The organism is Gluconobacter sp. OJB, assembly GCF_039638275.1.
Classification (GTDB): Bacteria; Pseudomonadota; Alphaproteobacteria; order Acetobacterales; family Acetobacteraceae; genus Gluconobacter; species Gluconobacter cerevisiae.
Window position 1 is genome coordinate 2,690,580 of sequence record NZ_JBDIWH010000001.1, and the last position, 57,671, is coordinate 2,748,250.

General features: G+C 61.0%; 49 protein-coding genes (2 of these 49 cut by a window edge). 21 read left to right on the top strand and 28 right to left on the bottom strand.

The window, feature by feature from the left end:
• The 3 genes in view from ABDK74_RS12545 to ABDK74_RS12555 are tightly spaced (at most 38 nt apart) and all read right to left on the bottom strand, a layout consistent with a single transcriptional unit that may run on beyond the window.
• Positions 1-2,667, bottom strand: the 5' portion of a protein-coding gene (locus tag ABDK74_RS12545; protein ID WP_346004034.1) for an efflux RND transporter permease subunit. 612 nt of this gene lie to the left of the window's left edge; the window shows 2,667 of its 3,279 coding nt (coding positions 1-2,667); it begins with the start codon at positions 2,665-2,667; the stop codon falls past the left edge of the window.
• The gene (locus ABDK74_RS12550; RefSeq protein ID WP_346004035.1) at positions 2,664-5,864 is read right to left on the bottom strand and encodes an efflux RND transporter permease subunit; all 3,201 of its coding nucleotides are present in this window, start codon (positions 5,862-5,864) and stop codon (positions 2,664-2,666) included. Before ABDK74_RS12550 ends, ABDK74_RS12545 begins: the two co-directional genes overlap by 4 nt.
• Before the next feature lie 38 nt (positions 5,865-5,902).
• Entirely contained in the window at positions 5,903-7,246 is a 1,344-nt protein-coding gene (locus ABDK74_RS12555; protein WP_346004036.1) for an efflux RND transporter periplasmic adaptor subunit, read from the bottom strand.
• 294 nt (positions 7,247-7,540) lie between these two features.
• Here ABDK74_RS12555 and ABDK74_RS12560 point away from each other — a divergent pair, with 294 nt between their 5' ends.
• From ABDK74_RS12560 to ABDK74_RS12575, 4 genes are all read left to right on the top strand, one after another.
• Positions 7,541-7,831: a CsbD family protein gene (locus tag ABDK74_RS12560; protein ID WP_194254934.1), complete on the top strand. Its 291-nt coding sequence runs from the start codon at positions 7,541-7,543 to the stop codon at positions 7,829-7,831.
• Positions 7,832-7,906: 75 nt separating this feature from the next.
• Positions 7,907-8,542, top strand: coding sequence for a DUF4339 domain-containing protein (locus ABDK74_RS12565; RefSeq protein WP_346004037.1), 636 nt, complete (start codon positions 7,907-7,909; stop codon positions 8,540-8,542).
• Positions 8,543-8,688: 146 nt separating this feature from the next.
• Positions 8,689-9,312 (top strand): ribonuclease HII, encoded by a 624-nt coding sequence (locus ABDK74_RS12570; protein ID WP_346004038.1) that lies wholly within the window; start codon positions 8,689-8,691, stop codon positions 9,310-9,312.
• Entirely contained in the window at positions 9,309-10,394 is a 1,086-nt protein-coding gene (locus tag ABDK74_RS12575; protein ID WP_099286898.1) for a DNA methyltransferase, read from the top strand. Before ABDK74_RS12570 ends, ABDK74_RS12575 begins: the two co-directional genes overlap by 4 nt.
• 72 nt (positions 10,395-10,466) lie before the next feature.
• Here ABDK74_RS12575 and ABDK74_RS12580 read toward each other — a convergent pair whose 3' ends face one another.
• The 5 genes from ABDK74_RS12580 to ABDK74_RS12600 all read right to left on the bottom strand — a co-directional run bounded on the left by ABDK74_RS12580 (position 10,467) and on the right by ABDK74_RS12600 (position 17,881).
• On the bottom strand, positions 10,467-11,084 hold the full coding sequence (locus ABDK74_RS12580; RefSeq protein ID WP_194254929.1) for an ankyrin repeat domain-containing protein: 618 nt from the start codon (positions 11,082-11,084) through the stop codon (positions 10,467-10,469).
• 77 nt (positions 11,085-11,161) lie between these two features.
• A complete protein-coding gene (locus ABDK74_RS12585; RefSeq protein ID WP_346004039.1) occupies positions 11,162-13,201 on the bottom strand; it encodes a VWA domain-containing protein in 2,040 nt (679 codons plus the stop codon).
• The gene (locus tag ABDK74_RS12590; RefSeq protein ID WP_346004040.1) at positions 13,198-15,924 is read right to left on the bottom strand and encodes a DUF4159 domain-containing protein; all 2,727 of its coding nucleotides are present in this window, start codon (positions 15,922-15,924) and stop codon (positions 13,198-13,200) included. Before ABDK74_RS12590 ends, ABDK74_RS12585 begins: the two co-directional genes overlap by 4 nt.
• The gene (locus ABDK74_RS12595) at positions 15,921-16,847 is read right to left on the bottom strand and encodes a DUF58 domain-containing protein (RefSeq protein ID WP_346004041.1); all 927 of its coding nucleotides are present in this window, start codon (positions 16,845-16,847) and stop codon (positions 15,921-15,923) included. Before ABDK74_RS12595 ends, ABDK74_RS12590 begins: the two co-directional genes overlap by 4 nt.
• A gap of 5 nt (positions 16,848-16,852) precedes the next feature.
• A complete protein-coding gene (locus tag ABDK74_RS12600) occupies positions 16,853-17,881 on the bottom strand; it encodes a MoxR family ATPase (RefSeq protein WP_346004042.1) in 1,029 nt (342 codons plus the stop codon).
• 155 nt (positions 17,882-18,036) lie between these two features.
• Between ABDK74_RS12600 and ABDK74_RS12605 the strand changes: the two genes are divergently transcribed.
• Genes ABDK74_RS12605 through ABDK74_RS12615 form a run of 3 tightly spaced genes read left to right on the top strand, consistent with a single transcriptional unit; the run spans position 18,037 to position 21,560 of the window.
• Positions 18,037-18,573, top strand: a complete 537-nt coding sequence (locus tag ABDK74_RS12605; protein ID WP_408874511.1) for a DUF1285 domain-containing protein — start codon at positions 18,037-18,039, stop codon at positions 18,571-18,573.
• Positions 18,570-19,760: a CCA tRNA nucleotidyltransferase gene (locus tag ABDK74_RS12610; RefSeq protein WP_346004043.1), complete on the top strand. Its 1,191-nt coding sequence runs from the start codon at positions 18,570-18,572 to the stop codon at positions 19,758-19,760. Before ABDK74_RS12605 ends, ABDK74_RS12610 begins: the two co-directional genes overlap by 4 nt.
• 45 nt (positions 19,761-19,805) lie before the next feature.
• A complete protein-coding gene (locus tag ABDK74_RS12615) occupies positions 19,806-21,560 on the top strand; it encodes an ABC transporter ATP-binding protein (RefSeq protein ID WP_346004044.1) in 1,755 nt (584 codons plus the stop codon).
• On the opposite strand, the gene ABDK74_RS12620 is transcribed toward ABDK74_RS12615, so the two are convergent.
• From ABDK74_RS12620 to ABDK74_RS12645, 6 genes are all read right to left on the bottom strand, one after another.
• Entirely contained in the window at positions 21,518-22,030 is a 513-nt protein-coding gene (locus tag ABDK74_RS12620) for an RNA pyrophosphohydrolase (RefSeq protein WP_346004045.1), read from the bottom strand. The genes ABDK74_RS12615 and ABDK74_RS12620 overlap by 43 nt on opposite strands.
• On the bottom strand, positions 22,027-23,187 hold the full coding sequence (locus ABDK74_RS12625; RefSeq protein ID WP_346004046.1) for a divergent polysaccharide deacetylase family protein: 1,161 nt from the start codon (positions 23,185-23,187) through the stop codon (positions 22,027-22,029). The genes ABDK74_RS12620 and ABDK74_RS12625 overlap by 4 nt, the downstream gene beginning before the upstream one ends.
• An 18-nt stretch (positions 23,188-23,205) precedes the next feature.
• Positions 23,206-24,663: a S41 family peptidase gene (locus ABDK74_RS12630; RefSeq protein WP_346004047.1), complete on the bottom strand. Its 1,458-nt coding sequence runs from the start codon at positions 24,661-24,663 to the stop codon at positions 23,206-23,208.
• A 128-nt stretch (positions 24,664-24,791) separates the two neighbouring features.
• On the bottom strand, positions 24,792-26,072 hold the full coding sequence (locus tag ABDK74_RS12635; protein WP_346004048.1) for a peptidoglycan DD-metalloendopeptidase family protein: 1,281 nt from the start codon (positions 26,070-26,072) through the stop codon (positions 24,792-24,794).
• Complete coding sequence (gene gpmI / locus ABDK74_RS12640) at positions 26,059-27,591, bottom strand: 2,3-bisphosphoglycerate-independent phosphoglycerate mutase (protein ID WP_346004049.1); 1,533 nt, start codon at positions 27,589-27,591, stop codon at positions 26,059-26,061. The genes ABDK74_RS12635 and gpmI overlap by 14 nt, the downstream gene beginning before the upstream one ends.
• A 115-nt stretch (positions 27,592-27,706) precedes the next feature.
• Entirely contained in the window at positions 27,707-27,898 is a 192-nt protein-coding gene (locus ABDK74_RS12645) for a CsbD family protein (protein ID WP_194254911.1), read from the bottom strand.
• 163 nt (positions 27,899-28,061) lie between these two features.
• Between ABDK74_RS12645 and msrB the strand changes: the two genes are divergently transcribed.
• From msrB to ABDK74_RS12660, 3 genes are all read left to right on the top strand, one after another.
• A complete protein-coding gene (msrB, locus tag ABDK74_RS12650) occupies positions 28,062-28,478 on the top strand; it encodes a peptide-methionine (R)-S-oxide reductase MsrB (protein WP_346004050.1) in 417 nt (138 codons plus the stop codon).
• Positions 28,475-29,113, top strand: a complete 639-nt coding sequence (gene upp / locus ABDK74_RS12655; RefSeq protein ID WP_346004051.1) for a uracil phosphoribosyltransferase — start codon at positions 28,475-28,477, stop codon at positions 29,111-29,113. Before msrB ends, upp begins: the two co-directional genes overlap by 4 nt.
• Before the next feature lie 81 nt (positions 29,114-29,194).
• Complete coding sequence (locus tag ABDK74_RS12660) at positions 29,195-29,482, top strand: DUF1330 domain-containing protein (protein WP_211586986.1); 288 nt, start codon at positions 29,195-29,197, stop codon at positions 29,480-29,482.
• Positions 29,483-29,485: 3 nt separating this feature from the next.
• Here ABDK74_RS12660 and ABDK74_RS12665 read toward each other — a convergent pair whose 3' ends face one another.
• Together ABDK74_RS12665 and greA are read right to left on the bottom strand one after the other, a co-directional pair.
• Complete coding sequence (locus tag ABDK74_RS12665) at positions 29,486-30,712, bottom strand: threonine ammonia-lyase (protein WP_346004052.1); 1,227 nt, start codon at positions 30,710-30,712, stop codon at positions 29,486-29,488.
• Complete coding sequence (gene greA, locus ABDK74_RS12670) at positions 30,712-31,185, bottom strand: transcription elongation factor GreA (protein WP_194254905.1); 474 nt, start codon at positions 31,183-31,185, stop codon at positions 30,712-30,714. Before greA ends, ABDK74_RS12665 begins: the two co-directional genes overlap by 1 nt.
• Before the next feature lie 240 nt (positions 31,186-31,425).
• Between greA and ABDK74_RS12675 the strand changes: the two genes are divergently transcribed.
• Positions 31,426-31,635: a helix-turn-helix transcriptional regulator gene (locus ABDK74_RS12675; protein WP_194254903.1), complete on the top strand. Its 210-nt coding sequence runs from the start codon at positions 31,426-31,428 to the stop codon at positions 31,633-31,635.
• 46 nt (positions 31,636-31,681) lie between these two features.
• Here ABDK74_RS12675 and carB read toward each other — a convergent pair whose 3' ends face one another.
• Both carB and carA read right to left on the bottom strand, forming a co-directional pair.
• A complete protein-coding gene (gene carB, locus ABDK74_RS12680; RefSeq protein ID WP_346004053.1) occupies positions 31,682-34,936 on the bottom strand; it encodes a carbamoyl-phosphate synthase large subunit in 3,255 nt (1,084 codons plus the stop codon).
• 3 nt (positions 34,937-34,939) lie between these two features.
• A complete protein-coding gene (gene carA / locus ABDK74_RS12685; protein WP_346004054.1) occupies positions 34,940-36,319 on the bottom strand; it encodes a glutamine-hydrolyzing carbamoyl-phosphate synthase small subunit in 1,380 nt (459 codons plus the stop codon).
• A gap of 247 nt (positions 36,320-36,566) precedes the next feature.
• Between carA and ABDK74_RS12690 the strand changes: the two genes are divergently transcribed.
• Together ABDK74_RS12690 and ABDK74_RS12695 are read left to right on the top strand one after the other, a co-directional pair.
• A complete protein-coding gene (locus ABDK74_RS12690) occupies positions 36,567-37,022 on the top strand; it encodes a GatB/YqeY domain-containing protein (protein ID WP_346004055.1) in 456 nt (151 codons plus the stop codon).
• 128 nt (positions 37,023-37,150) lie between these two features.
• Positions 37,151-38,101 carry a cation diffusion facilitator family transporter gene (locus ABDK74_RS12695; RefSeq protein WP_346004056.1) on the top strand — a complete coding sequence of 317 codons (951 nt, stop codon included), beginning with the start codon at positions 37,151-37,153 and terminating at the stop codon, positions 38,099-38,101.
• Between the two features lie 47 nt (positions 38,102-38,148).
• Here ABDK74_RS12695 and ABDK74_RS12700 read toward each other — a convergent pair whose 3' ends face one another.
• Positions 38,149-38,520, bottom strand: a complete 372-nt coding sequence (locus ABDK74_RS12700; protein ID WP_346004057.1) for a hypothetical protein — start codon at positions 38,518-38,520, stop codon at positions 38,149-38,151.
• Between the two features lie 212 nt (positions 38,521-38,732).
• On the opposite strand from ABDK74_RS12700, the gene dnaG reads away from it, so the two are divergent.
• The 7 genes from dnaG (at position 38,733) to ABDK74_RS12735 (ending at position 46,198) form a co-directional block, all read left to right on the top strand.
• The gene (dnaG, locus tag ABDK74_RS12705; protein WP_346004058.1) at positions 38,733-40,580 is read left to right on the top strand and encodes a DNA primase; all 1,848 of its coding nucleotides are present in this window, start codon (positions 38,733-38,735) and stop codon (positions 40,578-40,580) included.
• A 166-nt stretch (positions 40,581-40,746) separates the two neighbouring features.
• A complete protein-coding gene (gene rpoD, locus ABDK74_RS12710) occupies positions 40,747-42,705 on the top strand; it encodes an RNA polymerase sigma factor RpoD (RefSeq protein WP_194262336.1) in 1,959 nt (652 codons plus the stop codon).
• A 21-nt stretch (positions 42,706-42,726) separates the two neighbouring features.
• Positions 42,727-43,302, top strand: coding sequence for a GNAT family N-acetyltransferase (locus tag ABDK74_RS12715; RefSeq protein WP_346004059.1), 576 nt, complete (start codon positions 42,727-42,729; stop codon positions 43,300-43,302).
• A gap of 159 nt (positions 43,303-43,461) precedes the next feature.
• The gene (gene rpsF / locus ABDK74_RS12720) at positions 43,462-43,944 is read left to right on the top strand and encodes a 30S ribosomal protein S6 (protein WP_062033192.1); all 483 of its coding nucleotides are present in this window, start codon (positions 43,462-43,464) and stop codon (positions 43,942-43,944) included.
• A gap of 5 nt (positions 43,945-43,949) precedes the next feature.
• Positions 43,950-44,240 (top strand): 30S ribosomal protein S18, encoded by a 291-nt coding sequence (gene rpsR / locus ABDK74_RS12725; protein ID WP_194254887.1) that lies wholly within the window; start codon positions 43,950-43,952, stop codon positions 44,238-44,240.
• A 10-nt stretch (positions 44,241-44,250) separates the two neighbouring features.
• On the top strand, positions 44,251-44,841 hold the full coding sequence (rplI, locus tag ABDK74_RS12730) for a 50S ribosomal protein L9 (protein WP_346004060.1): 591 nt from the start codon (positions 44,251-44,253) through the stop codon (positions 44,839-44,841).
• A 139-nt stretch (positions 44,842-44,980) separates the two neighbouring features.
• Positions 44,981-46,198, top strand: coding sequence for a cyclopropane-fatty-acyl-phospholipid synthase family protein (locus ABDK74_RS12735; protein WP_346004061.1), 1,218 nt, complete (start codon positions 44,981-44,983; stop codon positions 46,196-46,198).
• 9 nt (positions 46,199-46,207) lie between these two features.
• On the opposite strand, the gene rsmA is transcribed toward ABDK74_RS12735, so the two are convergent.
• From rsmA to ABDK74_RS12780, 9 genes are read right to left on the bottom strand one after another with little or no spacing between them, the layout of a single operon-like run.
• Positions 46,208-47,026 carry a 16S rRNA (adenine(1518)-N(6)/adenine(1519)-N(6))-dimethyltransferase RsmA gene (gene rsmA, locus ABDK74_RS12740; RefSeq protein ID WP_346004062.1) on the bottom strand — a complete coding sequence of 273 codons (819 nt, stop codon included), beginning with the start codon at positions 47,024-47,026 and terminating at the stop codon, positions 46,208-46,210.
• Position 47,027: 1 nt separating this feature from the next.
• The gene (locus ABDK74_RS12745) at positions 47,028-48,386 is read right to left on the bottom strand and encodes a peptidylprolyl isomerase (protein ID WP_346004063.1); all 1,359 of its coding nucleotides are present in this window, start codon (positions 48,384-48,386) and stop codon (positions 47,028-47,030) included.
• Between the two features lie 2 nt (positions 48,387-48,388).
• Positions 48,389-50,713 carry an LPS-assembly protein LptD gene (locus ABDK74_RS12750; protein ID WP_408874483.1) on the bottom strand — a complete coding sequence of 775 codons (2,325 nt, stop codon included), beginning with the start codon at positions 50,711-50,713 and terminating at the stop codon, positions 48,389-48,391.
• Positions 50,713-51,903: an LPS export ABC transporter permease LptG gene (lptG, locus tag ABDK74_RS12755; protein WP_346004064.1), complete on the bottom strand. Its 1,191-nt coding sequence runs from the start codon at positions 51,901-51,903 to the stop codon at positions 50,713-50,715. The genes ABDK74_RS12750 and lptG overlap by 1 nt, the downstream gene beginning before the upstream one ends.
• A complete protein-coding gene (gene lptF, locus ABDK74_RS12760; protein WP_346004065.1) occupies positions 51,900-53,069 on the bottom strand; it encodes an LPS export ABC transporter permease LptF in 1,170 nt (389 codons plus the stop codon). Before lptF ends, lptG begins: the two co-directional genes overlap by 4 nt.
• 58 nt (positions 53,070-53,127) lie before the next feature.
• Positions 53,128-53,625: a hypothetical protein gene (locus tag ABDK74_RS12765; RefSeq protein ID WP_194254873.1), complete on the bottom strand. Its 498-nt coding sequence runs from the start codon at positions 53,623-53,625 to the stop codon at positions 53,128-53,130.
• A 2-nt stretch (positions 53,626-53,627) separates the two neighbouring features.
• Positions 53,628-54,641, bottom strand: a complete 1,014-nt coding sequence (locus tag ABDK74_RS12770; RefSeq protein WP_346004066.1) for an L-threonylcarbamoyladenylate synthase — start codon at positions 54,639-54,641, stop codon at positions 53,628-53,630.
• On the bottom strand, positions 54,638-55,435 hold the full coding sequence (locus ABDK74_RS12775) for a 3'(2'),5'-bisphosphate nucleotidase CysQ (RefSeq protein ID WP_346004067.1): 798 nt from the start codon (positions 55,433-55,435) through the stop codon (positions 54,638-54,640). The genes ABDK74_RS12770 and ABDK74_RS12775 overlap by 4 nt, the downstream gene beginning before the upstream one ends.
• 53 nt (positions 55,436-55,488) lie before the next feature.
• Positions 55,489-56,127, bottom strand: coding sequence for a hypothetical protein (locus ABDK74_RS12780; RefSeq protein WP_346004068.1), 639 nt, complete (start codon positions 56,125-56,127; stop codon positions 55,489-55,491).
• 91 nt (positions 56,128-56,218) lie between these two features.
• Here ABDK74_RS12780 and ABDK74_RS12785 point away from each other — a divergent pair, with 91 nt between their 5' ends.
• A protein-coding gene (locus ABDK74_RS12785; RefSeq protein ID WP_346004069.1) for a leucyl aminopeptidase crosses the window boundary here: on the top strand, positions 56,219-57,671 show its 5' portion. The gene runs 20 nt beyond the window's last position; the window shows 1,453 of its 1,473 coding nt (coding positions 1-1,453); the start codon lies at positions 56,219-56,221; its stop codon lies beyond the right edge, outside the window.

The window sequence follows — 57,671 nt, forward strand, 5'->3', positions numbered from 1 at the left end:
CGGGACATGCAGCTTCACCATGGCGGCCTGGACGGCATCCACGGCCGTGCCAAGCGATACGCCGGGTGCAAGGTTGAAGGACACGGTCGTCGCGACGGATTGTCCTTCATGACTGACGGTCAGGGCGGTGTTGGTGTTGCGTTGGCGTGAGAGGACGGACAGGGGAACCATGTTGTCCACGCTGGTGGCAACGGCTGCACCGCTTGATGCCGATTTTCCGCCTGCCAGCGCGTTGGCGACCGAGTTCTGATAGGATTGCTCACTCTGCGACAGGGTCGTGACAGCCGTTGTGGCGCGGGCGCGGATATTGTTCGACGCCGTGCCGCCTGCTGCTGTTCCGCCGGAGGTGCTGATCCACATCTGTTGCAACATCGACGGATCCTGCCAGTAGCGGGGCGCGGCTTCCATGATGACGCGGTACTGGTTGAGGTTGCCGTAGATAATGGAGGCGGCACGCTGGCCGAATGCGTCATAGAGCGTATTGGAAATGAGCTGTGGCGTGACGGAATAGCGCGCTTCCGTGTCGCGGTTGATCGCGATGTTGATCCCCTGACCGCCCTGTTCCACGTCCGATGTTACGTCCATGAGTTCCGGCAGTCTGGAAAGCGCGGTTACGATCTTGGGAGTCCATTCGAAGAGGTCTTCGGCGGAGGGACCCTCAAGTGAATATTGATAGGCGGCGTCTCCGGGCCGCGCGCCCGTGCGAACACTGCCGGGGGCCATCAGGCGGAGCTGCGCGCCGGGAATATGGGAGAACCTGCGGGTCAGGCGTTGAATGGTGGTTGCAAGATCGTCCGTCCGCTCGGATTTGGGCTTGAGTGCGATGAACATGTTCGCCGAGTTGGCCGAACGTCCACCGACACCGCCCATGACGCCCACGACATCCCGGTCGGACGCGACGCTCTTCATGGCCTTGACCACGATTTTCTGAAGCGCCTGAAACGAGATCGACTGATCGGCAACCACACGCCCCATGATCTGCCCGGTGTCTTCGGAGGGGAAGAAACCTTTGGGCATTTTCACATACAGCACACCGGCCAGCACCAAAGTGGCGGGCAGGGACATTGCGATCAGGAACTGATGCCCCAAGGCCCAGTCCAGCGATTTGCCGTAACCCGACGTGGTGGCGCTGATCATGCGTTCGAGGAAACGGCCGGTCTTCTTCCACAGACCCGAACCGTTATCGTCCGTGTGGGTCAGAAGCTGGGCGCTGATCATGGGCGTCAGCGTCAGGGACAGGAGCAGCGAAATACAGAGCGTGATGACCATGGTCATCGCAAACTCGTGGAACAGCCGCCCCGCGATCCCGCCCATGAGCATGATCGGTGCAAACACCACGATCAGCGAGACTGTGATCGAAACGACCGTGAACGCGACTTCGGTCGTGCCTTTGATGGCGGCGTCCTGTCGGTTGTAACCCATCTCCATGTAGCGGGCGATGTTTTCCAGAACGACGATGGCGTCATCGACCACAAAGCCCGTCGAAATCGTCAGGGCCATCAGCGACATGTTGTCGAGCTGGTATCCCATCAGTGCCATGGCCCCGAAGGTTCCGATAATCGAAACCGGCACCACGATGGCCGGAACCATGATGGCGGAGAGGCTGCGCAGGAACAGCAGGACGACCACGACCACGAGTACGACGGCAATGACAAGCGTCTGTTTCGTATCGTCCAGAGAGGCCCGGATCGTCTTGGAGCGGTCGATCAGGATCGAAATATTGGTATTGCCGGGCAGGGCGGATTGCAGAGCTGGCAGGCGGCCGCGGATGCCGTCGATCGTCTTGATGACGTTCGCGCCACCCTGCGAGAAGACCGTACAGATGATGGCGGCATTTCCGTTCAGATACCCTGCCTGACGGAGATCTTCGACGCTGTTCTTGACGTCCGCCAGATCCGTCAGGCGGACAGGCTGGTTGTTGCGATAGGCGATGACCAGATCACGGTATTCTTCTGCATCCGTCGCCTGATCGTTGGTGGAGAGCATCATGCGCTCGCCATTGGCATCCAGAAAACCCTTGGGCGTATGGGCATTGGCGGAGGCGAGGGCAGCGCGCAGATCCTCGAAGCCGATCCCGTAGTGGAACAGGCGCAGCGGATTGATTTCAACACGCACGGCAGGAAGGGACGCGCCGCGGATTTCCACATCACCGACGCCTTGAATCTGGCTGAGCTGCGGGATGAGGATGTTGCTTGCGAAATCGTAGAGTTCCTGCGGTGTCCGGGTGCTGGACGACAGGGTCAAAGCGAGGATGGGCGGCCCGTTGGAGTTCGCCTTCATATAGGTCGGGTTGCTGCGAAGGCTGGTGGGCAGATCCTGCCGCGCGCCCTGCAGGGCCGCTTCCACGTCACGCGCAGCGCCGTTGATGTCGCGCGACAGGTCGAACTGAAGGGTGATGCGCGTCTGGTTGACCATGGATTCCGAGGTCATTTCCGTGACGCCGGAAATCGCCCCCAGATGCCGCTCCAGAGGCCCTGCGATCGTGCTTGCAATTTCGGACGGAGAGCCGCCGGGCTGGTTCGCGGTCACCATAATGACCGGAAAGTCCACGTCCGGCAGATCGGCGACGGGCAGGGCGAAATAGCCCATAACGCCGCCGATCACGAGAGCTACCGCCAGCAGCGTCGTGCCAACGGGCCTCAGGACAAAGAGGCGAACCAGATTCACGGAGCGCCTGTATGGGGGCTTGGGGTCTGGGGCTGCGACGGTGGGTTGTGGCGACGGTGACGCTGTATGAAGGCGCGCGTTTTCGTCCCCACTTCATCCATGAACAGATAGATGACGGGCGTGGTGAACAGCGTCAGAAGCTGGGACATCATCAGGCCGAAAACGATGGCTACACCCAGCGGACGGCGCAGTTCGGAGCCCACACCCGTGCCGATCAGCAGGGGCAGGGCGCCGAACAGGGCGGCCAGCGTGGTCATCAGGATCGGCCGGAAGCGGAGCATCGCCGCCTGCTTGATGGATTCAAGTGGCGTATGACCTTCCAGACGCTCGGCTTCGAGCGCGAAGTCGATCATCATGATGGCGTTCTTTTTCACGATGCCGATCAGCAGCACGATGCCGATGATGCCCATGATGTCGAGATCCATCCCGAACAGATAAAGCCCGATCAGCGCACCGATGGCGGCGGATGGCAGGGTGGAAAGGATCGTGATCGGGTGGATATAGCTCTCATAGAGAATGCCCAGCACAATATAGACCGCAACCACAGCCGCCATGACCAGCCAGACCTCGTTGGACAGCGAGGAACGGAACGCTGCCGCCGTGCCCTGGAAGGCGGTCTGGAACTCCCGTGGCAGACCGATCTGCTTTTCTGCGCGCTCGATGGCGTTGGTCGCAGCGCCCAGCGAGTAGCCGCTGGCTACGTTGAACGAAACGGTTGTGGCCGGGAACTGACCGAAATGGCTGATGAGCAGCGGCGCGAGCACATGCGTCATCGTCGTCACCTGCGACAGCGGTACGAGCCCCGATGTCGGCTGGCGCGTCGGGCCGGACGTGCTGCCACCGGCCTGCGAAGAAATGCCCGGCAGGTAAAGCTGGCTCAGGGACGTGAGATCAGTCTGGAGTTTCGGGTCGGCTTCCAGAATGACGCGATACTGGTTGGATTGCGTGTAGATCGTCGTGATCTGACGCTGGCCATAGCTGTCATATAGCAGATTATCGATTGTCTGCGGCGTAATGGAGTATCGCGCGCCGGTCGGACGGTCGAGCGAAAGCTGGGCGACCAGCCCCTCAGCCTGAAGATCGGACGTGACATCCGTCAGTGACGGCTCCTTGCGCAGGGCCTCCACGAATTTCGGCACCCAGGTCTTGAAGGTGTCGTAATCCGGGTTTTCCAGCATGAACTGGTACTGCGTGGCAGAAATCGAGGAATCCAGCGACAGATCCTGAATCGGCTGGACGTAAAGCTGTGCCCCGATCACCTGATCTCCGGTGGAGGACAGGCGACGCATGATTGCCTCAAGGCTGGACGTGCGCTGCTCACGCGGCTTGAGGTTGATCAGGAAGCGCCCGACATTCAACGTCATGTTCTGGCCGTCAATGCCCACGAAAGACGAAATGCTGGCGACGTCGGGGTCTTTCAGGATCACGTCTCCAAGAGCGGCCTGACGGTCCTTCATGCCCTCGAAAGAAATGGCCTGCGACATCACGGAGATGCCCTGAATGACGCCGGTATCCTGTGTCGGGAAAAAGCCCTTGGGAATGGTCCAGGCCAGAATGCCGGTCAGGACGATCGTGCCGAGCGTGACCAGAAGGGTCGTGACGCGGAAGCGCAGCACGACGTCGAGCCAGCGCCCATACCCCGCGATCAGGGCGTTGATGCCTCGCTCGGTGCGGTTGGACAGGCGGCTCCAGACTGTGTTTTTCGTGGACGGCGCATGCGTGTCGGAGAGCAGACGGGCGCACATCATCGGTACCAGCGTCAGGGCGACGACGGCAGAAATGATGATGGTGATGGAAAGCGTCATCGCGAATTCATGGAACAGACGCCCGACGACGTCCTTCATGAACAGCAGGGGGATCAGCACGGCGATCAGCGAAACCGTCAGCGAGATGATGGTGAAGCCGATCTCCCCCGCGCCTTTGAGCGCAGCGGTGTAGCGGTCTTCACCAGCCTCGACGTAACGGGCGATGTTCTCGATCACAACAATCGCGTCGTCGACAACGAAGCCGGTCGCAATCGTCAGGGACATCAGTGACAGATTGTCGAGCGAGAAGCCCAGTAGATACATCGCTGCCAGCGTCCCGATCAGCGATAGCGGAACGGACAGGCTGGGAATAATCGTCGCCGGGATATTCCGCAGGAACACGAAGATCACGCCCACGACGAGAAGCATCGCGAGCGCCAGTTCGTATTCCACGTCATTGACCGAAGCGCGGATGGTGGTGGTGCGGTCGGTCAGCGGGGTGACATCAATGCCCGGCGGCAGATCGAGCTTGAGCTGCGGCAGGACCCGCAGCACGTTGTCCACGACGCCGATGACGTTCGCGCCGGGCTGACGCTGCACGTTCAGAATCAGCGCAGGCGTGCGGTTGGCCCAGGCGGCAAGCTGTGCGTTCTCCGCCCCTTCAACCACCGTCGCAATGTCGCGCACGCGTATCGGGCCGTTGTTCTGATACGCGATCACCTGATTCATGAGCTGTTCGACGGACTGGATCTGGCCATCGATGCGCAGAGAGGTGGAGCGCTTGGGGCCGTCGAACGTACCGGTCGGGGAATTGACGTTCACCGTGCTGATGATGGTACGCAGCGTGTCGATTGCGATCCCGTAAGAGGTTAACTTCGGAATGTTGACCTGAATCCGGTACGCCTTGCGGTTGCCGCCTGATAGGGTGACAAGACCGACGCCGGAAATCTGGCTGATCTTCTGCTCAAGCCGCGTGTTGACGTAATCTTCGACCTCAGGAAGCGGCAGCGTTTTCGACGTAATGCCGAGCGTCAGGACGGGGGTGTCTGCCGGATTGACCTTCGCATAGATCGGAGGGGCGGGCAGATCGCTTGGCAGCAGCGAGGTGGCGTTGTTGATCGCGGCCTGAACTTCCTGCTCGGCCACATCCATCGACATGTCCAGCCCGAACCGCAGCGTCAGAACCGAAGCGCCTCCCGAAGACTGGGACGTCATCTGGTCCAGTCCGGCCATCTGGCCGAGCTGGGTTTCCAGAGGCGCGGTGACGGACGTACTCATGACGTCCGGCCCGGCACCCGGATAGAACGTTGAAACCGTGATCGTCGGATATTCGACCTGCGGCAGCGCTGAGACGGCCAGAAAGTGGTAGCCGAGCAGGCCGCTCAGCAGGATGGCGAACATCAGAAGGCTGGTGGCAACCGGGCGCTCGATGAACAGGCGGGACGGATTCACGATCTTACTGTTCCCTGTTTGGCTGTTCTGGACGGCGATCAGTGGTTGCCGGTGTCGGCGGGCGAGGACGGGTCGTTCTTCTTCTGAGGCGCATCGGAACTCTGTTGTCCGTCGCGATGGTGACGGTGCTGGCTGGCGCTTTTGTGCTCAGCTTCAGTGGTCTGCGCTGCTGCGGAAGACGTATCGGGGATGGAGACCTTCTGACCGGGACGCAGATGGCTGACACCATCCGTCACGATACGGTCACCGTTGCTCAGACCCTTTTCGATCACGGCATTCGTGCCGTCGGTCGTGCCGACCGTAACGGGCACGACTTCCACGGTCATGTCAGGCTTGACGCGATAGACGAAGCGGCCGTCAGGGCCGGTTTGCAGGGCATTTGCAGGAACGAGCAGAGCATCATGCAGCGTCGTGACCAGCAGATGCGGATTGACGAACTGATTCGGAAAGAGATGCTCGTCTTCGTTCGCAAAGATGCCACGCATCCGGACCGTGCCGGTTGCCGTGTCGATCTGGCTGTCGAGCGCCTTGACGGTGCCGGTGGCGATTTTGTGAGTATTGTCGCTGTCCCAGGCCTCGACGGACAGTTCGCCGGTTTGTCCCAGATATTTCATGACCTCCTGAAGCTGGTTCTGCGGAACCGTGAAGATCACGGAAATGGGCTGCATCATCGTCAGAATGGTCAAACCGCCGGACTGGCCCGCCGTCACGTAGTTGCCAACGTCAAGCACGCGGATACCGACACGTCCTTCGACCGGTGCAATGATGTGACAGTACATCACGTTCAGCTCGGCATTACGGACATTGGCTCGGTCGAATTCGACCTGGCCTTCAAGCTGCTGCACCGTGAATTCCTGATCGCGCGCGGTCATGGCGGAGGTCGAGTTCTGCTTGATCAGGCGCTGGTAGCGGGCGTTGTCCACGCGGGCCTTTTCAAGCTGCGCCATATCGGCGGCCAGCGTGCCGCGATACTGAGAGAGCGTGGCTTCATACGGACGCGGATCGATCAGTTCGAGCTCATCACCCTTATGAACGTGCTGGCCTTCCTTGTAATAGACAGCCGAGATATGGCCGTTGACGCGCGGCGTGATCGTCACGTTCGTCACGGGGACGACAGTACCGAGTTCCTGAAAAATCACGGGCATATCGCCGCTATGGACCGTTGCGACGGCAACGGGCTGCACGTTTCCGTCAGCCGCAGCGCCACGACCATGTTTGTGGGTCGCACCATGCGGGCGGAAGATTGCGAACAGGATCAGAAGAGCAATCAGAAGAACAACGCCCCAGAGGACCCAGCGCCGACGTGACCGTGCGGGAGGGGGAGAGGACTGGGCGGTGTTGTTCGTAAGGCGGTCGCTGGAGCTGGCCGTCTGCTGATCCATGGTGGTTCTGTCTTTCCGCATAGCAGAGCGCAGGGCTCTCAGGCGACGATGTTATGTGTTTTCATGCTTATACGGCAGGAGGCCAGCGCCTGCCATGACGCGACCTTAAATCCTGTTCAGTTTTGGTAATGAAAATCAAAATGACCGAAAATGATACGTTTCGTTACTGTTCTGCCCGATAGTTTTTCTTGGGGCTTGTCTCTTCCCCAACCAGAGATCATATCGGACTGGAACCGGATGCCTCCGTCGTGCGTTTGAACTGAAGACAGGTTAATCCGGACAGAGGAGAATAAAATGGCTGATACAACTGAGACCAAAGTCGAAGGCCTCCTGGATGACGCCAAGGGCAAGATCAAGGACGGTTTTGGTGGCCTGACTGGCGACGCAAAGCTTCAGGCCGAAGGCAAGTTCGACCAGCTTTCCGGCATGGCGCAGCAGGATTTTGCCGATCTGTACGATGAAGGCGAAACCAAGCTCGAAGCGGCAACGGCGTTTGTGCAGGATCGCCCTCTGATTTCGCTCGTGATCGCGACGGTCGTGGGAATGATTGTGGGTGGACTGCTGTTCGGCCGCAAAAGCGATTGAAGCGCAACAGGCGTTTCGACCGGACGGACGTCTTTGTGCTAGAAGCCTTCCGGAGTGATCCGGGAGGCTTTTTTTATGGAATGGTTTTACGACAATAACGGGCAGCAGGCCGGTCCAGTCTCCCGTGAGGAAATCCTGCGCCTGATCATGCAGAGGCAGATCAAGCCTGAAACACTTGTCTGGACGTCGGAATTCGGGGAGACGTGGCGACCCGCCAGCGCAGCGGGACTTGTCTCTCCGCTGACAGGGCTTCTGCGGATGTCTTCAGGAAGTGCAGAACACTGGGCCTGGGTGCTTCTGGTCGGGCCATGGCTGATCCAGCGTCTGACGTTGTTGATCCTGGTCTGGCGCCATATCCCGGAACGTGATCGGATGGGACCGTTTTCGATCGTCGCGATGATGTCGCTGCTTCTGTTTTTTATTTCCTTCATGCTGGATCGAAACTCGATCCGCGAAAGTGGAAAGACGCCGCCGGGCTTCTGGTGGTGGCTGTTTTTGCCGGGATATTTCTGGAAAAGGCGCCAGATCGTCGGTCGGGGACTGTCGTTGTTGATCGTCAGTCTGCTTCTTCTCGCCGTCAATGTGACGGAGAAAATCTATCAATTCCCTCAGATAGAGAAAGAACTTCAGATGCAGCATGGACAGACGGAACAGCCTGCTCCATCGCCGCCGCCAGTGGCCGGTCAGGAGAACCAGCAGGAAGACCTCTGACGCTTCAGGTAAAGAGTCTTTCCCACCACACTTGACATATTAAACTTAGAGACAATGCATTTTTAGGCTTCCCTTTCGAGTCGCCATGATTCAAAACCGATTCGGTCACCTGATTTCGCGGTGATCTGTCGGGGAGACGCTCATAAATGCCGGATTACGCCCTGGAAGCTGCCCATGGGGGGCTGGTCGTCGGGATCGACGAAGTCGGGCGTGGTCCTCTGGCCGGACCGGTCGTGGCATCTGCCGTGGCCTTTACGGCTCCGCCGTCTGCCACCCTGTCTGCTCTCCTTGATGATTCCAAGAAGCTGACGGCCCGACGCCGGTTGCTCGCCTATGAGGCCCTTATGGCCGACGATCAGGCATTGATCGGCATTGGCGCGGCATCCGTTCTGGAAATCGAGCAGATCAATATCGCCCAGGCCTGCTATCTGGCTATGCGCCGGGCGTTGTTCCGGCTCGGCCGGATGCCGGACCTTGCTCTCGTAGACGGCAAACATGCCCCGAAACTGCCCTGTCCCATCAAAATGGTGATCGGTGGCGACGGGATCAGCCTGTCCATTGCCGCAGCCTCCATCATCGCCAAGGTAACGCGCGACCGCCTGATGGCGCGTCTGGCCATGCGTCACGATGCCTATGGTTGGGAGCGCAATGCCGGATATGGCACGGCCGCACACATGCAGGGGCTGAAACTCCGTGGGGTGACACCCCATCACAGGCGCGGGTTCGCGCCGATACGAAATATGATTGAAGCAGAGGTACACGCAGCATGAGCGGTGAATTTCCCGTCGACCAGATCCTGCGTGGAGAATGCATCGAAACGATGAAGACGCTGCCGGACGGGAGCGTGGACTGCATTTTCGCCGATCCGCCGTACAATCTTCAGTTGCGCGGTGAACTGCGCCGCCCGGACGAAACCGTCGTGGATGGCGTGGACGACGACTGGGACAAGTTCGCGGATTACGCGACCTATGACAATTTCACGCGCGACTGGCTCAGAGAAGCGCGCCGGATTTTGCACAAGGACGGCACGATCTGGGTCATCGGCTCCTATCACAATGTCTTTCGTCTGGGCGCGATCATGCAGGATCTGGGGTTCTGGATTCTGAATGATATCGTCTGGCGCAAGTCCAACCCGATGCCGAATTTCCGTGGGCGGCGCTTTACGAATGCGCATGAGACGCTGATCTGGGCCGCGCGTGGTCCGCAGAGCAAATATCGCTTCAATTATCAGGCCATGAAGGCTCTGAACGACGATCTTCAGATGCGTTCGGACTGGTACCTGCCGCTGTGCACGGGCAATGAGCGTCTGAAGAACGAACACGGCCTGAAACTGCATCCGACGCAGAAGCCGGAAAGTCTGCTGCATCGCGTTCTGGTGGCGTCAACCAACGCCAATGATGTGGTGCTGGACCCGTTCTGCGGAAGTGGGACGACCCCGGCAATGGCCAAGCGTCTGGGCCGTCATTACATAGCCATCGAACGCCACCCGGATTACGTCAAGGCCGCGCGCGAGCGTGTGGCGCGTGAAGAACGCCTGACCTCCGAACAACTGGCGACGACCCCGGCCCGGCGCGAAATGCCGCGTATTCCGTTCGGAAGTTTCGTGGAAACGGGTGTCTTGCCAGCGGGAACAGTGCTGTATGACCGGCAGAAGCGTCTGAAAGCGACCGTAACACCTGACGGCACCCTCGTATCGGGTAACCAGCGCGGCTCCATTCATAAACTCGGTGCAGGTCTAACCGGCGCGCCGTCCTGCAATGGCTGGACGTTCTGGTATTTCGAGCGCGATGGCCAGTTCGTTCAGATCGACGTCCTGCGTCAGGAAAGTCAGGCGTTGCGTAACGTCGGCTGACGGAAAGCCATCGCCCATAAAAAAAAGCCGGAGAATTTTCTCCGGCTTTTTTTATGTCTGGATCACGAACGGTTAATGCCCTGCGAAGCCAAGGAAGCCGATTGAAGGATCTGCTTTGCCGCCACTTGCATCGAAATGCGGGGAGGCGACGACGGCGGAACGTTTGGGTGTGACGGATTTCCCGCCGATCGTCAGATGGCCGCTGCCGTTCTTCATTTCCACGCCCTGATCGGACACGCTGTTCTCGATCTTTCCGTCCGGATTATAGGTCCGCATCGACAGCAGCAGGAACATGATGTCCTTGCGGTTCAGGTCGATGGCCATGTCCAGAGGCGTCTGGTCCAGAACGTTGTGTCCACCCATGTCTGCACCGCGGTTGAGCGCTTCTTTGGCCGCATTGAGGGAGCCACGGTTAATGGCATCGAACAGGGCTACGGTCGGGTTCACGTCGGCGCGGGCATGACCGGCATCGTCGTCGGATGCGTCTGCTCCAGGAAGGGCGGAAGGCGGCGCGGCGCGCTGGGCGGCCTTGCGGGCTTCGGCTTTCTTCTGATTGGCTTCGGCTTCCTGTTCAGCCTCGGCGTCGTCGGCATCCTGAGCCTGGGCGTGATGCCAGGGTACGAGAATCGTCGGCGTCATTGCCAGAGCGGCAACGAGCAGCAGGCGGGGCAGGGTGGGGAGCAGTCGCATAAAACCAATATACTGTGATCGTTCGTCCTGCGCGAGTCTGCAGATGCCTCTCGGAGGTGCCGGATTGTGACATTTTTTCAATGACCTTCCCGCCACCAGCCGATTGCGAGGAAAATCAGCGCCGCAAGCAGGGCTGCCCATGCCGGAACGAGGTCCGTCGTTCGCGTCTCACCTGCGACGGCCGCCGTGGTGACGGGAAGGCCCATCCAGTCCGATCCGCTCATTATCGAGCCGATGGGAACCTGTTTCAGGTGGGGCGTATGATCCGCAACCCATGCCACGGTTCCTCCCGATGCCTGAGCGCTGGTGCCCATGACGGTCGCGGTGGCGCGCAGGTCCTGCCGTTCGATCGGGTCGTGAGAAACGGGGCTGGCGAAAGCGACCAGACCATCCTGCCGGACACTCCAGATGCCGGGCATTGTGGCGGCCAGCGTGGCGTGCCAGACGCCATCAGTCTGTTTCAGGGTAACGGGCGTACGCTTTCCGTCCGGCGCGGTGACGAAAGCTTCTGGCGAGACAGCCTGTCCCGCAGCATGGCGTTCGACATCAAGCTGGCCGTTTTCGATCCGGGCAGTAAGGCGATTTTCCTCAAGATCCGGCTCTTTCATCAGCCAGTGTGACAGACGCCGCAGAAGCTCGGCCTGCGGTCCACCACCGCCTTCACCGCGAGACCACAGCCAGAGCTGGTCCGACATGAGCATGGCCACGCGCCCCCGATCGACACGGTCCAGAAGCAGAAGCGGCGCGCCGTCCGGGCCATGCATCAGGTCTTCGCCATGCGACTGGTCCGGGCGCAGCGCACGATACCAAGGACCCCAGTCTTCTGTCAGGCCAGCCGTGACAGGATGGGTTTTGCCCAAAGCAGTCAGGGACGGACGGAAGGCCCGCGTAACCACTCCGTCCGTCCCGACATGGGCCGGAAGAATCTGTGCGAGGCTCGTATCCTGAAGCGTGCCGTCCTGCGTGAATTCCGGTCCTGCCGTCACCAGCAGGCCGCCGCCATTGCGGACATAATCGGCGATATTGGTCAGGTATTCGTCCGGCAGGATGTTGCTGTTGCGAAAGCCGTCCAGAATGATGAGGTCGAAACTGCGGATCTTTTCCTGAAACAGTTCGCGGATGGGGAACGGAATCAGTGCCAGATCCGACAGCGGCGTACCATCATCGGTGTTGGGGGAACGCAGAATGGTGAAGTGCACGAGATCCACGGACGGATCGGCCTTCAGTAACCTGCGCCAGACGCGCTCTCCCTGATTGGGAACGCCGGAGACCAGAAGCACCCGCAGCCGGTCGCGCACGCCCCGGATCCGTACAACGTCGCTGTTGTTTTCCGTAGAGGCTTCCCCGGCTAGCGGAGAAACAGACAGGCCGACAAGCGTTTCGCCGGGATGTTGTACGGGAACCGTGATGTCCTGCGGCGTACCGGTCCGGATCGGGCGGGTCTGCGACGGGGCATCGCCCGATCGGATCGTGAGAACGGCGTCGGCGGCATCCGGAGCACCGAGATCGTCCACCTGCACGCGGAGCGTGGCGTTCTGCCCAACGATGGCATAAGGCGGCGTGCTCAGGATGCGCAGACGACGGTCCTGTTCTTCCCCGCGAGCTGTCAGCAGAAGATGCAGAGGCAGTTTCTGCCCATCCGGTCCCTGAAAGCGCGCCGGGAGATGGGCTGGAACGTCATGATCCATACCGTCCGTCACGACGATGGCACCTGCAAAACGGCCCTGCGGCAGATCGGCGTGGTCCAGCGCTTCGAACAGGCGTGTGCCGTGGCCCATGCCACCCGGAACATCGACGCGATGGAGCGTCAGGCCCGGAAGATGGGCCGCGTCCTGCATGATCTGCCGTGCGGTCTGGTCCGCGATAGCCGTGCGGGGGCCGACCTGCATCGAGGCCGAACGATCTACGACCAGCAGCGCATCCTGCGGCACCGGGCGGAGCACCGGATGAAGCGCACGCGGTCCGGACAGCCACCCCAGCAGAGCGAGAACGGCCAGGGCCCGCCAGATCATCCCGCGCGCGCCGCGCAGGGTGCCGTAAATTGCGCCTGCAACACTGAGTGCGGCCAGCGTTGCCAGCAGCCAGACGGGAAGCATCGGAGAAAGATCGAACATCATGGCGCGTCCCCCTCGTCGGCGGTGTCGGGACTGGCTGTGGCGGGTGCTGCATCCGGGCTGCCGAGGCGGCGGAGCATTTCAGGATACTGGGCCTGATCGTTCTTGTAGTTTCCGGTAAGGGCGTAGAGCACCATGTTTACGCCAAAACGATAGGCCTGCGTGCGCTGGTCTTCGCTTCCGGGAATGACGGCAAAGGGATGGTTGCCCGATCCGTCAACGGCCCAGGCATGCGCCCAGTCGCCATTGCCGATGATGACGGGGCTGACGTCATCATTCGCCTCGTCGCCATTGCGCGCCACATAAACCGGCTGCCCGGCAACGCGACCGGGAAAGCCGCTGTGCAGCAGATAGAAGGTGTGGGCCAGAACGTGCTTGTCCGTCAGCTTGGCAAGCGGCGGCACGACGAGACCATCGGTCACGCGCTGCAACGCGGCCCGGGCGGCGGCGCTTGTGCCAGAATCGGTGTCGGTGCCAGCACCCTGTTCGTCGATCAGCAGGATCCCGCCGTGTTCCATGAACGTATTGAGCGCTTTCGTGCGTTCGGGATCGGGCTGCATATCCGGGGTGATCGGCCAGTAGAGAAGCGGATAGAACGCCAGATCGTCCTTGCCCGGAACAACGCCGTCGGGATGGCCGAGTGTCGCGGAACTGCGGGCGCTCGTATAGTCGGAAAGGCCCTGAAGCCCTTCGCGGGAGACAGCATCGATATCGTCATGACCCGTGAGAACATAGGCCAGCCGCGTTTCGAGAGCAGCCTGCGGCACGGTTGCCGGAAGCGGAAGTGTTGTCTGAGCATGAGCCATCGGCAAAAGCAGTAGACCTGCGACCGCCAGAGCGCCGAGCAGACCGCGCCGCCGCAGGGACAGGATCAGATCCAGCAGCAGAAGCAGCAGACCCGCCGCCATCAGCGCGGGGCCGATCGGACGCTCCGCATGCGCGCCATCAGGCGACATCAGGGTTCCGAGCAAAGGTTCCTCCACCATCTGCGAAGCGGTGTCCCCGAGATTGAGCGCGCGCGTTCCACGGGCCGGACCATAAAGCCCGGCAGGATGCGTGACGGAAACATCCGTATGCGCCAGATCCGAAGCACGGATGGAGCGCGCGGCCTGTGGCGGCATGACGAGGCCTCCATCGCTCCCGACAATACGCCATGGCGCCAGTTCCGCCGGACCGCCGCCTGCCACGCCAGCGGAGCGTTCGATCAGACGTTCCAGCATGTCGGGAAACAGCCCCGAAAGCGGCACATTCGACCAGTCGGGCGAGGGCGTGACATGGAACAGCACGATCTCGCCATTGCCTTCGGCGCGCGCAGTCACGAGCGGGGTGCCGTCGCTTAGGGCCGCCCAGACATGATCCGTTAGTCCCGTTTCGGGCTTGGCCAGAACCTGTCGTGAGACGGTGACATCGGGCGGAATCGTCAGGTCCGAAAACGGCGAGGTCTCGGGGAAAGGCGCCAGCGTCTGGGGTTTCCCCCACGACATCGGGCCGCCTAACTGACGCATCCCGCTCATGAGATGGACGGGAAGGAGCGCATCGGAGGTGGCGTCGGACGTAGCGGCCTGATCGGCTGCGAGACCGGGGCCTGCGAAGCGGACGAGCATTCCGCCATGACGCACCCAGTCCAGAACGCGATGGCGCGTCTGCTCGCCCGAAAGTGCCCCATCCGTGGCGATCAGAACCGACAGAGGCGCGCCCAACAGGGCCGTGGCGTCGCCGCTATGCAGGTCCGCAATCGGTTGCAAGGCGCGATTGAGGAAGAACGCCGATCCGACAAGAGGTGTCGCGTCGCCGGGCGTCTGGAGGATACCGACCGGGCGGCGGTGATCGGCCTGTCCCATCAGATGCACAGCAGCAGGGCCGGTCGTGCCTTCAAGTGTCAGACGATCAAGCTGGTTCCGCAGCAGGGCCGGGAGGGAGAGCGTCTGGTCCTTCCCGGTCGTGAGGGGGTAGGCCGCAAGCGTGCCGCCATTGGCATTGACGGCATGCAGCGTCACGGTCCGGGGTGGGCAGGGCAGCGTGTCGACTTTTGCATGAAGCGCACCGTCCTGGCCTGTCGCGGCATCAAGGCGCAGGATGTCACAGCCGTTCCAACGCATGTCCTGAACGGACCGCGCTTTTGCAAGCGCTCCACGCAGCGCGTCGTCTCCCTGCGCAGCCAGACCGTCCGAGAGAACCCTCACATGCTGGTCCGCCAGATCCCGTTCCCGAAGCAGGGCGGCCAGCGCCTGACGGTCCGTTGGCCAGGGCTGCGGACGCAAATGTGAGAGATGTTCGGACAGGGCATGGGAATCGTGGGTCATAAACGCTTCGGGCATCGCTCCGTCCGGTGCGCGTGCAGCGTGCAGGAACGTGACGTCCTGACCGTTGCGGATCGCGGTTTCGCCAAGCGCGAGCGCTGCGGAAATACGGTCGGTCCAGTGCGGAATGGCGGCCCAGCCATCATCGAGAATGAGGGTCAGCGGTCCGTTGCCGGTTTCGGCTTGATGCGGCGTCAGGACAGGGCGCGCCAGCCCGAAAATGATGAGGGCCACCGCCACCATGCGCAGAATCAGAAGCCAGAGCGGGGAACGGGCGGCGTCCTCCCGCCGGGCCGTGAGTCGGTTCAGGATGAGCAGGGACGGAAAAGACTGTTCCTGCGGAGCGGGCGGCGTCGCTCGCACCAGCCACCACAGCGCAGGCAGGGTGAGCAGACCGAGGAGAAGGAGCGGAGCAAGAAGAATCATCGGCCGCCCCCAAGCGCCATATGAAGCGCAAACAGGGCCGAAAGCGGGTCCTGCGACGTGTCATGCACGATGCAGTCCGCATGAAGCGAAGCCGCACTCTGTTTCAAGGCCGTGAGATGCGCGTTCATCGCCTGCTCATAGGCCGGACCGAGACTTTCCATGGCGGGAAGAGTCAGAACGCCCCCCTCAAGCCCTTCGAACCGGACTCGTCCTGCGCGTTTCAGCTCCCGCTCCGCCGGATCGAGAATACAGAGAAGATGGGTCCGCACCGGACGGCTGGCGCAGGTTTTAAGAAAGGTGTCGATCCGGTCCTCGTCCCACAGGAAATCGCTGATCACCACGAGATCGGACCGTGGAGGAACCAGAGACATGCGGGGAAATTCGGGCTCATCCGCATCCTGACGCAGAAGGGATGCCGCCAGTCGCGGAAGAACCTGACGTCCGGCAAGGGCGCGCCCGGCCTCAATTCCGGTCAGCAGACCCGCGCGCTCGCCGCTGCGCAGGGATGCGGACGCCAGCGCCAGCGTGCAGAGCTGCGCGCGTTCCGCCTTGGTCGGCAGGGCATCGGACGAGCGCCACTGCATGGAAGGCGAGGGATCACACCACAGCATCAGGGACTGGGCGTTCTCGCGCTCGCGCTCACGGACCCAGAACGTGTCTTCAACCGGCGAGCGGGCAGATTGCCGCCAGTCGATGGACGTTGCAGGTTCGCCAGCATGATAGGGCCGGAACTGCCAGAAATCCTCGCCCGGTCCCGAACGTCTGCGACCGTGAACGCCGCTTTGCAGGCTGGCGGCAATCTTTTCGGCTTCAAGAACGAGCGCGGGCAGGGGCAGGCTTTCCGCCTGCGCGGTGGGAGCGCCGGAACTGGCGCCCCGGTTGCGGCGGAACAGATTGCGTAGGGTATCGGACGGACTTTTCACGGCGATCAGAGGAGAGCCTGAGCCTGTTTGCGAATCAGGGCCTCACTGTCCGTCCCGGCCGCGCGGGCGCCAAAGCCCAGCCCGATACGATGGGACAGGACCGGGCTTGCAAGGGCCACGACGTCATCAAGGCTCGGCGCCAGACGGCCATCAAGCAGCGCGCGGGCGCGGGTCGCGATCATCAGTGCCTGAGCTGCGCGAGGGCCGGGGCCGAAGGACACGGCGTCCCGGACTTCCGGCGATGCGGACGGATCTTCCGGACGCAGCGAACGCGTCAGGCTCAGGATTGCATCCACGATCTGATCGCCGACCGGCAGACGCCGGACGAGGTTCTGGGCCGCGAGCAGACTTTCGGCATTCATCAGGGCGGAGACCGTCGGCGTCGTGGCGCCTGTCGTCTGAAGCAGCATCTGCCGTTCCGCGTCCCGGTTCGGAAAACCGAGGCTGATCTGAAGCATGAACCGGTCGAGCTGGGCTTCAGGCAAGGGGTAGGTGCCTTCCTGCTCGATCGGATTCTGGGTCGCGAGGACATGGAAGGGGCGCGGCAGGGCATAATCCTTGCCCCCCTGCGTGACCCGACGTTCCGCCATGGCCTGCAACAGGGCGGACTGGGTGCGGGGGCTGGCGCGGTTGATTTCGTCGGCAAGCACAAGCTGGCCAAAGATCGGGCCGGGCAGGAAGCGGAAGGCGCGTCGTCCGTCAGTATCCTGATCGAGAATTTCCGCCCCGGTGATGTCCGACGGCATCAGGTCGGGCGTGAACTGGATACGCGTGGCGTCCAGACCCAGAACCTGTGAGGCCGTGTTGACCAGCAGGGTCTTGCCCAGACCGGGCGCGCCCATCAGAAGTGCGTGACCACCCGACAGGATCGTGACAAGAACCTGTTCGATGACGCTGTCTTGGCCCAGAACAATGCTGCCGATGGCCTGACGGACATGATGGAGAACCGGAGCCAGACGATCGGCTTCAGCCACGTCCGCCTCGCCCCGCAGGGTGCCGGCGGAGACGCCGGAAGAATATTGCTGCTCGCTCATAACGCCAGTCTGACAGGTGTGGGGGTTTCATCAAGGCTCGATTGCACCCAAGTTGGTGTGAGAAGAGAGTTTTTATGCAGTTGGAGGGAAAATTGAGCGATCATCAGTTCCGGCAGGCGGCCCGGCCTGACGTCTTCGCGGCTCCAGATCCGCTGGTGCCACCGTCTTCCTTTCCCGACTGCTCGTCCACGGGCCCTCGAAAGCTGCCCTTTCTGATCCAGCGCGACGGGACATGGCTTTATCGGGGCTCGGCAGTGAAGCGCAAAGCCATGCTATGCATGTTCTCGTCCATGCTGACCCGCGACCCCGAAGGCATCTACTGGCTGAAAACGCCGATGGAGCAGGGGATCATTCAGGTCGAGGACGTCCCGTTCGTAGCGGTCGAACTGGATTTTCGTGGAACCTGCGGTCGCCAGCAAAATCTCTGTTTCCGCACCAATATGGACGAATTGATCTGCATTGGCCCCGAACACTCCCTGTCGTGTGACTGGGATCGACCTTCGGAAGAATGTGCCGGTGTGCCTTACATCCATGTGCGGGACGGCGAAGGCGCCTTTCCAATTCAGGCACGGGTGACGCGCGCGGTTCATTATGAACTCGCGGCTCTCGCCGTTCCCGGTCATGTAAAAGGAAAGCCCTGTCTCGGTGTCTGGAGTCAGGATTGCTTTTTCCCGCTTTCGCGGCCTGCATGACACATCGCACCGGCCTGTTGGAGCGTCTGCCGGATCGGAAAGGTCTGGACCGGATCTGGAGTGTCCTGCCTGAAGCCCGTCTTGTCGGCGGGTCTGTCCGTGATCTGCTCGCAGGTGTTCCTGTCCATGATCTGGATCTTGCGACTCCGGAGCCTCCCGAAGCGGTGCAGCAGCGGCTGGAAAACGCGGGAGTCCGGGTGATCCCGACTGGCCTGTCCCATGGAACGGTAACAGCGTTGCTGGATGGGGTTCCATATGAGATCACGACCCTGCGCCGGGATGAAGAAACGGATGGACGTCACGCGGTCGTAGTCTGGACGCAGGACTGGACGGAAGACGCAGCACGGCGCGATTTTACGATCAACGCCATGTCGCTGGATCGTCATGATCGTCTCCATGACTATTTCGGAGGACAGGGGGATCTGAAAAGCCGTCAGGTCCGCTTCGTAGGGGACGCATCGCGCCGGATTGCAGAAGACGCCCTGAGAGCGCTGCGTTTCTTCCGGTTTGAGGCGCGTTATGGAAACGGCAATCCTGATCGTGCAGCCCGTAAAGCCGTTTCGAAACAGCTGAAACTGATTGGGACGCTTTCTGCCGAACGGGTCGCGTCCGAACTCTTCAGAATTCTTTCGGGTCCGCGCCTCGCGAAAACAATCGCGGCGATGGAGGCGGTTGGACTCTTGCAGGTTATCCTGCCTGATCCGGACCCGGCTGCTTTGAATCGTTTGCTAAATTGCGGTGCTCCGGAAAATCCTCTGCTCAGGTTATTCGCCCTTTGCCATGAAAGCAGCCGGGAGTTGCCCGGACGACTGAAACTTTCCAACGCGGATGCCGCGAGAATTGACGTCTGGGCTTCAGACAATCCGATCCTGTCTCCGCACATGTCTGACGATGACCTGCGTCGACTGCGCGCGGAACAGGATCTGGACCAGAGTCTGGAACGGAGTTGGCTGCATCAGGCCCGTCTTGTGGGTAAGCCTGACAGCACATGGGACGGTTTTCGTTCTAGATTGCAGGCGCTTTCACAGCCGCATTTTCCGTTATCCGGCAAAGACGCTCTTGCTCACGGCGTTCTGCCCGGGCCGGGCATGGGGCAGTGGCTGAAAAAAGGCCGGGACTGGTGGATGATGCAGGGATGTCTGCCGGATCGTGCGCAGTGTCTGGCCTATCTTGTCGCGCATCCGTGAGATGGCGGTTTCGTCCTTTTCGCAAGGTTTGCTAAACCCCCGGACATGACGAAAACCACAGCCCTTGATACGGACAGCCGCGTCCTGATGAAACGCATCTGGCGCGAGGAAATGCGCCAGCATGTCGGACGGATCATTTCCGTTGTTGTCCTGACCGTTCTGATGGCAGCACTGACCGCGCTTTATCCTGCCGTCATCAAACGGGCTGTGGATATGTTCGCGGCGCATGATTCCCGAATTTTGTATCAGATTCCGGCGCTTGTTGTGATCGTGACCGGACTTAAGGCCGCGTCCCAATATGGACAGACGATTGCCGTGCAGGGGCTGGTTCTGACGGTGATTCGCGGCTTGCAGTCCCGTATGTTCGCGCATTCGCTTCAGGCAGATATCTCGACGATTGAAAAGGACGCGCCCGCCAAATGGGCCGCCCGCTTTACCACTGACGCCATTTCGATCCGCGAGGCCATGATCCGTGTGGTCAACGCGCTCGGAGACGCCGTAACGGTAGTGGGACTGGTGATTTCCATGATCGTGACAGATTGGGAACTGAGCCTGATCGCGCTCGTGCTCTATCCGATCGCGGCTGTTCCTATCCAAAAGCTGGGCAAAAAAGTGCGCCGTGCCTCGGGCGGCATGCAGGAGCAGATTGGCGAGACCTCAGCGCTGCTAAACGAAAGTTTCGCTCTGGCCCGACAGATCCGTATCTACCGCATGGAAGACCGGGAAAGCTCGCGGGTCGATCATTCTCTTGATCTGCTCCATTCTGCATTTCTGCGTATTGCCAAAGGTCGTGCTCGCGTTGATCCAGTGCTTGAAGTTCTGGGTGGTGCAGCGGTGGCTGCCGTGCTGGGGTTTGCGGGATGGAGGGCAGCTCAAGGCGGCGCAACACTCGGAGACTTTACGGCGTTTATCGCAGCCCTCTTGACTGCATCCCGACCCATTCGCGCGCTGGGTTCTCTCAACACGGCCCTCCAGGAAGGTCTGGCCGGACTATCGCGTGTTTTCGCTGTGATTGACGAACCCCCGGCCGTGATGGAGCGGGCGGGGGCGAAACCCCTTCCAGCAGGCAAGGGACACTTGGTTTTCGAACAGGCAGGGTATCGTTATGAAGACGGCCGGGTCGCATTGCGGGGCCTGACTTTCGACGTGCAACCCGGAAAAACCGTGGCGCTTGTCGGCCCGAGCGGCGCCGGAAAATCCACGGCACTGTCCCTGATCCCGCGTCTGCATGATGTGAGTGAAGGGAGTATCCGGCTGGAAGGCGTGGATCTGCGCGATCTGACACTCTCATCCCTTCGCGATGCCATCGCCTATGTCAGTCAGGATACGACCCTGTTTGATATGTCTTTGATCGAGAATATCTGGATCGGGCGTCCTTCTGCATCGCGGGATGACGTCGAAAAAGCATGTGCCATGGCGGCAGTCGATTTTCTCGATAATCTGCCTGCGGGACTGGAAACACGGGTAGGACCGGGTGGACGTCGACTGTCGGGCGGCCAGCGTCAGCGTGTGGCACTGGCCCGTGCCCTTTTGCGCAATCCGCGGGTGCTGCTTCTTGACGAAGCAACGAGTGCTCTGGATTCTGAAAGTGAGGCGCGGGTTCAGAAGGCCTTGGCCAATCTGCGTTCAGGCCGCACGACCGTGATTGTCGCACATCGGCTCTCCACGGTGCAGGCGGCAGATCTCATCGTCGTCATGGATCACGGCGCTGTCGCCGAAGCGGGGACACATGCGGAACTGCTCAGGCAAGATGGTCTTTATGCACGGCTGGTACGAACCCAGTCTTTGGCAGCGGCCTGAAACAGGGCCGTCAGTTCTGGGATTAATGCGACATATAGGTCTTTCTTGAAGCCCAGATCGCGTTCCAGAACGTCGTTCGGCTCAACCCATTCCCAGCAGTCGAATTCCGCTGGCTCATGAAGGTCCAGCCGAATATCGGAATCCTGTCCTTCGTATCCCATCACGAACCACTTCTGGGTCTGCCCCCGGAAGCGGCCACCCAGCGCCTTGCCGATCAGGGCAGATGGCAGATCATAGGACAGCCACCCCTCACGTTCGGCAATAATGCGGGCGTTGCTTGTGCCGATTTCTTCGCCCATCTCTCGTATGGCGGCTGTTTCGGGCGTCTCGCCCTCATCGATCCCACCTTGCGGGCACTGCCAGACACGGCCTGGAAGATCCGTCCGGCAGGCGATGAACAGCTTGCCCTCCCGATTAAAGAGCGCAATTCCGACATTCGGACGATAGGGCAGGGTCATGTAATCGCTCATAAAGGGGCAAGCGGACTGGAAGAAAGTAGATTGGCGGCCTGATCGTTTCCGATGCCGCCATCGACGAAACTTGAAGGCGGCACCAAAACAAAACTGCCTGCCGCCGGGCCTTTGAGCCAGGTTGCAAGACGGTCGATCATGACGGGTGTGACAGGACCGACCATCAGCAGAATTTTCGTGGGCTTTCCGTCCTGAGGCAGCAGGGCGGCAAGGCGATGATCCAGAGTGGCAGCATCCGCATCGCCATCAATCCAGGCCGTCGCGGTCATGCCGCGCGTGCGGCGACCATCCTGTGCAGAGCCTGACAGATAAAGAAGGCCCTTACCGCTGATTAAACTGGCAATCGGAGCAAAATCCGGCGAGGTCGCGTAACCGCCGCCCGGTTGATCGTCTCCGTTTTCAGAAGCATCCGTCAGGCCTTCCGCGCCTGTGGCCCGTGAAAGGCACCATTCCAGTTCACGCTGGTCATCAGCGGCGGAATTGCCGTATCCCAGTGCGTGAGGCCCTTCATCAACGCGTTCAGGATGGGCGCTTTGCATTGGAAGCGTAACATAGACTTCCCGATGGCTGGCGTGTGCACGCGCAATAATATCACTGATATTGCTGACATAAGGCGAAATCCCGACCGCGACCGGCGCTGGAATGCGCGAAAGCACATCGTAGGTCAGGGCGTCGGAATAACCAAAACCCTGAAGCACGATTGCAATGGCGGTCTTGTCCGCTGGAACCGCGGGCGAAGACGGTCTGACAGCGGCTGTTGAACCGACGGCGGTGGGGGGCGTCATCGCGGGCAGGGTCTGCTGTGTCACTGCGGTCGAAGGCGCTGCCGGGGTAGGCGGAACAGTCTTGGCGGGAATGACCGTCAGTGCCGCAACCTGTATTGCAGGATGCGGCGTCTCAGGCGAACTGACAGGGCGTGCCGCCTCTTTCGGCACCGGTGTGGAGACGATTGAGGAAGTGTTCTGTGCAGGCGGAGCTTCTGGTTGTGCCGGAGGAGTAATTTTTGCCAGAACGACAGGTTTCTGTTGATGGAACAGAAACGCCGCCGCTCCTGCCCCTCCTGCGAGAAGGACGGCCCAGAACGCGATCAGAAGGCGTCCGATAACGGGAAGTCGTTGCCAGAGCCCTGCACGGCTGGAGGCGGGACGGTTCTGCACGATCCGGGATGTCCTTAGTTAGTGATGTGCTTCAGACGGTTTGGGGGCGGCAGGAGCGGCAGCCTTCACTTCGGTCGCCGGGGCTGTCGCAGGAGCCGGATTTGAAATGCCTGCCATCGCGTTGACGACCTTGATGGCCTGCTGAAGCTGGAAATCCGTCGCGGGCTTTGTCGGGTCAAATGCGGGCCAGTTGGCATCCGGCATTTTGGGAATGGATTTCGCAATCGGCGGAATATCTGTGCGTGGCGTTTCGGTTGTCCGGTTGCCGCCGATATTCGTCAGAATATGGGATAGATCCGCTTCACGATATCCGTAAGAATCGTCGTCCTTTGTTTCGGAGACGGGGATATCGGGGGTGATGCCAAGGCCCTGAATGGAGCGCCCGGATGGCGTGTAGTAGCGGGCTGTCGTCAGGCGGACTGCGCCCTGATCTCCGATCGGGATCAGGGTCTGGACCGAACCCTTACCGAAAGTCTTTTCGCCGAGGATGATGGCGCGGTGATGGTCCTTCAGCGCGCCAGCCACGATTTCACTGGCCGAGGCAGAGCCACCGTTCGTCAGGACGACAATCGGCAGCCCATTAGTGATGTCCGTACCCTTTGCATCCCAGCGCTGGTTGTTTTCCGCATGGCGACCACGAATGGAGACGATTTCTCCGTCCTTGATGAAGTCATCCGCGACCGCAATGGCCTGATCGAGCTTGCCGCCCGGATTGGAGCGCAGATCGAGGATGATCCCGGTCAGCTTGCCGCCGGGGGTCTTGGCCGCTTCCGCTTTGAGTTTATCGAACGCGGCATGCATGGCGCCTTCAAGATCGTCATCGAATTCGGTCAGACGGATATAGCCCGTGCTGCCATAAAGCGCCGACTTTACGATCTGGACATGGACGATTTCGCGCGTCATGTCGAAGGTCAGGGTCTTGCCAGTCTTGGGGCGCACGACTGTCAGGCTGATTTTGGTGCCCGGATCGCCACGCATCTTGCGGACGGCCTGATCGAGCGTCAGGTCATCGATGCTCTTGTGGTCGACCATCGTGATGAAATCGCCCGGCTGGATGCCTGCGCGCGCGGCCGGGGTGCCGTCGATCGGGGAGACGACGCGGACATGGCCGGATTCACCCTGCACCTGAAGACCCAGACCGCCGAACTTACCCGAAATCTCGGTCTGCATGTCGTGGAACTGGGCTGCGGTCATGTAGGAGGAATGGGGGTCGAGGTTGCCGACCATGCCATCCAGCGCGTTGTTGATGAGGTCTTTGTCGGACACGGGGTGGACGTATTCCGCCTTCACCACGTCCATGACCGTTCCCAGTAGAGTCAGCAGACGGACGGTTTCCGCGCTGTTGTCATGAGAAATCTCACGGGCGAAGGCTGCTCCCGGAAAGTCGCCGGAGCCAGCAAGACGCAGGGCGCCCGGTCCGACAGCCAGTCCGGCCAGAAAGGCGGTGCCCAGCAACAGGCCACTGCGAAACTTCATGTGATCTCCATCCTCGGGCACGAAGGAACCTGCTGGCCGACGGTGCTCCGTAGAGAGACTAAGCCGGTTCAGGTTGCCAAATTACTAAGATATGATCCTACAAGGTCAGACGCGCTCGGCAAACCGGCTCAGAGGAAAGGAGCCGGGCTGACCACCTGTGCGCCGTGGCGCAGCTGGACAAAAAGCATTCCTTCCGCCGCGGGCATCTGGCCGAGTGTGGCAGCTTTCCTGATGCTTTGGCCACCCGAAACAGTCAGTTGGCCCAGTCCGGACAGCACGAAACGATAGTTGCGCCCGCAATCAAGGATCAGCATCTGTCCGAAAGAGCGGAAAGGACCGGCAAATTCGACTCGGCCTGTACACGGAGCTTGCACGGGAGCGGAGGAGAGGGCGGCGTAGGTGATGCCGGTTGCTGGTCCGGCTTCTGTTGCCTGCCCCCAGCGGATCGCAACATGGCCCGGAACCGGGGCGTGGCCGCCACTGCTGGAAACGCCCTGTCCAGCGGAAGAGAGAGACTGGGCCTGCGAGCGCGCATGACGGGCACGTTCGAATTCGTGCTGGCGGGCGAGAGCTGCGGCTTCTTTTTCAAGCTCGGCGCGGGCCTGTGCTTCCTGCCGTACCAGACTGGTGATTTCCGAAGAAAGTTCCGCTGCGGCCTGCATGGCATCGGCAACGGCTTTGCGGGCTTTTTGCGCGCCCTGATCTGCGACGGCTTCCTGATGCGCTGCAATCCGGGTCCGGGCGGCGGCAGTGTTACGCTCATGCGTCTGCTGCGTCAGCAGGTCCGAAAGCTCTTTCTGGTGCCGCTCCAGATCGCTGCCGATGGCATGGAGTTCGTCTTCGCGGGACTGGAGGGTCTGGGCGCGCTGCCGGGTGAGCTGGGAAAAGCCACCGAGAATGGAAAGGGCGGTTACGCTTTCAGACGCTGTTTCCGGAGAGGCCAGCAGTGCCGCATCAGGCGCTATGGACAGGCGCGCTGCGATGGGGAGCAGGGGTTGCAGGGCGGCATTCTGCTGGCGGATGTCTGCCTGAACGGCCGTCCGTTTGTTTTGTAGTTCTACAATAGTGTTTCGCAGGGTTTGGATGCGGCTCTGAGTGTTGTCCAGAGCAGACTGGGCCGTATGAGTCTGGGCGGTGTAGGCGAGCGTCCGGGCTGTGTCCTGCTTGGCTTTTGCTTCGGCCTGCGCCGACGCGATCTGCTTGGCCCGCAGGGTTGCGGCTTCTGCGGTCTGTTGCTGCTCCAGCGCGCGACGTGCGGCCTGTGCGCGGGCGAGGGCTCTCTGCCCCGCGCTGGGTGCTGTCAGCGTTGATTTCGCGGCATGATGGTGTGCCGCATGGTGCGCTACCGCCCAGTGGGACGACAGGAGCAGGGCAAGCGGCAGAATGTGTCGTGAATCAGGGGCTTTCAAGCAGGGAGACACCCGTCATTGCGTCAGGCTGCCTGATGTTCATGAGGGCCAACATAGTTGGAGCGAGGTCCGCCAGACGACCGTCATGAATGGTTTTGCCGTGAGCATGGGCTAGAATGACTGGGACGACATTCAGGGTGTGGGACGTATGAGCGCCGCCCGTCACAGGGTCTCGCATGGTTTCGCAGTTACCATGATCCGCCGTGACGAGCAGGGCCCCGCCGGCTTCGGCAATGGCGGTATTGATGCGGCCCAGCCCCTGGTCGACCGTTTCGCAGGCCTTGATGGCGGCGGGCAGGGAGCCTGTGTGGCCGACCATGTCCGGATTGGCGAAATTCAGGACGATCATGTCGAATTTGCCGCTCTCGATGGCGGCAACAGCCTTGTCCGTCAGTTCGGGTGCGGACATTTCGGGCTGGAGATCGTAGGTCGCTACCTTGGGGGACGGGACCAGAATGCGCTCCTCACCCTCGAACTGGACTTCGCGGCCTCCGTTGAGGAAGTAGGTGACGTGCGGATATTTTTCTGTCTCCGCCATGCGAAGTTGCGTTCTGCCCGCTTTGGCTACCACATCCCCCAGCAGATCATCGAGCGGCATCTTGGAGAACAGCACACTCATGTAAGGGGCCAGATGGTCGGAATAGCGGGACATGCCGCAGACAGACGCGAACTTTATCTTCCGTCCGCTCTCATATTCTGCGAAATCCGGAAGGACCAGAACGTCCAGAAGCTGGCGGATACGGTCTGCGCGGAAGTTGCAGGAGAGGATGCCGTCTCCGTCCTTCATGCCAGCGTAGTCGCCCAGCACGGTGGGAAGCACGAACTCATCACCCTTATCGCTGTCGTAACTGGCCTGAAGCGCGGAGAGTGCATCCGTGGCGTGAGGCCCCTTCGCATCCCGAATGGCCGCGACGGCCAGCCCAACACGTTCCCAGCGGCGGTCCCGGTCCATGGCATAATAGCGGCCGCTGAGTGTGGCGATTTTTACGGTGGCTGGCAGATCCGTGAGGAATTTTCCGATGAACTGTTCACCGGAGCGCGGCGCCGTATCGCGGCCATCGCTGAAGATATGAACGGCGACGGGAACGCCTGCTGCGCTGACAATTTTGGCCAATGCAACAACATGATCCTGATGGGCATGCACGCCGCCGGGCGAGATCAGACCCATGAGATGGCAGGTTCCGCCCGAGGCTTTCAGCGCTGCGATGTGCTCCAGCAGGACAGGGTTCTGAGCCAGGGAGCCATCCCGGGCGCTGCGGGAAATGCGGGGCAATTCCTGCATGACGACGCGACCGGCACCGATATTCAGATGTCCGACTTCGGAATTGCCCATCTGTCCGTCAGGAAGGCCGACATCCTCGCCTGATGTTTTCAGAAACGCATGAGGGCTTGTGGCCCAGAGCGTGTCGAATGTCGGTGTATTGGCGAGGCGGACTGCGTTGTCTGACTCATTCTCGCGCCAGCCGAAGCCGTCGAGAATGACCAGCATGACGGGGCGGGGCGTTGAGGATGCAGACATGGCAGTCTCCTGAAGGGAAGGAAGGAGTGAACTGTCGTTCATCATGCCACCATTCCCCGCAAATGCGAACGCCCGCCGTGAAGGCGGGCGCTGCATTGTGATCGGGAGGCTGGCCTCAGAGTTTGTCGACGCCGCTCTTGACCGCATCCTTGGCGTCCCCGACGCCCTTCTGGACTTTGCCCTTGAGGTTCTGGGCAATGCCTTCAGCCTCAAGCTTCTCATCGTTCGTCACGTGGCCGACTTCTTCCTTGATCTTACCCGTCACCTGATTGGCAACGCCTTTGATCTTGTCTTCGATGGAACTCATGACCGGATCCTTCCGTCTTGATGTTGTGCAGATATTAACGGGTTTCGCCGTGCCGGGTTGCGTCGTGACAGTTTAAGATGCGTGACAAAATACGGCCGCGCTTTCATACATCCCCAAAGATCCATTCCCAGAAGACGTCCCTCAGAGTTTCCGGAGAACCAGCATGACCCAGAGTTGCGACCCGAATGGGCAGACCAGCAGTGGTTGCGGCGTTGGCCTGACACCCGAGCAACGGCGTATTCTTCACGAGCACGGCACGGAACGCCCTGGTTCCAGCCCGCTCAATGACGAGAAACGCGCGGGAATCTATGCCTGTGCGGCCTGTGGACGCCCGTTGTTCTCCTCGGAGGCCAAATATGACAGCGGCAGTGGCTGGCCGTCATTTTTCCAGCCTCTCTCCGACGGTGTCGAAACCACGCAGGACAGCCGCTATGGCATGGTCCGCACGGAAGTTCACTGTGGGAACTGTAAGGGTCATCTGGGGCATGTCTTTCCCGATGGGCCGCCGCCTACGGGACTTCGCTATTGTATGAACGGTCTGGCGCTCGATTTCCGCCGGGCCGAAGGAGAAAAAGCATGAGCAAGGCGCTGTCGCCTATTGTCCTCGACCATCCGCTGGTGCGCCACAAGCTGACCCGTCTGCGTGACCACAACACATCCACGGCAGGTTTCCGTCGTCTGACGCGCGAACTCAGCCTGTTGCTGGCTTATGAAGCCACACGGAACCTGTCGCTGGCTCCGCGTCATATCGAAGCACCGAGTGGACCGATGGAAGGCGAAGAGCTGGACGGCAAGAAGCTGTGTTTTGTCTCCATCCTGCGGGCAGGAAACGGTCTTTTGGACGGGATGCTGGATCTGGTTCCGTCCGCGCGTGTGGGGCATATCGGGCTGCGTCGGGATCATGAGACGCTTGAGGTCAGCGAATACTATTTCAACATGCCGAGCGACGTTCCGGGCCGGACCTGCATCGTGCTCGACCCGATGCTCGCGACAGGGCACTCTGCTGCGGCTGCGCTGACCCGCGTGAAGGCTGCCGGGGCGACAAACCCGATCTTTGCCTGCCTGCTCGCTGTTCCCGAGGGAATTGCCCATATGGCGGAGCTGCACCCTGACGTGCAGATCGTGACCTGTTCGATTGACAGCCATCTGGATGAGCATGGCTATATCGTTCCGGGCCTTGGAGATGCGGGCGACCGTCTGTTTGGGACGCGCTGAAACAGAGGCACACGCTCTTGTGTGCTGAAATGTCAGGCGTTTTGTGTCGGGTATGGAGGCTCATCCTGAGGAGAGCGTTCCATGCCTGCCTATGCTTTATTTGTCCGTGAAAAACTCGCCGATCCGGCTGAATTCAAGAAATATTCGGAAGTTGTGGCTGAAACCTTCAAGGGGTTTCCGGCCAAAATCCTTGCAGCCTACGGCAAGCAGGAAAAGCTCGAAGGCACCGAGCCTGATGGTGTGGTGATTATCGAGTTTCCGGACGCAGCTTCGGCGCGTGCCTGGTACGAAAGCCCGGCCTACCAGAAGGCTGCCGAGCATCGCTGGAAGGCTGGGCCGTACAATGTCGTGATTGTGGACGGGGTCTGAGGATCAGTCCCGCCGGACGATGTAATGTCGCGCCAGATCGGTCTCGATCTGGTGGGCATGTTCGGTATCACGGGCTTCCACCATCACCAGCAGTTCGGCGGTCTGAACAGACGGGGAGGCGAACAGGCGGTGATGGGAGACTTCAATGATGTTGCCGCCGTAATTGCCAATACGGGTGGAGATGTCCGCCAGCATGCCCGGACGATCGGGGATCTGGAAGATCAAGCGCAGGATCCGACCATCCCGGAGCAGGGAGCGAAGGATCGTATTGGCGAGAATGCGCGCGTTGATGTTGCCGCCAGAAAGCGGTAGGGCGACGTGGCGGCCCCTGAACAGTTCAGGATAGGCCAGAACGGCAGCAAGGCCCGTGGCGCCTGCGCCTTCGCAGACCTGCTTGGCTTTTTCAGCCAGTGTCGTGACGGCGCTTTCGACCTGAAGTTCGCTGACGACGAGAACTTTGGAAATCCGGTTACGAAACGCGCTCAGGCAGTGGTCACCGAGTTTTGTAACCGCGATGCCTTCCGCAATGGTCGATCCGCCCAGTGTCGGGCCGTCTTCCTTGGGATAGCTGGACAGTGAGGCATAGGCCTCGACCTGTACGCCGATCACCTCAACGTCCGGGCGCAAAGCTGCCATGACGGTGGCAAACCCACCAATCAGGCCGCCACCACCCACTGGAACGACAACTGTGTCGATATCCGGTGCGTCCTGCAGAAGTTCAAGTGCCGCCGTACCCTGACCGGCAATGACGGCAGGATCGTTGAACGGGTGAACGAGAACGCGCCCGCCCTGCTTCTGAAGTTCGGCGGCTGTTTCGCTGGCCTGTGCGAAGTCGTCACCTGCGAGCACAACGTTCGCGCCCCAGGCCTGCGTTGCCGCGACCTTGGTGGCGGGCGTGAAGCGCGGCATGACGATGGTGGCATCAATACCGAGAAGACTGGCCTGACGGGCCACACCCTGTGCGTGATTGCCTGCAGAGACGGTAATGACGCCGCGTGCCCGTTCTTCCGGCGTCAGGAGGGCCATTTTGTTGGCCGCTCCGCGCTCCTTGAAGGAGCCGATCGCCTGAAGGTTTTCGAGCTTGAGCGTAATCTCCGCTCCTGTCAGCTTGGACAGGGCAGGGCAGGAAATCGTCGGTGTGCGGACCACCGTGGAGGCGATGCGCTCGTGGGCGCTCTCGATATCCGCGATGGTCACGACAGGGGTGGTGGACGTCAGGACGTCAGACATCAGCGATATGCGACCTTGAGGATTTCGTAAGTCCGGTCTCCGCCGGGAGCGGGGACAGACACGGTATCACCGACATCCTTGCCGATCAGTGCCTTGGCGAGCGGCGAGGAAATCGAAATCAGGCCCTGCTTGATGTCAGCTTCATGGACGCCAACGATCTGGTACAGGGCTTCCTTGTCGGTTTCTTCGTCCACGAGTTCGATATGCGCACCGAAACGGACGCGCGTTCCTGTCAGCGTGGACGGGTCGATGACTTCAGCACTGGAGACGATACTTTCCAGTTCCAGAACGCGCCCTTCGATGAAGGACTGGCGGTCCCGTGCTGAGTGGTATTCGGCATTTTCGGACAAATCGCCATGTTCGCGGGCTTCTGCGATGGCGCGGATGACAGCAGGGCGTTCAACGCTCTTGAGATTCCGCAGTTCGTCTTCGAGACGCTGCAGTCCCTTTGCGGTCATGGGGATTTTCTGCACTCTGCAATCCTTGGGAAAAATCATTGCGACTAAATGCGCATAAGTACCAAATAATAAGGTTTTTTAGCGATTTTTGCAAGAGTTGGAAAATTTATTATTGAAAAGCGATAAATCTGTTATATGCGCAGAGCAGATATTCTCTTATTGAAAAACAATAATAATTTCACTTCCGCTTTTCAGCGCCGGGTTGGGATCGGACGTGATCTGGACGAAAGTCAAGAACTGGACGAGGTCATCTGAATGCCCATTGCCATTAATCTGGACGCATTATTGCGTGAGCGCGGCATGACCCTGACGGAACTGTCGGAACGGGTTGGGCTGACACTGGCCAACCTGTCCATTCTTAAAACGGGGAAGGCCAAGGCCGTCCGGTTTTCAACGCTTGAAACGCTGTGTCGTGTGCTGGAGTGCCAGCCGGGGGATATTCTCGGATTTTCCGAAGAAGAATAGCCCCGTCGAAAGTCGCTCCGACGGGGCTGATACCGGGTTCTTCCTGTTAGAATGTGCCCTTGAAGTAGGACTGAAGCGGGGCAACACCCAGATCGTCTTCTTTGAGGACCGCAATCGCGTAGGTCGCCGCACGGGCACCTGCGATCGTGGTGTAGTGCGGGATCCCCATGGTCAGGGCGCTGCGACGGATCTCGTAGCTGTCCTGCGCGGCCTGACCACCCTGCGAGGTGTTGATGACCATCTGTACGTCGCCCGAGCGGATGGAATCCACGCAGTTCGGACGGCCCTGCATCACCTTGTTCACGCGCTTTACGGGAATGTCCGCGTCTTCCAGACGGGACGCCGTGCCGCTGGTGGCGAGGATCGTGAAGCCCATGGCGACCAGTTTGCGGGCCAGTGGCTGGACGTGGGCCTTGTCGCTGTCACGGACTGACAGGAACACCGTGCCTGCAAGCGGCAGTGTGACGCCAGCGGCAAGCTGGGACTTGGCAAAGGCGCGCTCGAAGCTGGAATCTAGACCCATGACTTCACCCGTGGACCGCATTTCCGGGCCGAGGATCGTGTCGGCATTGGCGAAGCGGTGGAACGGGAACACCGCTTCCTTGACAGCCACATGCGGCGAGACCGCACCGCCATCGAGCTTGAACTCGGTGAGCTTCGCGCCTGCCATGACGCGTGCGCCGATCTTGGCGACCGGAACCCCGGTAGCCTTGGCGACGAACGGTACGGTTCGCGAGGCGCGCGGGTTTACTTCGAGGACGAAGACTTCCTGATCCTTGATGGCGTACTGAACGTTCATCAGGCCACGGATGCCCAGTTCGCGGGCCATGGCTTCGGTCTGCGAGCGCAGTTCCGTCACCAGCGCGGGAGAGAGCGTGTAGGGTGGCAGGGAGCAGGCGGAGTCACCGGAATGGATGCCGGCTTCCTCGATATGTTCCATCACGCCTGCGACATAGACGTTCTCGCCGTCGCAGATGCAGTCCACGTCCGCTTCGATGGCATCGTTGAGGTAGTGGTCGAGCAGGACGGGGCCAGTCGAGACTTCGGGGCCTGCGGCGCGCAGGACCCCGTTGAGGTAGCGCTTGAGGCCCGGCTTGTCATAGACGATTTCCATCGCACGGCCGCCAAGGACGTAGGAGGGGCGGGCGACGACCGGGTAGCCGACCTCTTCTGCGATGGCTTCGGCTTCCGCCGGGCTGCGGGCGATGCCGTTGCGGGGCTGGCGCAGGCCGAGCTTGCGGAGCATGGTCTGGAAGCGCTCTCGGTCTTCGGCGCGGTCGATCGCGTCTGCGGGCGTGCCGAGCAGCGGGATACCGGCGTCTTCAAGGGCGCGGGACAGCTTGAGCGGGGTTTGGCCGCCATACTGCACGATGCAGCCCAGAACCTTGCCGCCCTTGGCTTCGGTGCGGATCAGGGCGATCACGTCCTCGGCGGTCAGGGGCTCGAAATACAGGCGATCCGAGGTGTCGTAGTCGGTGGAGACCGTCTCGGGGTTGCAGTTGACCATGACCGTCTCGAAGCCGGCTTCGCGCAGGGCGTAGGCGGCGTGGACGCAGCAATAGTCGAACTCGATGCCCTGACCGATACGGTTCGGGCCGCCACCGAGAATGATGATCTTGTCGCGGTTCGTTGGGCGACTTTCGCATTCCGGCGTACCGAACCCGCCTTCATAGGTCGAGTACAGATAAGGCGTGTCGGAGGCGAATTCTGCGGCGCAGGTGTCGATGCGGCGATAGACAGGCGTGACAGCCAGCTTCTCGCGCAGGTCTGCAACATCCGTGACGCTCTGGCCGGAGAGGCGGGCGAGCTGGACGTCGGAGAAGCCCTGGGCCTTGAGGCGGCGCAGATTGTAGGCGTCTGTGGGCAGGCCGTTCTTTTCGATCTCGCGCTCGGACACCACGATGTCTTCGAGCTGGCGGAGGAACCAGGGCTCGAACTTGCAGGCTGCGTTGATCTGTTCGACCGACAGTCCGGCGCGGAGGGCCTGCGCGGCCATCAGGATGCGCTCGGGGCGCGGTTCGGCCAGAGCGGCGAGATAGGCGTTGTGCGAACCGTCGCCGGGAGCTTCGACCGGATCGAGACCGGTGAGGCCCGTTTCCATCGAGCGCAGACCCTTCTGGATGGCTTCGGCGAAGGACCGGCCCACCGACATGGCTTCACCGACCGACTTCATGGACGTCGAGAGGAGCGCCGGGGAGCCGGGGAACTTCTCGAAGGTGAAGCGGGGGATCTTGGCGACGACATAGTCGATCGTCGGCTCGAAGGAGGCCGGGGTCGTTTTGGTGATGTCGTTCTTGAGTTCGTCCAGCGTGTAGCCCACAGCCAGCTTGGCGGCGATCTTGGCGATCGGGAAGCCGGTGGCCTTTGAGGCAAGCGCGGAGGAACGCGACACGCGCGGGTTCATCTCGATAACGACCAGACGGCCATCGGCGGGGTTGACGCCGAACTGCACGTTGGAACCGCCGGTCTCGACGCCGATCTTGCGCAGGCACGCGATCGAGGCGTCCCGCATCCGCTGATATTCCTTGTCGGTCAGCGTGAGCGCGGGGGCGACGGTGATGGAGTCACCGGTATGGACGCCCATCGGGTCGATGTTTTCGATGGAACAGATGATGATGCAGTTATCCGCGGTGTCGCGGACCACTTCCATCTCGTATTCTTTCCAGCCGAGGACGGATTCTTCGATCAGGACTTCGGTCGTGGGGGAGGCGTCGAGACCGCCTGCGACGATCTGGTCGAATTCTTCGCGGTTATAGGCGATGCCGCCGCCAGCGCCGCCCATGGTGAAGGACGGGCGGATGATGGCGGGCAGGCCGACATCGGCCAGTGCCGCGCGGGCTTCTTCGAGCGTATGGGCGATGGTGCTGCGGGGGCTTTCGATCCCGATCTCGTCCATGGCTTCGCGGAACTTCTGGCGGTCTTCCGCGCGGTCGATGACTTCCGCGTCCGCGCCGATCAGCTCCACATTGTGCTTTTTGAGGAATCCGGACTTGTCGAGCGCCATGGCGGCGTTCAGGGCAGTCTGGCCGCCCATCGTCGGCAGGACGGCATCGGGCTTTTCCTTGAGGATGATGCGCTCGACGAATTCCGGGGTGATCGGCTCGATATAGGTTGCATCTGCCAGACCGGGATCGGTCATGATGGTGGCAGGGTTCGAGTTGATCAGGATGACCCGATAGCCTTCCTCACGCAGGGCCTTGCAGGCCTGTGCGCCGGAATAGTCGAATTCGCAGGCCTGTCCGATGACGATCGGGCCGGCGCCGATGATCAGGATGGACGAAATGTCTGTCCGTTTTGGCATGGCTCAGGCTCCTGCTTTAGCGCGACGGTCCATGACCGCGACGAAACGCTCGAAAAGATAGAAACTGTCAGACGGGCCGGGGCTCGCCTCGGGATGGTACTGGACGGAGAAAGCGTCTTTCGTGGTGGAGGCGATGCCTTCGTTGGAGCCGTCGAACAGGCTCACATGCGTCACCTTCACATCGGCCGGAAGGGACTTTTCGTCCACGGCGAAGCCATGGTTCTGGCTGGTGATTTCCACGCGGCCGGTCTCGACGTCCTTGACCGGCTGGTTGGCGCCGCGATGGCCGCGCTCCAGCTTGTAGGTCTTGCCGCCCAGAGCCTGCGCGAGAAGCTGATGGCCGAGGCAGATGCCGAAGACGGGGATATTCGCGTCCAGTACCGTGCGGATCGCGGGGACGGCATAGGTGCCGGTTGCGGCCGGATCGCCGGGGCCGTTGGAGAGGAACACGCCTTCGGGCTTGAGTTCCAGAATCTCTTCGGCGGTGGCCGTAGCGGGCAGAACGGTGACGTCACATCCGGCGGTCACGAGGCAGCGTAGGATGTTGTCCTTGGCGCCGTAATCCATGGCGACCACGCGGCGGCGGTTTTCGGTCCGGGCCGGGCGGGTGGTTTCCCACACGCCCTGTGTCCAGACGCGCTTGGGCTGGGTCACCTCTTTGGCAAGGTCCATGCCTTCGAGGCCGGGCCACTGGCGGGCGCGGTTCAGCAGGCTGTCCGTGTCGATGCGGCCGTTTTCCGGGAAGGCGAGGATGGCAGTCTGGGGGCCATTGTCGCGCAGGATGCGGGTGATGGCGCGGGTGTCGACGCCGCTGATGCCCGCACGGTTGTGCTGCTTCAGCCATGCAGCAAAGGGTTCATGCGAACGCCAGCTTGCCGGGGCGGTGATGTCTTCCTTCACGACGGCACCGAGGGCGGCCATTTTCGGGGCCTCGTTGTCATCGGCGTTCGTGCCGACATTGCCGATATGCGGGAAGGTGAAGGTCACGATCTGTCCGGCGAAGGACGGATCGGTCAGGGTTTCCTGATAGCCGGTCATACCAGTGGAGAAGCACAGTTCACCGACTGCGCCTTCGGTGTGGGCGCCGAAGCCGCGACCCCACAGGACGGTCCCGTCTGCAAGGACAAGGGCGGCGTTGGCGCCGGGAGGGCAGGGATTGGACACGTCCGTCTCTCTTTCTTGTTCTTGTGGGGTTTGAGGTGCGGTGAGATCCGCTGTCAGATCCTGAAGGGCGATTCCCGGTACGCGCAGCAGGGCTGGCCAGTGTTTGGTAGGGACCATGCGGGACTGGCGCCATTTGCGCACGGCCTCCAGCCCAACGCCAGCGAGAGCAGCGATTTCGTCCGCGCCTCCGGCTTTTTCAATGATTCTGTCGATGTCCATGGTCGCCCCGTTGCTGGCTGCCGGATAGGCTCTGGAGCTTCTGAATACGGGATCGGAAACGGAATGGGAAGTTTTTTCCCATTGCCTGTTCTGCGTCATCGGAAGGGGTGGGAAGTTTTTTCCGAATGGCTTGTTTTGGAGCCACAGGGCCTGCCGGATTGTTGCAATCCGGCTTTTGTGCGATTTTGCCGCCATTCACGGAATGAGGGACGGCTTCATGAAGGCTGTCCGATAAAGGAGAACGGCGATGTCGCTTCGCAAGCAGATCATGGATGACCTCAAGACGGCCATGAAGGCCGGTCAGTCCGAGACGGTGGCGCAGATCCGCGGGATCACGGCCAAGATCAAGGATCTGGATGTCGCTGCCCGTGCCAAGACGGGCGAAGTGACGGATACGGACATCATTTCCGCCCTGCGCTCCATGATTAAGTCCCGCACGGAATCCGCTACGATGTATCGTGAGGGTGGCCGTCCGGAACTGGCGGAAAAGGAAGAGGGCGAGATCGCCACGATCAAGTCTTATCTGCCGCCGGAACTTGATGAGTCTGCGCTGAAGGCCGGGATTGCTGAAGCGGTGCAGAAGACCGAAGCAGCGGGCATGAAGGACATGGGCAAGGTCATGGCGGCTCTGAAAGAGCGTTTCGGTGCGGATCTGGACCCGGCGAAGGCCAGCGCGCTGGTGAAGGCGCATCTCTCGGCCTGATCCGTCAATCAGGATACGATGATGCAGAAAGCCGCTCCTTCGGGGGCGGCTTTTTTGTTGGGCGGACGTTTGACAGCGGGGCGTCAAGGTCATCACTCTGATCTCTGGATTTTACGAATGAGGCCAGAATGTCCGCAGGTGGTTCAACGAAGGTCGTTTTCATTGCCCTGGGGGTGAATTTCGGGATTGCCTGCGTGAAGGGGGCCGCTGCGCTGCTGACCGGTTCGGCGGCCATGCTGGCGGAGACGGTTCATTCGTTTGTCGACTGCGGCAACCAGATCCTGCTGCTGGTGGGGATGAAGCGGGCAGCGGCTCCGGCGACGAAAGAGCATCCTCTGGGGCATCACCGGGAGCTTTATTTCTGGACGCTGGTTGTGGCGGGCGCGTTGTTTGTCGGCGGTGGTGTCGCGTCCCTGCACGAGGGTTGGGAGAAGGTCTGGCACCCGACGGCGATGGAGCCTGTTCACATTCTGGGGCATGTCCTGCCCGGCTGGTGGCTGAATGTCACCATTCTCGGGATTTCGGGATGTCTGGAAGGGTATGGTTTTCTGGCGGCCATGAAGTCCCTGCCCTCGGGTAAGGGGTCGCTATGGACCATGATCCGCCGCAGTACCGATCCGGGGCTGTTTGTCGTGCTGTTCGAGGATGGGGCGGCGTTGGTCAGTCTGGTGATTGCGCTGGTCTTTACGGTGTTGTCCGTTGTGACGGGGTGGCATGTGCTGGATGGTGTCGCGTCGCTGCTGATCGGAATGGTTCTGGTGATCGTGGCGGTGCTGCTGACGAACGAGACGCGCTCTCTGCTGGTCGGGGAGAGCAATCCGGAAATTGACGCCTATGTGCGCAAGGAGGCCATGAGGCTGCCGGGCGTGGTCGGGGTGAATGAGGTCGTGACCGAAACGCGGGGGCCGGGGAGCATTATCGTTCTGCTGTCGCTGGACTGGGAGGATACGCTGACGGCCGGACAGGTCGAGCAGGGTGTGTCGGCGCTGGAGCGGGTAACGCGGGCGCGGTATCCGTCGGTCATGCGGATGTATGTCGAGGCACAGGACCACAAGGATGGTGTGCCGGTTCCGATTTAATCAAAGCAGGCCGGCCTCCCGTTGAGGAGAGGCCGGTGCAGGATGTTTTACTCGGGCTGTGCGGGAGCTGTCGCGTTCGGTGCAGAGGTTGCAGGTGCGGTGCTATGCATCTGGCCGGGGCTTGTGGAGTGTTCCACGTCGTAGGCTGTGGCTTTTTCTTCGTAAGAACCCTTGGCGCCCGGATGCTCTTTATCATACAGGGCCGCTTTGGCGCGGGCTTCCTTGCGGTAACGGTGACGCACATACATGCCGGTCACGCAGCCGCCCATGGCACCCAGAACGCCATGATGATTGGCGACATGGCCACCGACGGCACCGGCGGCACCGTATTTAAGGCATCCGCCCGGTTCGGCCTGCGCTGTCGTGAGCGACGTTGCCAGCAGGCCGGTTGCGGCTGCAAGCATCAGATACTTTTTCATGAACACTTCCTGTTTTTCAAAGCTGTCGGAGTACCCGGCAGCAGAGAGATGGCTTTAAGCATGCCTTAACCTCGCATCTGGAACAATGGGAACAGCGGTCCGATGTGACGGGTGTGGATTTCGGTGGAAAGTTTCCTTTAAACAAGAGCGCTGGCGCTGTATGCGCTCGTGGATCTTTTCTCTCTGACGCGCATGAAAGGCTCTTTCTGCCCATGGCAATTGATGCGGCCTTTCTGGATGAATTACGGAACCGGACGCCGCTTCCGTCGCTGATCGGGCGGCGTAACAAGCTGGTAAGGTCCGGGCGGAACTGGAAAACCTGCTGTCCGTTTCACGGCGAAAAAACGCCGTCCTTCTATATTTACGACGACCATTTCCACTGTTTCGGCTGCGGTGTGCATGGAGATGCGATCTCTTATGTGATGCAGAGCGAAGGGCGCAGCTTTCCAGAAGCTGTCGAGCAGCTTGCCTCCGAAGCCGGGCTTGAGGTTCCGAAGGCGGACCCTCGAACCGAGGCACGTGCGCGGGAAGCACAGTCTCTCGGGGATGTGCTGAATCTTGTGCAGGAGAGCTATCGGCGTCGTCTGTATCGTCCAGAAGGACGGGAGGGGCTGGCCTATCTGCGTGGACGGGGTCTGACGGACCAGACAATCGAACGGTTTGGTCTGGGATGGTCCGGGGACGGGCGGCAGTTGCTGGACGAACTGCGCCCGCATGGCGTGAACGTCGAAATGCTGATCCGTGCGGGTGTGATGCGGGTGGACGAGCAGGGCGCGCCGAAGGGAGAACTGTTCTTCAACCGTGTGACGTTCCCGATCCGGGACCGACGCGGACGGATGATGTCCTTTGGTGCGCGGACGCTGGGAGACGGACAGCCCAAATATCTCAACGGCCCGGAGACAGCGCTGTTTTCCAAGAGGCGGACGCTGTTCAATCTCGATCTGGCACGGGAAGGCGTGCATCGCGGGGCGGATCTCGTGGTGGTCGAGGGGTATATGGACGTGATCGCTCTCGATCAGGCCGGGTTTGGCGGTGCGGTCGCGCCGCTGGGCACGGCGATGGGCGAGGAGCAGCTTGAACTGCTGTGGCGCATGTCGCCATCGCCCATTCTGTGTCTGGATGGCGATGCGGCTGGGGCCCGGGCGGCGCTTCGTGTGTGTGAGGTTTCGCTGCCGTTGCTTTCGCCAGAACGGACGATCCGCTTCTGTCGATTGGATGCGAAGGACGATCCGGACAGCCTGATCCGCAGTCGTGGCCCCCGAGCCATGAAGGAGGCGCTGGCAGGCGCGACGTCCATGGCGGTGGAACTGTTCGGGCTTCTGACGGCGGGGCTGGTCGATCCGGGGCCGGATCAGCGGGCGGCGCTGCGGGAGAAGCTAGTGACGCTGTCGAAGCTGATCCCGGATCGGGCGTTGTCTTCGGAATATCGCAGCACCCTGTTGGATATGTTCTTCGAGCGTTTCAGGCGGAAGAAAACTTTCCAACGCAAGGCCGGAGAGAGTCTGAAGCTGTCCACGCAGGCTCCCGGTGCGATGCGCGATGTGGAGTCGGGGAATGTGGAGCGGCTCAACATCATGACGACGATGCTGCTGCTGCATCCCGATATCCTTCCGGAAGTGGAACAGGCCTATGCGGGGCTTTCTCTCCCGTCGGATCTGGATCGTTTGCGTTCTGCGCTTCTGGACTGGTCCTGTCAGGAAGAGGGGCGCGATGCCCTGACGGAAGAAAGCTGCATGGCGTGGCTTGAAGAGCATGGGCTGGCGGATCTGGCGGGGGCGCTGAAAAGTGGACCGATGCCGCGCGGTGTGGGGGACGGGAAGGTCCGGGATGAGATCCTAAAGGTGGATGTCATTGAAAGCTGGTGGCATTTTTATGCCTTGGTCAATTTCCAGACTTTCGAGCGCACTCTTGAAGAAGACGTGACCAAAGCTGTTGTGAATGGTGACATGGAGTCTTTTGTGGATGAGACTGGTCAGAGTGGGTTGCGCTTTCCCAGTGCGCTCATGACCCGGCTGCGGGTGCGTGATGCTCTCAAAAGCGGAGAAAGAGTCGGAGAGTGAACGCCCTGATGTGATGTTGGGATCACTTGCGAAGAAATGAATACGAAACGATTTTTATTCCCGAAAGGTTGCATTCTTTAGGGCTGCAATCTTGACTTCGGGCGAAGGATCGACCACCTGCACGCTGCCGGATTGCTAACTCGCGGCGGAGTTGACGGAGAGACGAATGGCGACGAAAACAGCCTCTGGAACGGATCGGAACGCGCAGGAACAGGAGGGGGATGCCACTCTCCTTGATACGCAGTCCGCTGCCGTCAAGCGGCTGATCGCCAAAGGGCGTGAACGCGGGCATATCACTTTTGATGAACTGAATGCGGTCCTGCCGCAGGACCAGATGTCTTCCGAGCAGATCGAAGACGTCATGGCGGCCCTGTCGGAAATGGGCATTCAGGTTCTTGAAAACGAGGATCAGGACGAAGGCGAAGGCGCTGCCGAGAAGGAAAGCGAAGCCGAGACCGAGGAGGCTGAAGGCCCCCAGGGCGGCAACGTTGATGCCGAGGCCGCCAGCCGCACGGATGATCCGGTCCGGATGTATCTGCGTGAGATGGGTTCGGTCGAACTGTTGTCTCGCGAAGGCGAAATCGCGATCGCCAAGCGGATCGAGGCTGGTCGCGATGAGATGATCGGCGGCCTGTGCGAGAGCCCGCTGACGATTCGCGCCATCATTTCCTGGCATGAACGCCTCAAGGACGGCGAGATGCTCCTGCGCGACATCGTCGATCTGGAGGCCAGCCAGGGCGGTGGTCCCGATCCGGACGCGGTTGAGGGCGAAGAAGGCGATGAGGCGTCCGAAGAGGACGACAAGGCCGAGGACGAGAACGAAGAGGGCGACGGCGAGCAGCAGGAAGGCAGTGGCCTGTCCCTGTCCGCGCTGGAAGAGAAGCTGAAGCCGGAAATTCTGGCCCGTTTCGAAGCCATCGAGCCGCTGTATCACAAGCTGCGCAAGATCCAGATCAAGCGTATTGAAGCCTTGACGGGCGGCGAGGATCACTCGGACAAGTCCGAGCAGACCTACGAGAAGCTGCGTCATGAACTGGTCAGTCTGGTTGAGCAGGTGCATCTGCACAACAACCGGATTGAGGAACTGGTCGCGCAGATCAAGATGCAGGTCCAGAAGCTGAACGGCGTTGAAGGCCGGATGATGCGTCTGGCTGAGAGCTGCAAGATTTCGCGTGACGACTTCCTCATCAAATATCGCAGCCGCGAACTGGACCCGACCTGGCTGGACAGCATTTCCGCGCTGCCCGGCAAGGGCTGGAAAAACCTGACGACCAAGCACATGGACCAGCTGCGCAACCTGCGTGGCGAGATTGCGGCCCTGTCGCATGAAACGGGTCTGCCGGTTGGTGAATTCCGCCGCGTTTATGCGACCGTTTCCCGAGGCGAGCGTGATTCCACGCGTGCCAAGAAGGAAATGATCGAGGCGAACCTGCGTCTGGTGATCTCGATCGCCAAGAAATACACGAACCGCGGCTTGCAGTTCCTGGATCTGATTCAGGAAGGCAATATCGGCCTGATGAAGGCTGTGGACAAGTTCGAGTACCGTCGCGGCTACAAGTTCTCGACCTATGCGACCTGGTGGATCCGTCAGGCGATCACGCGTTCCATCGCGGATCAGGCCAAGACGATCCGTATTCCGGTCCACATGATCGAGACGATCAACAAGCTCGTGCGGACGTCGCGCCAGATGCTGCATGAGATCGGGCGTGAGCCAGCTCCGGAAGAGCTGGCTGAGAAGCTCGGTATGCCGCTGGAGAAGGTCCGCAAGGTCCTGAAGATCGCCAAGGAGCCGATTTCGCTCGAAACGCCGATTGGCGATGAGGAAGACAGCCATCTCGGTGACTTCATCGAGGACAAGACGGCTGTTATTCCGTTGGATGCAGCGATCCAGACCAACCTGCGTGAAGCCACGACCCGCGTTCTGGCCTCCCTGACGCCGCGTGAAGAGCGCGTGTTGCGGATGCGCTTCGGCATTGGCATGAACACGGACCACACCCTTGAGGAAGTGGGCCAGCAGTTCAACGTCACGCGTGAACGTATCCGTCAGATCGAGGCGAAGGCGCTGCGCAAGCTCAAGCATCCGAGCCGTTCGCGCAAGCTGCGCTCCTTCCTCGACGACAACTGAGCCGTCTGAGAGCGCGCGGCAATGTTGCCGGACTGGCTCAGGCCGAAAGGGGCATCCACCCGTCTTGCGGTGGATGTCACCTTTTTGGAGACGTCTTTTTCCCGTCCGTCTCCAGTTTTGCCGGAAGGATTTTCCCTGTCTCGTGTGACGGGGGACGAAGCTCTTTCGCTTTACCGTTTTCTGTATTTGACAGTCGGGCAGGAGTACTGCTGGTGGATGCGCAGGTCGATGCCGGATGCAGAACTGGGAGAAATCCTCCAAGATCCTGCTGTTCACTTCATGGTTCTGCGTGACAGCAGTGGCGAGCCAGCGGGTTTCTATGAGCTGGATCTGCGGCAGGGTGGGGATGCCAATCTGGCCTATTTTGGCCTTCTGCCGCAGGCGATGGGGCGTGGGCTGGGTCGGGCGCTTCTGGACCATGCTGTTGCACGGGCGTTCGGGGCGGGAAGCTGGCGGCTGAGGGTCAATACCTGCACGCTGGACCATCCCAATGCGCTTCCGAATTATCGTCGGGCGGGATTTGCAGTCCGGCATGTCGTGTCTGAAACATGGGACGTTCCGGACGAATATGTGCCGGAAAGGCTGAGACGACTCTGAGTTAAGGCTTGCTTTTGGGGGCGGTGCGTGATTAATGCCGCCTTTCCCTGCCGGGCGATGTGGCATCGCGCCGGCTATACCCGCGCCCTGAAACATGGGCCCTGTTTCCGGCATGGGTCGGAGCCAGTTGCGGGTTGACCCAATCCGAAGGGAGTCTTCATGCCATTGTATGAAAGCGTGCTCATTGCACGTAATGATGTGTCGCAGGCTCAGGTGGAAACCCTGGTCGAGACCATCGAAACCCTGCTCAAGGACAACGGCGGTTCTATCCAGAAGCGCGAGTTCTGGGGCCTGCGTTCCCTCGCATACCGCATCAAGAAGAACCGCAAGGGCCATTACGTCCTGCTGGGTCTTGACTGCACCCCCGACACGCTGCGTGAAGTAGAGCGTCAGCTCGGCCTGAACGAAGACGTGCTGCGCGTTCTCACGCTGCGCGTTGACGAAATCGACGAGAACCCCTCTCCGGTTCTGGCGCGCAAGAGCGACGATCGTGGCGATCGCGGCAACTTCCGTGGCGGCTCCAAGCCGGCTGGTCGTTTCGAGAGCGGCCGTGGCGGTCCCCGTCGCAGCAGCGAAGACCGTGAAGAATATCGTGCACGCGGCGAGCATGACGATGTTCGCGAGACGGCTGGAGCGGAGTAAGAATCATGTCCGAGACAAACACTCCTGACGTCGGCGAAGTGAACCCGGCTGCCCGTCGTACGGCAGTTGGCGCACGTCGTCCGTTCTATCGTCGTCGCAAGTCCTGCCCGTTCTCCGGTGCCAATGCGCCGAAGATCGACTACAAGGACGTGCGCCTTCTTAGCCGCTTCCTTTCGGAGCGCGGCAAGATCGTGCCGAGCCGCATCACGGCCGTTTCGGCCAAGAAGCAGCGTGAGCTGGCACAGGCGATCAAGCGCGCCCGTTTCCTCGCCCTGCTCCCCTACGTTGTGAACTGAGGAGAGCATCATGTCCCAGACCGCACTGATCCTGCTGCAGCGGGTCGAGCATCTCGGCCAGATGGGCGACCTGGTGCACGTGAAGCCGGGTTATGCCCGTAACTTCCTGCTGCCCCAGGCCAAGGCCATGCGCGCCACGGTTGCCAACAAGAAGCGTTTCGAGACCGAGCGCGCGCAGCTTGAGGCCCAGAACCTCAAGAAGCGTGAAGAGGCCGAGCGCCTTGCCGAGCGCATGCATGAGCTGTCCGTTGTTGTCATCCGTCAGGCTGGCGACAGTGGCAGCCTGTATGGTTCCGTCAGCACCCGCGACATCGCGGTTGCCGCTACGGATGCCGGCCTGACGATTTCGCGTCAGCAGGTTGTTCTGGCACACCCGATCAAGCAGCTTGGCCTGACGGAAGCACGCGTTGTGCTGCATCCGGAAGTGTCCATTCCGCTGACGGTCAACGTTGCCCGTTCCGCTGAAGAAGCCGAGCGTCAGGCTCGTGGCGAAGAGATTGGCGTGCAGGACGAGGATGAGAACATCCTTGGTGACCTGCAGGCTGAGAACGCCGCCGAAGAGGCTGCTGCCGAAGCTGCCGAGGCATCGGAAGAAGCGTAAGGCTTCTAACGCTGACCTCGTTCTAAAGAACCCGGCCGGGATTATTCCCGAGCCGGGTTTTTTTATGTCCATTTGACTGGCAGGATACAACTACAGGCCCGTTGAGGGTTTTTCCCGGTATTGGAAACAGGAGATCGGAATGAAGCGGATTCTGGATTTTGTCTTGCGGAAATTCATTCAGACGGGACGCCTGCGGGTCACATTCAGTGATGGTATTGTCCGGACGTATCGCGGATCGAAACCGGGACTTGAAGCAGGCTTGCATCTTCGGACGAAGCAGGCCGAGCGGGCCCTGATCGTCAATTCCGGCCTTGCCTTTGGCGAAGAGTACATGGCGGGCAGTATTGTGCCCGACGGATGTACGCTTGAGACGCTGCTGACGGTGTTGATGGAAAACATTAACAGTCATGGACATGTCTTTGAGGAAATCGAGGACCGTCTGCGTTATGTCACTCGCGCCTGGAAGACGCTGAATTCTCTCAAGACATCCCGAAACAACGTGGCGCATCATTATGATCTGAACGGCACGCTTTACGATCTGTTTCTCGACAAAGACCGGCAGTATTCCTGCGCGTATTTCGAGCGTGAGGACATGACGCTGGAGGAGGCTCAGATTGCCAAGAAACGCCACATCGCGGCCAAGCTCAATCTGGATCGCCCGGGGCTGGACGTGTTGGATATCGGCTGTGGCTGGGGCGGAATGGCGCTAACGCTGGCGAAAGATTACGGCGCACGGGTTCTGGGTATCACGCTGTCACGCGAGCAGCTTGCTGTAGCGCGGCAGCGGGCGAAGGATGAAGGGCTTGACGGGCAGGTCCGGTTTGAACTGATTGATTATCGTAATCTGCATCAACAGTTTGATCGAATTGTTTCGGTAGGCATGTTCGAACATGTGGGGCCGCCGCAGTTCGAGGCTTTTTTCCAGAAAGTCAAGGCCTGTCTCAAGCCGGATGGCGTGGCTTTGATCCATTCGATTGGACGGATGGACGGGCCGGGAACGACCAATCCCTGGATCCAGAAATATATTTTTCCGGGCGGGTATTCGCCTGCTCTGAGCGAGACGATGGCAGCGATCGAGCGGTCGGGGCTGTGGATGACGGATTGTGAGGTGCTGCGTCTGCATTATGCCCGCACGCTGGCGGAATGGCGCAAGCGTTTTGATGCCAACCGTGAGAAGATCCGCGCGCTGTATGACGAGCGGTTTGTCCGGATGTTCGAGTTCTATCTGGTGGGGGCCGAGCTGTCATTCCGGGTTCAGGGGCACATGAATTTTCAGCTTCAGCTGACCCGGTCGATTGATGCTGTGCCGTTCACGCGGGATTACATGCTCGCGCGCGAACGGGAAAGCGTGGCCTAATAAGGGCTTTTAGCGGCTGGCGAGATTTAGTTCCGCCAGCCGTGCGAATTCGGCGACCGAGAGGGTCTCGGCCCTGCGGGTCGGCTCGATTTCGGCTTTTTCCAGAAGCCGTTCGCCGCCAATGGATTTCAGCGACGAGCGGAGCATTTTGCGGCGCTGCCCGAAAGCGGCGGCTGTGACCTGCTCCATGGCGCGGAACAGTTGCGGAGACGGCTGCTCGGCATGTGGGATGATGACAGCTACCGCGGAATGGACTTTGGGTGGCGGAGAGAAGGCTTCCGGCGGGATACGCAGGGCGACCGAGCATGTGGCGCACCACTGGGCCAGTACGCCGAGGCGACCATAAGCCGAGCTTCCCGGCGTCGCGCAGATCCGCTCGGCGACTTCGAGCTGGAACATCAGGGACAGACGTTCCCACTGTGCCGCCTGTCGCAGCCAGCCCACGAGGAGGGGCGTGGCAACGTTGTAGGGCAGATTGGCGACGATCTGTCGTGGCGCGGGAGCGAGGGTTGCGGCGTCCAGCTTCAGAGCATCTTCACGGACGACGTGAAGGCGGCCTGGATAGTGGGTCGCCAGTTCGTCCAGCAGGGGCCATGCGCGTTCGTCGATTTCCACGACATCGACACGACTGGCGGGCGTGTCGAGTAACGCGCGGGTCAGGCCGCCAGGGCCGGGGCCGATTTCGACGACGCTGCGTCCGGTCAGATCGCCACCGAGGGCTGCGATCCGGGCGCAGATGCCCGGATCGAGAAGGAAGTGCTGACCGAGGGATTTCTTGGCATCCAGACCATGGGCCTGGATGGTGTCGCGCAGTGAGGGGAGGGACACGTCAGTTGGTGGCCTTGGCGGCAGGGCGCATCTCGATGATGGCACGGCGCTGGAGGTCGCGCTGAAGCTGGCGTGAAGCCTGCTCGACATGCTCGTTCATGAGCTGGTCGGCGATTTCGCTCGGGCTCTGCTGTGCCAGATTTTTCTGCTGCCGATCGCAGACCATGAGCAGGGCGATGCCGTCCATCGAGACCAGCGGACGGCTGACCTTGTTCGGCGGTAGCGATTCGAGGACTGACTTCATCTGCGGCATCAGACGTTCCAGAATCTGCGATCCGGGATTGCCGGGGCGCTTTTCACCCAGAGATTTATTGAGCGCTTCCATGGCGTCGCAGCTATGGACGGTCTGAACGGCGGCTGTGGCTTTCTGCAAGGCTGCGCGCTGCTGTTCGGTCGGGTTCTGCGGGTTCAGGGGGGCGTCGAACGGGAAAAATGCCTGTCTCAGATCAAGCTGGGTGCCCATCTGTTTGCCGACCACGCGCTTGGCCTGAACGGTGGCAATCACGAAGCCGCCTGCGACCTGAACGGGGTTAGAGATGGCGCCGATCGGCATCTGGCGGACGATGTTGACGACCTGCGGATCGAGGTTGTCTTCCTGCACCCAGCCCATGGAACCACCGTCGAGAGCAGACTGGGCCTGAGAGAACTGCGCGGCCACGATCGGGAACGGTGCGCCCTCGCGGAGCTGGGAGATGATGGTTTTGGTGAAGGCGAGTTCGGCTTCGTCATGGCGCGGGTCGGCGACGGGGACGAAGATTTCGCTCATGAAATACTGAGGGCGCCCCTGTTCCGCCTGAAGCGCCTGTTCGCGCTGGCTGATCTGGGTTGCTGTGATGCGGCCTTCTTCGCCAAGCTTTTCACGCAGGACCTGCATCCAGCCGATCTGGACGCGGATCTGGTCGATCAGGGTCGTGAGAGAGACGCCGTCCGAAGCCAGGCGGTTGCGCAGGGCGTTCTTGGGCATCCCGTTGCGCTGCTCGATATTGGCGATGGCGCCTGCGATCTGATCCGGCTCTACGTTGATGTGGCGCTTGAGAATTTCCTGCGTTTTCAGGCGTTCGTCGATCAGCTGATGGATGATCTGGCCACGCATGCGCCCCATGATTTCCGGGCTGATGGGCAGGCCGGTCGAAAGCACGAACAGCTTTGCGCGGTTGTCCACGTCACGCTGCGTGAGAACCTGTCCGTTGATGACGGCCAGAATCTGGTCTTCAGGGGGCTTGACCGGGGCTGCGGCCTCTTTGGTGGCAGCAGGTTTCGTGGCCGCCTTGTGGTGCGGGGCGGCCATGGCCGGGAGAGTGGCCGAGAAAGCCAGAAGGACAGCCAGGGCCGTGGATGCGGTGCAATGGGTCTTGGACATGCTCAACCGTTGATTCCGAAGGTGCCGATCGTCTTGAACGTGAAGTTGAAGAGGATCGTCTCGTTACGCTGTTCGCCGCCGATACGGGTGTATTGTTTGATATACATGATATCCAGCCCGAAACAGTCATTGGAATAGCCGATTGTGCCGCCGTTGGCGACGAACTGTTTCCGGGACAGGCTGCGGCGGAAGAAACCCGACGCATGGTAATTGCGCCAGTGGGTTGAAAAACCGCCTGTCACTTCGCTGGTTTTGACCATGTAGGGAGCGTTGGGGCCTGATTCGCGGAAGTCCGTCGCGTAATAATAATACGGCGTCACGGGAGCATAAACATAGCCGCCTGTCAGGCGGAACATCGGAACGCCTGTGCTGATCAGGCCTTCGCCGTAATCGAACTGGTGAGTCCAGGGGTTGTAACGGCCACGGGCTGTGACATCGACATACTGGTTTGGGCTGACGCGCAGGCGGGCCACCGGGTCTGACAGGTGATGGTCGAGGCCGGAATAGGGCAGGCGGTTACGGGTGATGTGTTCCTGAAAGCTCTCGCCGACGAGCATGTCGATCGCATGGCCGTTCCATGACCAGTTCTGATGGATGCCCACGTTGGCGCGCAGGCCGCCATCAAGACGATCGGTCCCGAGATAGCGGTTGAGGGAAAACAGCGTCGTGTCCGTGAATTCGTAGGACAGACTGTCTTCGTTAGGCAGGTGGCGGTTCTGCGAGTTGCCGGTATTGGGTGAGGCGATGACCTGGGCGATGGGTTCCAAGATCTGCGAGCCATGGCCCTTGGCAAAGCTGCGCAGGAACGGCCAGTTCATTCGCAGGGCGATGGTCGGCTGGACCTGTCCCACGAGGTGGTTGCCACCGGCGTTCATGTAATAGGTCGGCTGCTGGTAGGCCTGCGTGGCGTGATAAACCATCGAATCGATCCGCGCCGTCAGCAGGAACTGCTGGCCGAGCTTGTTGTGGAACGGACGATCCCACTGGATGGCGGCCTGACCACGCTGATCGTTGATGCCGTTCTTTCGATACAGGTTGAAGTTGGTCGTTTTCACACTGAGACGGCCGCCGAACATGTCCGGCTGTCCCTGAAACGCGTAGGTCAGTCGTGGCAATGCCCAAGGGAGATCCGAGTTGCGGATGACGCCCTGGTTCAGACCCTGATAGGCCTGTCCGTCAAAGCGCAGGTAGGAGCCGACGCCATAGCCTTCGAGGTACAGGTTGGAGTTCAGCATTTCCTGACCGTAGCCGGGAACGCGGTAGTCACGCATGTAGTTGGCGGAACTGGCGACATTGATGTTGGCGCCAAGCTGCCAGTTGCGGTTGAGGGCGAAATTGCCGCGGCCGAACACATAACCCTGAATGCCGTATTCGTTGGACGAACCGACATTGTTGCCAAAGGTGTTGGTGTAGCGGTTTTCGTTATGGGTGTCGTAGGCGACACCGCCCGTCACGTCGATGGAGCCGAAGTTGAGGCGGTTGCGGTACTGCGCAGTCAGTTCGGGGCCGGTTTTTGTGGAGACCAGGCCACGGACCGTCAGATCCTGCTGTTCGTCGATCGCCCAGAAATAGGGAAGTGTGAAATAGGTACCGAGATAGCGGTCATGCGGGCTGATGCCCGGCATCAGGAAGCCGCTCTGACGTTTCACAGACGGATCGGTCATGGAAAAGAACGGGAAATAGAACACCGGTAGGCCGAGCATCTTGAGCCAGGCGTGATCGAATTCGAGCCGCTTATGCTGCACGTCCTGTGTCGCGTCGAAAGCCTGAAACTGCCAGAACGGCGGTAGATCCGGGTTCTTTTCGCAGATTTTGCAGGCCGTATAGACGGCATGCGTCAGGTCGTTCAGCATTCCGTTCGTGCGGCGCATACCGTTGCCGGCGAGCTTGGCGTTGTCTTCCATGCGGATGTAGATGCCGCTGCCGATACCGTCATGCATGCCATGGCTGAACTCGACATAATCGGCATAGGTCGTGCTGCCGTCGGGCTCCACGACTGCGACATTACCTTTCGCCGACAGGATGCCGGTGCTGCGGTCATAGGTCACGCGGTCCGCGCGCAGGGCGTGATCCCCCTGCCAGACGCGGACATTGCCATCCCATGTGACCAGGCCGTTTTTCGCGTAGCTTTCGCTATCGGCGAGATAGGTCAGGGGATCGGTCTGTGACGTAGGTTTTCCGATGACGATGACATGGGAGTTGTCGCGCTGCATCGTGTTGGCAGACATCTTCTGCGGCGCCACGAGCGCGGTTCCAGCCATCAGCGTGGCACCGACGAACGAAGCGCGTCTGCGGGCGCGCGTTGGGAGCCACAGGGGCACCGTCATCAACCATCCTCCATGTGCAGCAGAAGCGCCACGGCGAGGCAGAGCCCCGCACCCGTCGGCGCCCATGCCGCAAGAACCGGTGGCAAGGCACCGGATTCACCAAACTGTTCGGCCACTTTCGAGATGGTGAACAGCGCAAAGCCTGCGGCAATTCCCGATCCCAGCATCCGGGCTACGCCGCCGCGCCGTGTCGGACGCATCGAGAAGCCTGCGGATACCAATGCCATGGTCCCGGCCAGAATGGGAAGGGCCAGCAGCGACTGGAAGTGAAGTCTGTGCCGGATCGAAGGAAATCCCGAGCGTTCAAGAAGGTTGATGAACCCCGGAAGCGCGAAGACCGACAGCGTATCGGGCGATGCGAAACTTTCCTGCACACGGCCGACTGTCAGGTCGGAGGGGAGGGTCATGTCGCCGATCCGCTCGGGCAGATGATCGGGATGCAGCACTGATGTGTCGTGCAGGAGCCACTGATGATCACCCAAAGCGCCATTGGGAGATTCGACACGGAGGATCAGGCGGTCCCGGTCGTCGAGGCGGAAGATCGAGACGCCGGACACTTTCAGTGCGCCGTCGATGAGATGGACGTCCTGAGCGTGCAGGATGGCAACGCCATGAGGGACCAGCCCGTCATCAGACTGTCTGAGCCACAGGGCGCCGCCGTTGAGCGTCAGGGGGCCTCCGCCGGTGCGCAGATAGGTCTGATCCAGCATTTCAGCACTACGGAACATGCTCGACGACAGGGAGGAAATGCCGGTTGTGGTCAGCAGGCCTGTCAGCAGGGCGCAGGCCAGGGGGCTGGCAAGGAACTGCCAGGCGGAAATGCCGGCGGCGCGGGCGACGATGAGTTCGGACGAGCGTGTCAGGCGCGAAAAGCAGACGATCCCGCCCAGCAGGATGCCGAAGGGCAGGACGTAAATAATGTAGTACGGCACATGCAGTGCTGCGATTTTGACGACGAGACTGGCCGGAACGTTGGGCCGTGTCGCCGCGCGACGCAGGAGGTCGATGAAATCAAACAGCGAGACCAGTCCGGTCAGGGCCAGCACCATGGACAGGGTACTGAGCATGAACTGGCGGGCTATATAGATGGCCAGCGTCGTGGAGAACCCGGCATGGTCATCACGGGTGCTGAAGACCTGAAACAGCGAGGTCAGCCACGAACCTAGTCGCGGAGAGGCGGCGGTTCTCATCGGGAGGCCTCCGGTGACGGCGTCATCGGAACGGGCTGCTTCACGCTTCTGGTCCATTGTTCGAGAAACAGCAGGACAGCGCAGACGACGGCGGGCAGGAGGGCTTCAAGCCAGATGAGCGGCACCAGCGCCAGATGCCGTCCGGCGAGGTTCTGGAGCATGAGCGAGAGGGCCAGCAGTCCGACGACCGTGAGGATCGCGGTCAGGGGGCGGGTGATGTTGCCATGACGGGAGAAGGCACCGCGCAGCACCGTGACCAGTCCGATCATGGCGAAGGACAGGGCGGTCAGTGGAGAGGTGAGCCGTCGCCAGCCCACGACGATATTCTTGCCGCGATCGCGTTCGGAGACCTCATGAGGGTCGGGATGGAACAGTTCATGAAGCGACATTTCGTCCGGGTCACGGTCTTCGTGGCTGTTGCGCCGTCCTGATGTCAGGTCGATGGTGTTGCGTCCGAAGGTCAGGACGTTCAGCCGTCCGGTATGCCGGTCGATTTCCTCGCGAGAGCCGTCGTAGAGAACAACGCGAGGCTGGTCGTTCACCACGACCATGGTGCCGCGCTCGGCGAGGATCGTGGTGTGGGAATCGGGGTTGCGGTCGTCTTCGACCAGAACGCCATGAAGCTGGCCGTCACTGGTACGCCCGCGGACATAGACGGTCATGTCTCCCGAAAGGCTGGTGAAGACGCCGTCCTGAAGCAGGAAGGCTGCCATGCGGTTGCGGATCTGAAATTCGTAGCGATGAAACGCATGATAGGACATGGGCGCAAGCCACAATGTCAAAGTGTAGCACAGCGCCACGGAGAAAAACGCGCAGAGCAGCCCCGGTCGGGCCAGTTCCAGCGGGGAACGCCCGGCGGCGCGCATGACCGTCAGTTCCCGGTCTCCGACCATCCGCTGATAGGTGAACAGCACGACGAGGAATGTCGTGATGGGAAGAATGACGGCAATGAAAGTCGGCAGCATCAGCGAGGTGAGCTGGATGAACACGCGCAGGGACAGGCCGTGCTGGACCACCATCGAGACGAAATGCAGCGACTGGGTCAGCCAGATCAGGGCTGTTGCACCTCCGGTCAGCGCCAGCAGGGCGATGAGGAGCTGACGGAGGATGTAGCGGTCGAGCAGAGGCAGGATCTGCCGCCCGGAAGTACCGGAGGATGAGGCCATAACCCTTCATCTATCCCTAGCGCGTGGCGGGAGGAAGGCGAAAAAACGAAACAGTTTTCTATCGCAGATAGGCAGCCCGGTCGACGACTGCCTCTGGGGGCGACAGGCTGTGATAGAATTGGGTTCCGGCAATGCCGACCAGAAGACCCGCGCCTGTTGCAAAGGCCACGGCTGCATAACGCCAGGGTTTCTGCATGCGGAACGTGGCCACTTCCATCTGGAGCAGCCCCATGTCCATCTGGCATCGCCCCAGCCGTGACTGGGCTGTGCGGGTATCGCTTTCGCTCTGGCTGAGGCGGCGTTCCAGATCGCGGACGCGATCACGCAGTGCTTTTTCTCGGGCGATGACGTTTTGTGAGGAGACTGTTCCGATGCGCGTGATGAACAGGTTTTTCAGCGCACCACCTGTGACGACGTCACGCCGGGCCATCTGGCGGATCCGTTCCAGCGCCGTGGCGGCGTGGCCGGGCTGCTCATCCAGCACAAGAGCCAGAATATCGGAAAGAATCTTGATTTCCTTGGGGTCTACGTCCCTTGGGTCCGGCGTGCGTCCCATACTCAGGACGCTGCCATCGTGTCTGTGCGGGGTTCGGCCGCGCGGCGCAGGCGGTCACGGATCGCGAGGCCAAGCCCATGACGGGGGATTGTCTGGGCCGCAATGGTTTTAAGGCCGCGCCGTGTGCCTTCCGCGTCCAGAAAGCGCAGTCCGGCGAAAAGACGGGCGGCTGCTTCTTCAAGATTGCCGCTTTCGCTCAGGTTCCATGTCAGGCCCGCGCCGGGGAATGGACGGCCGAAAGCAAGTTGGGCTTCGTCGGGCGCAATGGAGGTGACGTCCAGCCTGACGGGTAGGCTGGGGGCGTAATGCGAGGCCAGTCTGCCAGGGGAGGCGGGCGCGATTTCGGCAAAATCGTCCGGATGGCGGATCGGGCCACAGAGATCGTTCAGTTCTTCGAGCGTAACCCCGCCCGGACGCAGAAGAACGGGCACGTTTCGGGTCAGATCCAGAACTGTGCTTTCCACGCCGATGGAGCAGGGGCCGGAATCCAGAACCGCGTCAATCCGGCCATCAAGCGAGCGCAGGACGTGGAACGCATCGGAGGGGCTGACGGTACCCGAGACATTAGCGGACGGTGCGGCAACCGGTGCGCCCACTTCGCGCAGGAGGGCCAGCGCCGTTCGTCCGCGCGGCACGCGCAGGGCGAGGGTGGAGAGCCCGGCGGCGGCGAGATCCGAGACGGTCGAGTCAGGAGAACGGGGGAGCACCATCGTCAGTGGGCCGGGCCAGAACCGCTCGGCCAGCGTATGGGCGATTTCTTTCATCCTGCCACTGAGGGACGCCTGTGCGAAGGCGCTTTCGGCATCGGGGAGATGACTGATGAGGGGATTAAAACGCGGGCGCCCCTTGGCGGCGAAAATCCGGGCGACGGCGGTGTCGGACGAAGCGATGGCCCCAAGGCCGTAAACAGTCTCGGTACCGAAGGCGACCAGCTTTCCGGCTTTCAGAAGCTCCGCCGCGCGGCGGATGCCTTCGGGCGTGGCAGTCAGGCGTTCGGTATGTGGCGTGTCGCTCAAGATGCACCTCCCGTGCAGTAAAAGGACGAATTCAGTCGGCCCGGCTTGCCGTAACGCAGGGGCTGTCCGTCAGCGTCCAGCAAAGCACCGCCTGCCGCTTCGAGAATGGCCTGCGGGGCGGCGGTGTCCCATTCCATGGTCGGGCCGAAGCGCGGGTAGAAATCCGCCGATCCCTCTGCGACGCGCATGAATTTGACCGAAGATGACAGTTTGTCGATGGACACGACTTTTCGTCCCGCCAGCCAGCGGTCAAGCAGTTCCGGGTCGCCATGATGGCTGGAGGCCAGAACACGCAGGCCTTCGGCAGATGGTGTCGCGGTCTGGATCGGGGTGTTGTGGGCGCCGTCCCAGCGATGCGCCCCCAAGCCCTGACCACCGCTATAGATCAGTCCGTAGCCGGGAAGCGCGACAACGCCCAGAACCGGTCGGTCATGGCGGACGAGGCCGATATTGACCGTAAAATCCTTGCTACCCGATGCAAAGCCTCGCGTGCCGTCCAGCGGATCGACCAGCCAGTAGGCGTCCCCAGCGGCAACCCTGATCCCGGCCGACATTTCTTCCTCGCCGATCGCGGGAATGGACGGGCAGGCGGCGCGCAGGCCGGAGAGGATATGATGTTCGGAGGCATGGTCCGCTTCCGTGACGGGAGAGGCGTCGTCCTTGATGTCCGTGCGAAAGCCGCGCGCGCGGATGGCGTTAATGATGTCCGAGGCTTCGGAAGCAAGCTGGAACGCCAGATCGAGCAGGGCACGGTCATCGCTCGCGGAGACGGTAAAGGGGAAAGCGGAAGTCATTCGCCCAGACTACTCCAAGAGGGCTTTTGCGTCATGTGCTGATACAGGCGGTTTTACTGCGGACAGGTCGGCACAGGTTCATGGGGGTCGTTCCATGTTGCGAACGGAATTTTTGTCGCGGCGCTGAGGGCGATGTCCGCATGGCAGGTTGTGACCGGGGATGCGATTGTGGACAGGAGCCTGAAGGTGAACGCCGTTGTGCCAGGTTCGCCGTCTTCGCGTGTCAGTTGATAGGTCCGGACATGCGCCGCGCTGGGCTGTGGGACGGGCTGGGGGCCCATGTCGCGTGTTGCGATGAACAACAGAAGGCCGGGTTTTCCATTCACGCGGGCCGTGGCGAAATGGATGGTCTGGATTGCGTCTTCGCCGGTGTGGGGACTGTCCGCAAGCATGTCGGTGAGTGGACCGTTAGGGGTTGCGTTCTGCGTATCCACAAGGTCGGCCTGATCGGGCTGTTCGACGTCGGGTGTGGTGACGGCATACAGATGATAGCCCCATGCGTTTCCGTTCCCGCGCCAGAATGGCGTGATCGTTACAGTGGGAAAGCCGGTTGGGTGCAGGGTGACGGGGCTGTTGCCGATCAGAATGGGCGCGATGTCTGTGATCCGAGGCGCTGTGGGAGCGGCATGTCCTTTCGGGAGGCCGAGCATGACGGCGGAGCAGAGCAGGATCTTCAGGGCGATGCGGCGCATGGAAGGTCTTTCTCGGGGGAGGGCTTGTATGCCGGGGCGGTGTTTCCGATAACGGAGCTGACGATTTCATGTTCCAGACGACAGGCCCATCATGCTTTCAGTGATTTTCGATTCCCTTCCTGCTTTTTCCGCGGATGCGCCCAAGGCGGTCGTGCTGCTGTGCGAGGCTGCGGGTGGGGAGGTGTTCTCGACGTTAGACAAGGCGACGGCAGGTGCGGTGTCGCGCGCTGTTGCTCTGAAGGGGTTCAAAGGGGAAGCCGGACAGAGCGTGATCCTGCCTGCTCCGGCTGAAGGGCTGTCGCAGATCGTTCTCGCCGGGGTGACGCCGAAGGGCGGCGTGGCTGTGGATGCTGTGGCGGTCGAGAATGCTGCGGGTCGGGCGGTGCGGCTGCTGGATGGCGTTGAAAGCGCGGTTCTGGTCGTGTCCGGGGCACTGGAGCAGTTTGCTCCAGAAGCGGGGCTGGGTGCGCGTCTGGCGTCTTATGATTTCGATCTGTACCGCACCAAGAAGCCCGCTGCGCGTCCGGTTCTGAAGACGCTGACTGTTGCAGTCTCGGACGTGGCGGCAGCTCAGGCGCGCTGGACAGCTCTGGATGCGGTGTCCCAAGGTGTGATCCTGACGCGGAACCTCGTGAGCGAGCCGCCGAATGTGCTTTATCCTCAGAGCTTTACGCAGCAGATTGAAGGCCTGCGTGAACTTGGTCTCACGGTTGAGGTTCTTGACGAAAAAGCCATGACGGAGCTCGGTTTCGGTGCGCTTCTTGGGGTGGCGCAGGGCAGTGTTCACAAGCCACGGACGGTCATTGTCCGTCACAATGGCGGTGGCAGTGAGGCGCCTCTGGCGTTCATCGGCAAGGGTGTGACGTTCGATAGTGGAGGCATTTCCATCAAGCCTGCGGCTGGCATGGACGAGATGAAGACCGATATGGGCGGGGCTGCGACCGTGATTGGTCTCATGAGTGCGCTGGCCCGTCGCAAGGCGCCGGTTAATGCGATCGGCGTGGTCGGGCTGGTTGAGAACATGGTGTCCGGTGGAGCGCAACGTCCGGGCGATATCGTGCGGGCCTATGACGGGCAGACGATCGAAGTCCTCAATACCGATGCGGAAGGGCGTCTCGTTCTGGCGGATGTGCTGTCCTACACGCGCAAGCGGTTCAGCCCGAAGCTCATGGTCAATCTGGCCACGTTGACGGGCGCGATCGTGGTCAGTCTTGGTTATGAAAACGCTGGTCTGTTCAGCAACAGTGATGCGCTGGCCAAGGGGCTTTCGGAAGCCGGAACGCAGGTGGGCGAAGGCCTGTGGCGGATGCCGATGGGCGAGGCCTATAACCGTGAAATCGATTCCGATATTGCCGACATGAAGAATATCGGCGGCCGTCCGGGCAGCGCGATCCTGGCTGCGGAGTTCCTCAAGCGCTTCGTGGGCGATACGGATTGGGCACATCTTGATATCGCCGGGACGGCCTGGAAGACCAAGGCGTCTGCCATTGCGCCGAAGGGTGCAACGGGCTTTGGCGTGCGTCTGTTGGACCGGTTTGTGAAGG

Bases quoted from the DNA above. Each gene is read 5' to 3' on its own strand.
- ABDK74_RS12735 (WP_346004061.1), top strand. From the start codon at position 44,981: ATGAAGCGGATTCTGGATTTTGTCTTGCGGAAATTCATTCAGACGGGA.
- ABDK74_RS12700 (WP_346004057.1), bottom strand. From the start codon at position 38,520: ATGAAAAAGTATCTGATGCTTGCAGCCGCAACCGGCCTGCTGGCAACG.
- ABDK74_RS12620 (WP_346004045.1), bottom strand. From the start codon at position 22,030: ATGAGCGATTACATGACCCTGCCCTATCGTCCGAATGTCGGAATTGCG.
- ABDK74_RS12750 (WP_408874483.1), bottom strand. From the start codon at position 50,713: ATGACGGTGCCCCTGTGGCTCCCAACGCGCGCCCGCAGACGCGCTTCG.
- msrB (WP_346004050.1), top strand. From the start codon at position 28,062: ATGACCCAGAGTTGCGACCCGAATGGGCAGACCAGCAGTGGTTGCGGC.
- rpoD (WP_194262336.1), top strand. From the start codon at position 40,747: ATGGCGACGAAAACAGCCTCTGGAACGGATCGGAACGCGCAGGAACAG.
- ABDK74_RS12695 (WP_346004056.1), top strand. From the start codon at position 37,151: ATGTCCGCAGGTGGTTCAACGAAGGTCGTTTTCATTGCCCTGGGGGTG.
- ABDK74_RS12555 (WP_346004036.1), bottom strand. From the start codon at position 7,246: ATGGATCAGCAGACGGCCAGCTCCAGCGACCGCCTTACGAACAACACC.
- ABDK74_RS12575 (WP_099286898.1), top strand. From the start codon at position 9,309: ATGAGCGGTGAATTTCCCGTCGACCAGATCCTGCGTGGAGAATGCATC.
- rplI (WP_346004060.1), top strand. From the start codon at position 44,251: ATGTCCCAGACCGCACTGATCCTGCTGCAGCGGGTCGAGCATCTCGGC.
- ABDK74_RS12560 (WP_194254934.1), top strand. From the start codon at position 7,541: ATGGCTGATACAACTGAGACCAAAGTCGAAGGCCTCCTGGATGACGCC.
- ABDK74_RS12715 (WP_346004059.1), top strand. From the start codon at position 42,727: ATGTTGCCGGACTGGCTCAGGCCGAAAGGGGCATCCACCCGTCTTGCG.
- ABDK74_RS12565 (WP_346004037.1), top strand. From the start codon at position 7,907: ATGGAATGGTTTTACGACAATAACGGGCAGCAGGCCGGTCCAGTCTCC.
- ABDK74_RS12610 (WP_346004043.1), top strand. From the start codon at position 18,570: ATGACACATCGCACCGGCCTGTTGGAGCGTCTGCCGGATCGGAAAGGT.
- ABDK74_RS12690 (WP_346004055.1), top strand. From the start codon at position 36,567: ATGTCGCTTCGCAAGCAGATCATGGATGACCTCAAGACGGCCATGAAG.
- rpsF (WP_062033192.1), top strand. From the start codon at position 43,462: ATGCCATTGTATGAAAGCGTGCTCATTGCACGTAATGATGTGTCGCAG.
- ABDK74_RS12600 (WP_346004042.1), bottom strand. From the start codon at position 17,881: ATGAGCGAGCAGCAATATTCTTCCGGCGTCTCCGCCGGCACCCTGCGG.
- ABDK74_RS12665 (WP_346004052.1), bottom strand. From the start codon at position 30,712: ATGTCTGACGTCCTGACGTCCACCACCCCTGTCGTGACCATCGCGGAT.
- ABDK74_RS12630 (WP_346004047.1), bottom strand. From the start codon at position 24,663: ATGAAGTTTCGCAGTGGCCTGTTGCTGGGCACCGCCTTTCTGGCCGGA.
- lptF (WP_346004065.1), bottom strand. From the start codon at position 53,069: ATGGCCTCATCCTCCGGTACTTCCGGGCGGCAGATCCTGCCTCTGCTC.
- carB (WP_346004053.1), bottom strand. From the start codon at position 34,936: ATGCCAAAACGGACAGACATTTCGTCCATCCTGATCATCGGCGCCGGC.
- ABDK74_RS12615 (WP_346004044.1), top strand. From the start codon at position 19,806: ATGACGAAAACCACAGCCCTTGATACGGACAGCCGCGTCCTGATGAAA.
- rpsR (WP_194254887.1), top strand. From the start codon at position 43,950: ATGTCCGAGACAAACACTCCTGACGTCGGCGAAGTGAACCCGGCTGCC.
- ABDK74_RS12645 (WP_194254911.1), bottom strand. From the start codon at position 27,898: ATGAGTTCCATCGAAGACAAGATCAAAGGCGTTGCCAATCAGGTGACG.
- gpmI (WP_346004049.1), bottom strand. From the start codon at position 27,591: ATGTCTGCATCCTCAACGCCCCGCCCCGTCATGCTGGTCATTCTCGAC.
- ABDK74_RS12585 (WP_346004039.1), bottom strand. From the start codon at position 13,201: ATGATGTTCGATCTTTCTCCGATGCTTCCCGTCTGGCTGCTGGCAACG.
- ABDK74_RS12780 (WP_346004068.1), bottom strand. From the start codon at position 56,127: ATGCGCCGCATCGCCCTGAAGATCCTGCTCTGCTCCGCCGTCATGCTC.
- ABDK74_RS12775 (WP_346004067.1), bottom strand. From the start codon at position 55,435: ATGACTTCCGCTTTCCCCTTTACCGTCTCCGCGAGCGATGACCGTGCC.
- ABDK74_RS12660 (WP_211586986.1), top strand. From the start codon at position 29,195: ATGCCTGCCTATGCTTTATTTGTCCGTGAAAAACTCGCCGATCCGGCT.
- ABDK74_RS12745 (WP_346004063.1), bottom strand. From the start codon at position 48,386: ATGTCCAAGACCCATTGCACCGCATCCACGGCCCTGGCTGTCCTTCTG.
- ABDK74_RS12570 (WP_346004038.1), top strand. From the start codon at position 8,689: ATGCCGGATTACGCCCTGGAAGCTGCCCATGGGGGGCTGGTCGTCGGG.
- carA (WP_346004054.1), bottom strand. From the start codon at position 36,319: ATGGACATCGACAGAATCATTGAAAAAGCCGGAGGCGCGGACGAAATC.
- lptG (WP_346004064.1), bottom strand. From the start codon at position 51,903: ATGAGAACCGCCGCCTCTCCGCGACTAGGTTCGTGGCTGACCTCGCTG.
- ABDK74_RS12675 (WP_194254903.1), top strand. From the start codon at position 31,426: ATGCCCATTGCCATTAATCTGGACGCATTATTGCGTGAGCGCGGCATG.
- ABDK74_RS12590 (WP_346004040.1), bottom strand. From the start codon at position 15,924: ATGATTCTTCTTGCTCCGCTCCTTCTCCTCGGTCTGCTCACCCTGCCT.
- dnaG (WP_346004058.1), top strand. From the start codon at position 38,733: ATGGCAATTGATGCGGCCTTTCTGGATGAATTACGGAACCGGACGCCG.
- upp (WP_346004051.1), top strand. From the start codon at position 28,475: ATGAGCAAGGCGCTGTCGCCTATTGTCCTCGACCATCCGCTGGTGCGC.
- ABDK74_RS12580 (WP_194254929.1), bottom strand. From the start codon at position 11,084: ATGCGACTGCTCCCCACCCTGCCCCGCCTGCTGCTCGTTGCCGCTCTG.
- ABDK74_RS12765 (WP_194254873.1), bottom strand. From the start codon at position 53,625: ATGGGACGCACGCCGGACCCAAGGGACGTAGACCCCAAGGAAATCAAG.